Origin of the sequence: Lunatimonas sp. (assembly GCF_020832325.1) — a bacterium.
Lineage (GTDB): Bacteria > Bacteroidota > Bacteroidia > Cytophagales > Cyclobacteriaceae > Lunatimonas.
Map to the genome: position 1 here is coordinate 230,685 of NZ_JAFIEU010000051.1, position 57,671 is coordinate 288,355.

The window sequence follows — 57,671 nt, forward strand, 5'->3', positions numbered from 1 at the left end:
ACGATTTTTTAGTGAATGAGAGCATGCTTACAGGGGAATCCCTCGCGTTGCCAAAGACTTCCACTTCAGACGACTCCAAGGTGTTTCAAGGAAGCCTGGTAGTGGGTGGTACTGCCGTTTTTAAAGTGGAATCCGTTGGGAAAAACACGAAGTTGGGGAGTATCGGACGTAGTCTTGAGCAAATTGAAGAACCGAAAACTCCGCTACAGGTTCAGATCCGGGGCTTCGTACGGATGATGGTGGTCTTTGGCGCAGGGGCTTTTGTATTGGTATGTTTGGTCAATTTCCTGACATTTGGTGATTTTCTTGCGGCTTTATTGCATGGATTGACATTAGCCATGTCAGTGCTGCCTGAGGAGATTCCGGTAGCCTTTAGCACTTTTATGGCACTTGGAGCGTATCGGTTGTATAAGATGCGCGTGATTGCGCGCAGCCCGTACACCGTAGAAACCTTGGGAGCCTCTACGGTGATCTGCATCGATAAGACGGGTACGCTGACAGAAAACCGCATGGAGCTGCGGCAGATTTACGAGTTTAGTAGCGGAAAGCTGATAGAATATGCTGAAGAGAAGGCGGTTTTTTCCGAGGTGTTGGCTTATGGTATGTGGGCATCGGAGATTCTGCCCTTTGATGCCATGGAAAAATCCATCCACACCTACTACGGAAAGCTATGCGCTACAGATGAGCGTCCGGGGGCTCAGATGCTGCATGAGTACCCGCTCGGTGGTAAGCCTCCGATGATGACCCACGTATTTCAGGTGGGTGAGGGGAAGCGGATTGTTGCAGTAAAGGGGAGTCTGGAAGGCATTTTAAACCAAAGTAGACTTTCGGATACCGATCTATTAGGCATACAGGAAGTCGCGGGCCGTTTGTTGGGACAGGGGTACCGGCTGCTCGGTGTGGGCCGGGGCATTGACGCCCGAGCGGAATTGCCGGCTACGCAATTTGAGTTTGAATATGATTTTTTGGGAATTTTAGCTTTTTATGATCCTCCGAAAGTGAATATTAGGGGCGTATTGCGGCAGTTTTACCAAGCAGGTATTCAGGTAAAGATGATCACTGGAGATCATGCAACTACCGCTATCGCCCTTGCCGATCAGGTGGGGCTGCGGCATGGGGACGAATTTCTAACAGGGGTAGCAGTCGACGATTTGTCGATAGAGGAATTGAAACAGCGGGTTTCAAAGGTACAGGTATTTGCCCGGATGTATCCCGAAGCTAAGCTCAAGGTGATCGAAGCACTGAAAGCAAACGGGGAAGTAGTAGCCATGACCGGAGATGGGGTAAATGATGGGCCGGCATTAAAAGCAGCACATATCGGCATAGCCATGGGCCAACGGGGTTCCGAGATTGCCAAAAAATCTGCTGCGTTGGTGTTGGCTGATGATGATTTGGGTCATATGCCGGTAGCGGTGGCGTTGGGGCGCCGGATATATGAAAACTTGAAAAAGGCCATCCGCTATATCATTTCGATCCACATTCCGATCATTCTGATCGTTTTGATGCCTTTGCTATTAGGCTGGGAGTTTGTACATATATTTACACCTATACACGTGATATTTTTAGAACTGATTATGGGTCCTACCTGTTCGATTGTGTTTGAGCGGGAACCGATTGAGCCTGGTTCAATGGACAGACCACCCCGCAAGGTGCGGGAATCTTTTTTTTCTATTCGCGAACTTTCAGTGAGCTTGATCCAGGGTCTGCTAATCACGGCAGCCTGTTTGGGCTGGGGTTACTATGCCATACAGGAAGGACTAGACGAAGCATCTGTCCGTACACTGGTTTTTGCAGCGCTGGTCTTCAGCAATGTATTTCTGACCTTGGTTAACCGCTCGTTTTATCATAGTGTCTGGACCACGTTAAAGTACAAGAATCCGTTGATTCCATTGATTTTGGGCGTTTCCCTATTGGTTCTCGGTCTATCGTTGACGGTCAGTCCTGTCAGGAGTGTTTTTGGCTTTGAGGAGGTATCCCTGTGGCAGGTAGCTGGGTCGGCCATAGTGGGGCTCTTAGGTGTAATCTGGCTAGAGGGGTACAAGTACTGGAGGCGAAGGGGAGTTTCCACCCGAGATATGGGCGGGCCATCAAAAAGTATGGAGTACTGATGTGGGCCTTTTGGATGGCCCGAAAATATAGCGTCCATGTACTTTTTTGGCACATGGACGCTGCATAATCAACTGAGGGTATTGTTAGGTAGCCATGGCACCGTTTACCTGCAAGACTTGTCCAGATATATAGCTGCTCATATCTGATCCCAAGAAGACACAGGCATCGGCCACTTCTTCCGGTTTACCTCCCCGTTTCATGGGAATACCATCTCTCCATCCCTGGACGGTTTTTTCGTCCAAAACGGCGGTCATTTCTGTTTCGATAAATCCAGGTGCTACGGCGTTGCATCGGATATTTCGGGATCCCAGTTCCAGTGCAACCGATTTTGAAAAGCCTATAATACCAGCCTTGGAGGCGGCGTAGTTGGCTTGACCCGCATTTCCTTTCACGCCCACGACGGAGGTGATGTTGATGATGGAGCCGGACTTTGCTTTCATCATGGTTCGGGTGGCCGCCTTTACGGTATTGAAGCAGGACTTCAGGTTGGTGTTGATTACTTCGTCCCAGTTTTCTTCGCTCATCCGCATCAGCAGGTTGTCCCGGGTGATGCCGGCATTGTTTATGAGTATGTCCAAGCGGCCAAATTCGGCGACTACGGAGTTTATAAGTTCTTCGGCTGCGTTGAAATCGGAAGCGTCGGAGCGGTATCCTTTGGCTTTCACGCCAAAGGCTTGGAGTTCCGATTCCAGTGCTTGCCCTTTTTCTACGCTGGACAGATAAGTGAAAGCCACATCGGCACCTTCTTCAGCGAAGCGTAGGGCGATGGCCCTTCCTATTCCTTTCGAGGCTCCTGTAATCAGAGCCGTTTTTCCTTGAAGTAATCCCATATCAAAATATTAGCTTGGTTTTTTGGCAAAAATAGGTAATTATTCTTAAAAACCTTGAAGTGGCGGATGGATACTGTCTGGTCGGATTTTAAGGTATTGCAACGGATGTCTTGGGTTAAATATCGTTTATTCCAGCTTTCTTATTCAAAACCAAATTTTTTTCTGAATATTATTATTATAAATTTGCATAGCAAAAAAGTAATCCAAACATAAACAATATGTCTTCAACTAAATTTGATGTGATCGTAGTGGGCAGTGGTCCGGGCGGATACGTGGCGGCCATAAGGGCGTCGCAGCTTGGTCTGAAAACCGCGGTGGTGGAAGCCGAATCCCTAGGGGGAATCTGTCTCAACTGGGGCTGTATCCCCACCAAGGCGCTGATTAAGAGTGCTCAAGTATTTGAATATATCAATCACGCCGAGGAATACGGCATCAAGGTGGAGAATGCCGAAATGAACTTTTCGGATATGATTTCCCGAAGCCGGGGCGTCGCGGATGGCATGAGTAAAGGGATTCAATTTCTTTTCAAGAAAAATAAAATTGAAAAACTCATGGGCTGGGGAAAAGTACAGCCTGGTAAAAAGGTGGAGGTGGAAGATCAGGACGGCAAGAAGACCGTTTACAGTGCTGATCACATCATCGTTGCCACCGGAGGCAGGGCGAGAGAGCTACCCAACCTAAAAATCGATAATGAAAAGGTCATCGGATACCGCAAGGCCATGACACTGGAGAAAAAGCCTGCGAGCATGGTTGTCGTAGGATCTGGAGCCATCGGTGTGGAATTTGCCTACGTGTATAGCTCCATCGGCGTGGATGTGACGATCGTGGAGTTTTTGGACCGCATTGTTCCCAACGAAGACGAAGAAGTATCCAAGACCTTGGAGAAACTTTATAAGAAGAAAGGCCTCAAAATCATGACCTCTACCGAGGTGACGCAGGTGGATACAAAGGGCAAAGGCTGTAAAGTAACCGTGAAGTCCAAGGATGGAAAGGAAGAGCAGATCGAATGCGATATCGTACTTTCTGCCGTGGGAGTTGCTTCAAACGTGGAAAACTGCGGATTGGAAGATGTAGGAATCCTGGTAGATAAAGGAAAGATAAAGGTAGACGAATACTACCGGACCAATATGCCAGGGTATTATGCCATCGGTGACGTGGTTCCCGGACCGGCGTTGGCACACGTGGCCTCTGCGGAAGGAATAATCTGCGTGGAAAAAATCGCCGGACAAGATCCCGAGCCATTGGATTATGGCAATATCCCAGGCTGTACCTACTGCATCCCGGAGATTTCTTCCGTGGGCCTCACAGAAGCCAAGGCAAAAGAAGCCGGCTATGAGATCAAAGTGGGTAAATTCCCCTTCTCTGCTTCCGGAAAAGCATCTGCTGCCGGTGCAAAGGATGGATTCGTAAAGCTGATCTTCGATGCCAAGTACGGCGAACTCTTAGGAGCTCATATGATCGGGGCCAATGTGACGGAGATGATCGCCGAGATCGTAGCTATCCGTAAGCTGGAAACTACCGGTCATGAGTTGATCAAGACGGTACACCCACACCCCACGATGTCAGAAGCCATCATGGAGGCGGCAGCCGCAGCATACGACGAGGTGATCCACTTGTAAAGTGAAAAATCTTTTCTATATTTACGACACAGGCTACTTTCCATAGCCTGTGTTTTTTTATACCCTAACCGATTGGAAGAACAGGAGATCATAGCGGGCCTTAAAGCCAGAAACCGTAAAACGGTGGAGTATTTGTATGCCAAGTACTCCAGAGCCTTGTTTGCGGTGATTACACGGATAATCTCTGATAGGGACCTCGCAGAAGAGGTGTTTCACGATGCCTTTATAAAAATTACTGGCAAAATAGATAGCTACGACGAAAGTAAAGGGAGGCTATACACCTGGATGGCAAATATTTGTCGCAATGCAGCTATTGACAAAACCCGTTCCAAAGAGTTTTCCGAAAAGCATAAAACCAATTCCATCGATGACTTCGTATATGGATTGGAGAGTCAGTCCGGCACTGTTGAGGCCGTGGATGGCATTGGCGTGCGGGAGCTGATGGGCTCGCTGAATGACGAATATAAGTTTATTGTAGACTGCGTTTATTTCAAAGGGTACACTCACACAGAAATCTCGGAAGAATTCAACATACCTCTCGGTACGGTGAAGTCCAGAATACGTGCGGCTATTAATGCGTTGAAAAAGAAAGTGGATAGAATCTAGTGGATGTACAGGCCTACATATCGTCAGGAAAATTAGAGCTCTTTTTGCTCGGGGAACTCTCTGAAAAAGAGCGGGAGGAAGTGCTGGCTATGGCCAAGCAATACCCTGAGGTGCAAGAGGAGCTGGACCAGCTCGAGCAGACCATGTTTGATTTTGATTTGCTCTCCTCCCAGCATGAGCCCTCGAAAGAGGTAAAAAACAGCATATTTAAAACGCTGGAAGACGATTTTTTTAAGCAACAAGCCTCCGAGACCGCTGCCCCCGAAGTGCCTGTAGAGACGCCCGTCAAAGTTCTGAATCCATGGAAGCAATATGCTGCTGCTGCCTCGTTGATCGCTGTGGTCGCCTTTGCAGTAGCCTTGTTTTACGCTTTCAGGTACTTCGATGCAGAGCAAAAATACGACACGCTAGTCGCTCAGCAGTCTCAGTTATCCGAAGATCTACGTTCCAATCAGGTTCGGTTGGAGTCATTGGATCAGCAAATGGATCAATTACTATCCGGGGATTTTGAGCGGATTTTTATGCGTGGTGAAGGCCTTCCCATGCAGGAAAATGCACGTGTGGACGTATTTTGGGATAAAGGCAGCCAAGCTGTGTTTGTATCTGTAAACAACCTGGCAGCAATAGGTCCGGACAGTGACTACCAGCTTTGGGCGATCGGTTCAGATGGGCCTGTCGGTATAGGATTGGTAAATGCGGGAGAAAAGCTTTCCCTCCAGCAAATGCAGGCAACCGCCGAGGCTGGAGCATTCGCCATCACCATCGAACCTAAGGGTGGAAGCCCAAGTCCTACGCTGGAAAAACTGGTGGTTTTAGGAGAAGTTTAGCGTATTCACTCCTTGGGACTGCTTTTATCGGTCCTGTGCAATAAATTGCTTGGCATCCAGAAATGGACTTTTAAGCTTAAGGTGTGCGTATTTGTTTGCTTATCTTATTACTTTTAATCCATGGAACTCCAATTATCTACTCCTGCTTTACTGTTTTCTGCCATTACACTCCTGATGTTGGCATATACCAATCGTTTTTTGGCGATGGCGAATTTAATTAGGGGTCTGCATAAGCAGTATTTGAAAGCACCGGACGAGAAAGTCATCATTGAACAGATCAAAAACCTGAAGAAAAGGGTGAATATGATCAAGAACATGCAGATTTTTGGGGTACTGAGTTTTTTGCTTTGCGTGGCTTGCATGTTTTTGCTCTATCAGGAGATTAACAAAGCAGCCAATATCGCCTTTATGGCCAGTATGCTAAGCTTATTGGTGTCCTTGGCCATCAGCCTGTCAGAGATTCATATCTCTACCAATGCGCTTAACCTAGAGTTGTCGGATATGGTGGATGTACTCAGTAAAAAGGCAGGAAAATCCCGTTTTTAATACGTTCTAGCACCATTGAAAGATACCATGATTATTGATCTAAGAAGTGATACGCTCACACAGCCCACGTCAGGCATGAAGGAGGCTATGATGCAGGCGGCCTTGGGCGACGATGTGTTCGGAGAAGATCCCACCGTCAAGCGTTTGGAAGACCGGCTGGCCCAGCTCTTTGGCAAAGAAGCGGGGTTGTTCTGTCCCTCTGGTACCATGACCAATCAGATTGCGATACGAATCCATACCCGACCTCAGACAGAGGTGATCTGTCATCGGGATTCCCATATCTACCTCTATGAGGGGGGAGGCATTATGGCAAACTCCCATGCCTCGGTGAAGCTACTGGATGGACCTTTTGGAAAGATCGATGCGCAGGCAGTGGCGGAGGCCATCAATCCGGATGATGACCATGCCCCTGAGTCGATCTTGGTTTCCCTGGAAAACACCATGAATAAAGGGGGTGGCAGTATATACACGTTGGATGAGGTGCGTCCCATTCGAAAATTATGCCGTGACCGGGGCTTGAAGCTGCATCTCGACGGAGCCCGGATTTTTAATGCGCTGGAAGAATCTGGCGAAAGGCCGGATGCTTGGGGAGAGCAGTTCGATACGGTGTCCGTCTGCCTCAGTAAGGGGCTGGGTTGCCCGATAGGCTCGGTATTGGTGGGCTCCAAAGAGGCCATCAAGCAAGGACGAAAGATCCGGAAAGCAATGGGGGGCGGGATGCGTCAGGCAGGGATGTTGGCTGCGGCAGGGCTATACGCATTGGACCATCATATCTCTCGACTGGCAGACGATCACCGTCGCGCACAGGGGTTGCTCATGGCGCTGGAGGATCATCCGCTATTTTCGGAAGTGCTGCCGGTTAGAACCAATATCGTGATCGCACGCCTACGCGGGATGCAGCCAGAGGAAATCTTGGTACGATTGGCCGAGTCGCAAATCAAGGCAGTAAAGTTTGGCAAGGATCTGATACGTTTTGTTACGCACCTGGATTTCACCGACGAGATGCTGGAGCAGTTTATTCGACGGCTTGGTGATATGCGTGGCTGAGTCGCAAGGAAGTAGAAGGCATAGTGGATCGATGTTATTTGGGTGATGGTGATTTGCTCCAAAGGTGAAAAGGATTCAATAAAGGATACACGCTTGACGGGATGGGGGATACCTAGCCATTTTTTTGAGATTTTTTTTGCGGATTCTGTAACTTTTTGCCTACCCGATCCTCATCCTCGTAAATGAAATCATTTTTCGAAAATCAAATCTGGCCGCTTCGGCACAAGCTTTACCGTCTTGCTTACCTCTGGGTAAAAGACCGGGACTTGGCCAAAGATATTCTTCAGACGGTTTTCGAAAAAGCACTGGCCAAAGAAGAGGTCCTAGCACAGGTTCAAAATCCGACGGGCTGGATGGTACGGGCGCTCAAAAATGAATCGCTGCATCAGGTAAAATTACAACGACGAAATTCAGGACTGGAAGGTATAGAGCTCGCTTACCCTCCTGCGGAAGATGAAGTGCCTGACCCACGGGCCGAATGGGTGCTTCGCTTCGTTCGGTCCTTGCCGGAAAAGCAACGGGAGATATTTCACCTGAGAGAAATGGAAGGGCTGACCTATACAGAGATCGCCGATTATTTGGAGGTTCCGGTTGAGCAGGTAAAGGTGAACCTGCATAGAGCCCGTAAGACACTGAGGGATTTTCTAAATCAGATACAGCATGGAAAGTAGGTTACAGCAATTGATCGAAAAATACTGGGAAGGAGAAAGCTCGCTGGATGAAGAACGCGAGTTGAAAGCGCTATTGAACCAAACCGATCAGTACCCAGAACTACGGGATTTTTTAGTTGGAGTTGATCGGATCGCGACACTTGAAACGGATATGAAGTTGCCCGGTAGGAAAAAAGCGAGCTACTCCTGGTCTGTATACCTGCGTGTAGCCGCGGTATTTCTGGGAGGGATTTTGCTCATTGGATACGGGTTCACCCTAGAGCGACAGCGACAGCAGGAGGCAGCCTATCTACAAGTGGTAGAGGCTTTTCAGTTGATACAATTTCACATGGCAAAGGGCACCTCCGAGCTGGAGGTAATGGCGGATTTTCGCCATTTGAACACCGCCGGACAATTATTCAATATTACGGAAACAGGAGAAGAAAAATGAAAAAGTTATTGGCAGTATTAGGGTGTTTTATGGTGTTTACCGCCGTGCAGGCACAGGACGATGCGATTGAAAAGTTTTTTGGCAACTACCTGGACGACGACCGTTTTTCGCGGGTATTTATCAGTCCCAAAATGATGCAGATGGCCGGCGGTTTTTTGAAGTCCGGATCCACTGCAAGTGATCCCGAGGCAAAGGACTTGGGAGAACTTATCTCCAAGGTGAGGGGCATTCGAATTCTCAGTGGAGAAAACGTGGAGGGGCAGAAGCTCTTCCTGGAGGCAATGAATACATTGAATAAAAACCGGTACGAGGATCTGATGGACGTAGCAGATAAGACGTCCAGTACCAAATTTATGATCCGCGAGGAGAATGGCTTGGTAAAGGAACTATTGATGCTGACAGGAAGCAAGGAAAGCTTTACACTGCTTAGTATGCTGGGGAGCTTTACCTACAAGGATTTAAATATGTTAGCCGAAAAAACCAACATGCCAGGCATGGATCAATACGGAAAGAGCAAGAACCCAAAGAAATAGATTGGGTCAAAACCATACGTCAACAAATAATCGCTCGTGTGTTCGTTCACATTATTATGAAAAATCAACCTTAAAATGAATAAAAAATGAAAAAGCTATTGCTGTTAATGCTGGCCTTTACCTATATGCAAATCGGGTTTTGCCAAAGCAAAAGTGTGGAAGCCTTGTACCAAAAGTATAAGTCCAGTGAAGACTTTTTTCACTTGGATCTGGGGGGAAACTTTCTCGGCCTGGCCAAGTCATTTAACGTCAAGATGAATGAATCGGACCAGAAAAAGATCAGCCAGTCCATGGAAAAGATTCGTCTATTCAAGATCCCTGGTTCCATGGAGACGTCGTCAAATGAGTTCAATGCGCTAAAGAGGTCGTTGGAAAAAGAGCGTTTTGAGTTGATGATGGAGGCCGGTAAGCGCAGTGAGGGCGTTCTTATCTATGGAAAGGGAGGCTCCAGCATCAAGGATATCGTACTTCTTGTCAGGGATGAAAAGGGGGAACTGATGGTGATCGAGGCGGTAGGAGATTTCGATCCCGGATTGGTTTCCGGCCTTGGGAAATAGAAGGCAACAGGGGCGTTGGTGCGGCAGTTGGTATCCGTCTTCTTTTTGTCGTAATTTGGCAGGATGAATGCTACGCCACTTGCCGAGCGTATGAGACCTTCCAAGTTGGAGGAACTCATCGGCCAAGATCACCTTTCTTCACCCAAGTCATACCTATACCGGGCCATAAAGGCTGGGAACGTCCCATCGCTGATCCTCTGGGGCCCTCCGGGTGTAGGGAAAACAACCATTGCCAATATTATCGCCAATGAGGTGAAGGCTCCCTTTTATACCCTTAGTGCAATCAGTGCGGGGGTGAAGGATATCAGGGAGGTCATCGAAAAAGCCCGTTTTCAGCAAGGAGTGGTGCTTTTTATCGACGAGATCCATCGCTTCAATAAGTCCCAGCAGGATGCACTCTTGGGGGCGGTGGAAAAAGGAATCATTCGTTTAATCGGTGCCACTACGGAAAACCCATCTTTTGAGGTTAACGCTGCTTTGCTTTCCCGGTGTCAGGTTTTTACATTGAATGCGCTCGGCAGGTCTGAGTTGGATGCGATGATACAGCAAGCCCTGTCCAAGGATGAAGTGCTGAAGAAGATACGGGTTGATCTGCGGGAAACCGATGCCCTGCTGCGTATTTCGGGTGGAGACGGGAGAAAGCTCCTCAACCTGCTGGAGATTGTCTTGGAAGGTATAGGAGGAGATCCTGTGGAGGTTACAGACGAAAAAGTGATGGCGATTGCCCAGCAAAAAGTGGCACTTTACGATAAGTCCGGTGAGCAACATTACGACATCATATCTGCTTTTATCAAATCCATCCGTGGATCCGATCCCAATGCCGCGGTCTATTGGCTGGCAAGGATGATAGAAGGGGGTGAAGACGTGAAATTTATCGCTAGGCGATTGATCATTTTGGCCTCGGAAGATATCGGCAATGCCAATCCCAATGCCCTATTATTGGCGACCAATTGCTTTCAGGCGGTCAATGTGATCGGCTATCCGGAAGCCCGGATCATATTGTCCCAATGTGTGACCTATCTCGCTTCCTCACCAAAGTCAAATGCCAGCTACTTGGCCATCAATCAGGCCCAGGCCCTTGTCCGGCAGCAGGGCGATCTGTCCGTCCCTTTGCACCTGCGCAACGCTCCGACCAAACTGATGAAGGACTTGAACTATGGTAAGGAATACAAGTATTCCCATGACTATGCAGACAACTTCATCAGCCAGGAATATATGCCCGATGAACTGAAAAATGCCAAATTGTACGATCCCGGCGCCAATCCCCGGGAAAATGAACTCCGTAGGCACCTCCAAAAGCTGTGGGGTAAGAAATACGGGTATTGAGTATGGGTAGCTTTTTTTGGGAGTAGGGATTCAGGTGGGTGGAAATCCCTTTTTGTTTTAGATCAATGGAGGAAGTATTCTCCTGAAAAACCACTATTTTTAGTATAATTTGCGTAAAGATTTGCAAGGACTATTTAAGACTAGTATTTTAGGAGGTATTCTGTCCAAACGTAGTCAATCCAATGGTTATAGCGCCACACCAACACAGGGAACAGCTCCTTCTTTTTTTTTCCCTACTCGCATTCATTGTGGGGTTTGTTGGTTGCGGACCTAGGGACACCTCCGGATCCAGTGAGCGGGAATTTTATGTGTTGGAGAAAGTAGACTCGTTTTCCGTCCATCGGGAGACGGACCTACGTATATTGGACTTTCATCCAGAAAAAAAGCAGTTCTTGGCCGTCGATAAGCTTACAGGCGAGTTTTTGCTGCTAGATGATAGGGGAAGACTGATAGAAGAGGTAAGCAGGCGGGGAGAGGGTCCCCATGAATATTCGTCCAATCTCTTGGCACTGTCCTTTAACCAGGAAAGCGGGGGCTATCTCGCACAGAGTTCCAGGGAGCAAATCCATTACAATGAAGCCTGGGAGGTTGCAAATCGCATACGTTTTTCTTCCTATGCCGGGATTAATTTTTATACCGGTCCTAGGTATGCCGTTCCTTCTTACCAGCTTTCGTCCACATCAGATCCCTATTTTTTCACCAGTTTTTTTACAGGGGTTGGTGTAGGTATGGGAGAGGACCTTCCAGAAGAAATCGCTTTGAATTTGATTGAGCAATATAACCCCGAAAAAGGGGAATTGGAGTGGGTAATGCCGTACGATATGGCATTTTTGCCGCATTTCGAAGTAGATGAAACGCGCAAGGATGTCCGTCCTGTCCCAGTGTACCACTTAAATAGTAAATCGAGAAGGCTTTACCTTACCTTTCACCGGTCTAATCAGGTAGGCGTATACGATCTTTCCCGGGATTTTTTACTATTGGAGCGGATGGAGTTTTCGCATCATTCCTTTTCGGCGGTAAGTAATGCAAGGAATGTGGGCCTGTTCCAATTTGATGAGGAGACAATGGCTATACTTTATTTCCGCGGACTTCCGGAACCGACTGCGGCCGTGCGAAAGGAATCGGATCCGGATTATTATCCACTGATGGACGCATCCCTTTACTATTTCATACTCCTTGATAGCGGGAACCAACTTGGAAAAGAAGTGCCATTTCCGGTGAAATGCGACGCATTGGAGGAAAAACTTCTCCTGCCCGGAGGGAGGCTTTTGCTTCGTGAAAGGCATGCCGGCGACGTGGAGCCGGAAGAGCATGTATATTTTATTTATGAATTGAAGCCCAGCAGGTAGGCGGTTTGGAATTTCCCGCTTTTGTTTTGATTTGTTGCATTTCCCAACAGAATGAAAAAATCGAGCACAACACAAGCGGAAAATGACCGGACTGGCCTTTCCCAGGTTGATGTTTTAACCTTTTTTAAATAGCCGAGTAAACCATTATAGCATACTTTTATCCCATGAAATTTTTGACATTCAATTACATAGGGTTTGTGCTATTGGCGGCATGTTCTCAATCGGCTATGGAGTCTGCCCTGTCGAGCGGCTATCAGGTCGCTGTGGTAGATTCGATACAAGTAGATTACCTCGGTAATCTTTTTGTTATGGATTATGATCCAGCTTCCGGGCTGTACCTTAGTAGAAACAACTCTACGGAGGAGATGGTCCTATTTGATGACGCGGGAACAATCAAGGAACAGTTTACCTTTCAAAAAGACGGCCCGGAAGCGGTATATTCTGCAAATGGTTTTCTTTTAAGTCTCATTGAGGGAAAGATCGTTTTAATGGATCACCAAAAGGGCATTCACTTTTTCAATCCGAATGGGACTTTCTATAAACGGATTAACATGCCGGGAGAACATTTTTTTATCGGTGGCAAGAGTTTACCCTATTACCCTTTGGGTGAAAGAATTGCCTATTTGCGGCCGGAACGTGGTGAAATCGATTGGGAAAACCCAGCTAATATTTTTAAGGGAATTTATTCAAGCCCTTTGATTGAAGTGTTGGATACACTTTCGGGTACCGTAAAGCAGACTATGGAATTTCCTCCCAACACCGTTTACGAAGATGGAAATTACTATCATGGGCTATTTCCGATCATCGTAAGGAATGGAAATGAGTGGCTCTTGTCACTAATGGCTGAAAGAAAATATCATGTCTATCTAGAAAATGGAAATAAATTGGAGTATAGCAGAACGGTTGATTTGGGTCTAACCGATGCCGTTGACATCAAAGGGTCACCTACAATTGACTTAATGTATGAGACAAACCTCTTCAATATTTTTGGGCGATTTTATGAAATGTATACCCACGATGGGTTGACTTTGGTTGTGTATTCAAAAGGTATCAAGGAAGAAATATCCATGCAGTATGATCCAACAAACAGTGAGGAATGGGCATCACTCATGCAAGGAATTCCCCGCTATTTAGCGGTTTTTGACAGCGATCACCAGCTTTTAGGCAAAGAAATTCCCCTGCCTCCAGGAATACATTTTACCCCGGTGATAAACCATAAAGGGGAATTTTTGGCTATCAAAGACCAAGATTTTTGGGGTGTGGAGGAGGATATTGTGACGGTATATAAACTGAAGCTATCTGGCAAATAATGAGTAGTACGCGAAGTGGAAATCGTTGACTATACAAGGATCGCGTCATTCCCAGAATCCAAAATACCTACCCATCCAATAGGCTACCAAATAGTAGGTGCCGCTGTCTTCAGTTAGGCCTCCGTCACCCGAGTCCATCAGTTTGGGGTTGGTATTCCACCTGGAGATGTTTCCCTCTTGGCTTGGGATGGGCCGGTCTGCTTGGTCCCTCAATGTTCTGTGCGCTAAATAGTCTCTACGTAGGTCCCAGCGGTGGCTGTTTTCCATGCGCCAGCTGATCAGATCGATCGGGAACGCCTGTATTTCCTGCAAGGCAAGTTGTAGGTCTGCATCTATTTTAAGCAATGCACTCGCAAACACGTTCCAAACCGGCATCCGGTCCGAGCGTACCGCTTGCCAAGTCCTTTCCAAACTAGTCTGGAAAACGAAGTAGTCGGGGTGGTCTACTGGCAGGTACCGCATCAGGTTGTAATAGGGGAAAAAGTTTAGGATATCGTCCGAATGACTGATATCAAATGGGGCGGTAACTTTAGCATATCGTGCATTTTCCAAGTAACCGTGAGCATCTACCAAGGTTCGGTAGACTTGTTCGTATCTGGGGTTTTGGGTAAAGTGATGAGCTGTCTGTAAGAACGAAAGGATTTGGAGAGAATTTAGGCCGCGTTCAAACATCCAGTTGGGGGAGTTATTTAGTGAGTCTGGATGCCAGATGCCCCAACGGGTCGGTAGTCCATCATAGTCAATGAGGTGGTAGTCATTGTCCAAAATATGGGTAACGATACGGTCTATCAGGTTAGCTGCTTTGTGTTTTTCCGTTTCATCCGCTACCAGATCATGGAATAAAGACACAGAGTAGATATGACCGGTGATTTCATCGCTGCTCGTATCATCCAGCCACTGCCAATTCCCGTCTGGCGAGGGATGCCAGATCTTTGGGTGAGGCGATCGGGATGGCGTTACGGAGTCTTCTGCGCGGGCGTAGGATCTGGCAGGATAACCGGAAATACCGCTCACCGTTTCTAATCGTTCCAAAGCCTCAAAAGTACGGGTTGCCTTTTCCTTGGCATCTGGGCTCTTTGTTACAGCATATCGATAGCACTGCGCTATCAGGTAGCAAGCAGTCCATAGCCCATCGTTGTCCTCATTGTCCATGTAGCTGGTCGTAAGGTCTCCGGGTGTACGTAGCTTTGAGCGGTTGACCAATCCCAGTCGATTATGCCGGACGTCAATTACGTTTTCGATGGAGTCTGCTTTTCGGTCCAGTGTCATGGGGAGTTTGCTGATTTCGGAGATACCCTCATGGGTACCAATCCATGTTTTTCCGTTTTCCATCGAAAGAATGGCGGTTACTTGGTCAGTTGGCAGCCAGCGTTTTCCTGCATAGTAGCGCCATGTTTCGCTTTGGTGAATGGCCCCTCGTAGGGTGCCCAGCCAAAGGCCGTCTATCCCTTGGTGGATAGCGGTAGCGGGGCCATAAGGGAGTCCATCGTTACCCCTGGCCACCCAATGGTCTCCGTCGTCGGAGACTTTGCCCACTGCCCATTCTGAGCTGAAATAGATGTTTTTCCCACCTTCATCAGCAAGTAGGGCATAGTACCTACGCTGGTGCCCCACAGCCATCATGTGTTCGTCTAGGTCCACCCACTGTTCTCCTTCCTTTAGCCAAAGCCCGTCCATCGTGGCAGCCCATAATCTTTGCCTGTTGTCGATGGCGATTGCATTGACTTGAAGTGTTTTGGGTAGTGCTTCTAACTGCCAACTTTCACGCCAGGTATAAATACCTAGACTGGTGCCAAGATGCAGTTGGCGATTGGAGCCTACCGTGATGCATTGGATTTGTTCGCCTGCTCGTGTCTTTGGCAGGGTAATTTTTTTGCCGCCACTAGAGATTATCTCCCTATCATTGACAATCCAGATTTCCCCGTCGCTGCTCGCCGTGCAAGAAAGTATACCACTTGTAGATAGCAGGGTTTGCCAACTGCCCCGGTCTAGACTATAAATGCCCTGAGAGGTAACTACGGTCGGAAGGTTGTCGGCGCTAAACAGTCCAATAACCTTATTGCCGGCTTCCATCGGAAGAGGAATGTCCCGTTTGATTTCTTGCAAAAAATGGGAGGATGAAAGGCGTTGCGCAATCGCTACAGGTATTATCAACCAGGTGGCCAACAAACAAAGAAATGGGAAAGCTCGGTGAAGGGAGGACATTGACGGTGTTTTTCTGATACTACTTAGAAGCTATCCGTACAGGCTATCCATTAAAAAAAGAAGCGCCGATTCACATCGGCGCGGATTGAAAAATTGTTGCAAGGAATTAAAAAATGGTTGCTGTATTACTGTGTCAAAAGTAGTATGTTTTGCTGCTATGTCCGATTTTTTGGGGTTAAGCTTAGTTTATTAAATAGGACTGCTTTCGGCACCTGCATTAATATTGAAGTAACACGGGCACAAGCGATGCTCGTGCTGCCTCCCTTCGTTTATTTTTTGTAACTTTGCGCCAAATTAAAAGCCATTGAAAGCTAGAACCTTAAAAAAAGATAAAGTCAATATCATTACCATGGGCTGCTCCAAAAACCTAGTGGACTCCGAGGTCCTCTTGAGTCAGTTACGCGGAAACGGTATTGATGCCCATCACGAGTCTGCTGATCGGGATAATAATATTGTGATTATCAATACCTGCGGTTTCATAGACAATGCCAAGCAGGAGTCCATCAATACCATTCTGGAGTACGCAGAAGCTAAAGAGAAGGGCTTGGTAGATAAGGTGTACGTTACAGGTTGTCTTTCACAGCGGTATAAGGATGATCTGGAAGCAGAGATTCCACAGGTAGATGCTTTTTTTGGTACCCGGGATCTTCCGGCCATTTTGAAGCGGTTCAAGGCCGACTATAAGCATGAACTGGTAGGGGAGCGTCTACTAAGTCATTCTGCCCACTACGCCTACATGAAGATTTCCGAAGGATGTGATCGTCCTTGTTCTTTCTGTGCCATCCCGTTGATGCGTGGAGGCCATGTAAGCAGGCCTATAGAAGAGCTAGTCAAAGAGGCGAAACACAAGGCAGCTCAAGGTACGCGGGAGTTGTTGTTGATTGCCCAGGACTCGACCTACTATGGGTTGGATTTGTATAAGAAGCGTCAGTTGCCAGATTTGCTGCGGGCACTGTCAGATGTGGAGGGGATCGACTGGATACGTTTACACTATGCATACCCGACGGGTTTCCCATTGGAAGTGATCGATGTCATGGCTGAGCGCAGCAATATTTGCAAGTACTTGGACATTCCCTTGCAGCACGGGTCCACGGAGGTGTTGAAGGTGATGCGGCGGGGAACGACGCGGGAAAAGCAGGAGGCGTTGATCGGTGAAATCCGGAGTAGGATTCCCGAGATAGCGATTCGCACCACGTTGATCGCGGGGCACCCGGGAGAACAGGAAAAGGAATTTGCCGAGATGGTGGATTTTGTGGAAAGGATGCGGTTTGAACGTATGGGGGTGTTTACCTACTCCCACGAAGAAGACACCCACGCGTATGGCATGGAGGACCACGTGCCTCAAGAAGTGAAGCAGGATCGGGCAAACCGATTAATGGAAGTACAGGAGCAAATATCCTTTGAACTGAACCAGCAAAAAATAGGAAGAACCTACAAGGTATTGATAGATAAAAAGGAGGGAGGCCACTTTGTGGGGCGTACCGAGTTTGATTCCGTAGATGTAGACAACGAAGTACTTATTGATGCCGGGAAGCATTATTGTAGAGTAGGAGATTTTGTTCAAGTAACGATTACCGATGCCACGGAGTTTGACCTCTATGGGGATGTGGTAAGTCAGTAAAATCTAAACGCATGGAAGGTTCTGGGTAAATTCCTATCCATGCTTTTTTTTACCCCCGCATCCTGTAGTTTTAATTTTCTAAAATCCACATTGCCGATGAAACTAATTGAAGTGACAACTGCTGCCCACCGCAGGGAGTTTTTGCAAATGGCTGTTCGCCTCTACCAAAAGGAGCCTAACTGGATCAGACCCTTGGACAAAGACATCGAGGGTATTTTTGATCCAAACGTAAACAAGTTGTTTAAATCGGGAGGGAAGGCCATCCGATGGTTATTGGTTGACAATTCCGGTAAAACGATCGGAAGAAACGCAGCCTTTGTCAATCCCAAGTGGAAAGAGAAGCAACCTACCGGTGGGATGGGTTTTTTCGATTGTATAGAAGACCAGTCAGCTGCATTCATGCTATTTGACGCGGCCAAAGAGTGGCTTCAGGCCCAAGGAATGGAGGCTATGGATGGACCCGTAAATTTTGGAGAGCGGGATAAATGGTGGGGGCTGCTGGTGGATGGATTTAGTCCCCCAAACTACAATATGCCTTGGAATTTTACCTACTACAAGGCGTTTTTTGAAGCCTATGGATTTCAGGTGTACTTCAAGCAATTCACCTACATGCGTTCCGTACGGGGGGTAGGCTTTGATCCAAAGATGATAGAGCGGTCTAAAGTCATTTTAGCCGATCCTGATTTTGAATTCAGGTACCTGAAAGGTCAGGAGCTTTGGGATAGGTTTCCAGAGTACTTCATGACTGTGTATAACAAGGCTTGGGCAAAACATATGGGAAAGAGCATCACCGAGCGGGAAGCCAAACTGATGCTGAGCAAAATGAAGCCGATCATCGATCCGTATTTGATTTATTTCGGCTTTTATAAAGGAGAACCCATCTCATTCTTTATCAATATCCCGGAAATCAATCAGCTATTTAAGCATGTCAATGGGAAGCTGGATCTATTGGGCAAGCTGAAATTTTTGTGGAACAAGATCTTTAACCCACCCGACAAGATGCTGGGGTTGGTATTTGGTGTAGTACCGGAATTTCAGGGCAAAGGGGTGGAAAGTGCCATGATTCTTTCCTATCGGGAATTTCTCGACATCAAAAAACTGAAATACCTCACCATCGAAATGAACTGGATCGGTGATTTTAATCCCAAAATGATGCGGGTATGTGAGCAATTATTGGCAGAAATCTACAAAACCCACCATACTTATCGGTATCTGTTTGACCGGGACAGGCCCTTTGAGCGGCATCCTATTTTCGGGTGATTACGGATTAGGCGACATTTCCAGTGTTAAGGTGCCTCCTTGAATGAGTTCTTCATGTCGGATGCCAAAACCAACCAAGGGCTGCCCATTCCACCGCTTTTCTCGGACAAAGTAGTGATCCTGGGCATTGTTATTAGATTCGATGGTGAAGCTTCCTCCGGGATAATAATCTGGATGCAGGGAAATGATGGTTTTATCAAATAGTGGACTGCCAAGTTCGTAGAGGGGATTCTCCTCGGTACCGCCGTTCATCTGAAAGATACCGATTTTCATCAGCACAGAAAGAGAACCCATAAGGCCTTGGTCTTCGTCTCCATTGTATCCCAAATCCGTGCTGAGGGCACTGAATGCCTTGTTTACCACTTTTCTAGACCAGCTTTGCGTTAAATCTGGCCTGCCCAGGTGGTTGAAAATAAATGCTGTCTGCATAGAGGGCTGATTGCCGTAGTTAATGGGGATCCTTCGATATTCGGGATGGGTCTCTACTGCGTGCGAGGTTCCGGAGGTAAAGCCCAGTGCTTCTGCGGTTTCAAACTGCTCATTCAGTTTTTCGACAGCCTTTTCATCACCGCCCATCAGTACAGCCAACCCCCTAAGGTCATGGGGGACAAACCAAGTGAATTGTGCACCGTTTGCTTCTACATATCCCTGCCCGTAATCGTAGGGGTCAAAAGGGGTTAGCCATTCGCCATGTACGTCTTTGGGGCGTATCCAGGTGGATTCCGGATCGTAGAGGTTTAGGTAGTTTCTAGACCGCTGTTCGAAATAGGCAGCATCCTCCGTTTTTCCCAGTGCCATTGCCAGTTGAGCCAATGTCCAATCTTGGTAGCTATATTCCAGCGTTTGACCGGCTCCCTGTTCGTGAAAGCCGAATCTTCCTCGGGGATTGGGGTAGGGAACGTACCCCAGTTCCAGGTAATCTTCCACGTTGCCGCCCATTGATGTGTTGTGTTCGTACCCTGCCTTACTCATCATGCCGCCTGGCAGGTGGTTTTTCTTTAGCCCTTCATAGGCCAATCCTACATCGAAGGATCGGATTCCTTTTTGGTAAGCGGAAACGAAAAATGGAGTGGAAGACGCGCCGGTCATCACATAGGTGTAATTTCCACCAGAAGGACCCCTCGGGATGAGCCCTCCGTCTTTGTAATATTGCAGGAAGCTATTAGTGAATTCATCCATGATATCGGGATATACCAAGCTCCATAATACGCCGATCGTCCATTGTGCTCCCCAAAAGGAGTCCGAATTAAAATGCCGGAAGAGCGGTTTGCCACTATCATCCAGGGGAAGTTGACCGATGCGGAAGGCCTCGCCTGTATTGTCTGGGTAGGCGCCGTTTACATCGGACAGGGTTCTTCTACCCTGCAGTGCTTTCCAAAGGTCGGTATAGAACCTACGCCGTTGCGTGTCGCTGCCTCCTGTTACTTCTATTCTGCCCAGCATATCATTCCAGACTGCTTGGGTTTCGTGGACCACCTGTTGGAAGTCCCAGTGCGGCAACTCTGAAACCAAATTCAGCGCAGCATTGTCAGGGCTTGTGTAGGAAATGGCGACCTTCATCTGAACAGGTTTGTCGTCTGCCGGTTCCACCTCCACGATGCGATGAGCTACTTCATCGTGGTCGATGACCGCACGTATATCACGGTCCAGTTCAACGTGGAAATATACCGTAATCGGTTTGGGCCTGCGAATGGTCGGTAGGTTGGTTACGCTGCCTTTCAGTTGGCGGGGGCCGGTTTGTTCCAGCTCACCTTCGGCGATTTCACTAGGTCCGAGCATGCCGCCAAGATGAAAAAGGATGCCAGATCGGCTCCCTTTCGGAAAGGTGTATCGGTGTATCCCCACCCTGTGCGTAGCACTCAACTCAGCCTGTATGTCGTATCGGTCCAAAAATACCGAATGATACCCCGGCTCAACCAGCTCTCGGTCATGGCTAAATTTAGAGTAGTAGTCAGAAAAGAGGTCGATCGCTTGATCTCCCAACGTCACTGGCATGACAGACACTCCGGACATCTGCCAGGCATGGATGTGGCTGAATCCTTTGATGGTATCCGTATCGTACCGGTATCCTGCTCCCCAAGCCCCGTCTATCTGTGTATCGGGACTTAGGTTTACCATTCCAAACGGTCGCGTAGCAGAACTGAAATAAAACCACCTGGAGTTGGCGGCATCTAACAGGGGATAGACCAGCTTTACCGGCGGAACGGTAGTTGCCGCTTTTTGCTTTTTTCCGCAAGACGAAATCAAGGCGGAGACGATGGCAACTATGAGCAAAATCTGTTTCATGGCAAAGCAGTCAAATGCGCAAGGCTATGTATAGGTTATTTTTTTGAAAGGGCAAGTTGCCAGTTCCAACTGTCCCTAAGGGCATCTTCCAGCGAGAATTGCGGATTCCAGTTTAGTTTTTCGCCAATTTTGGTGGTATCAGCCCAAACTTTTACCACGTCTCCAGGTCTTCTAGGGCCGATTTGGTAGTTCAGGGGTTTTCCGCTTACTTTTTCGAAGGCCTGTATGACTTCCAAGACCGTATTCCCATTACCGGTTCCCACGTTAAATAAGTCGTAAAAACTACCAGGTTTGTCGTTCAGGTATTCCAATGCTTTCAAGTGTGCGTCAGCCAGGTCCAACACGTGGATATAGTCCCTCACGCAGGTGCCGTCGGGTGTGTCGTAATCGTTTCCAAAAACGGTTAATTTCTCCCGTATTCCGATACCGGTTTGGGTAACAAACGGAATCAGGTTTGCGGGAACTCCAAGGGGAAGCTCTCCTATCAATGCGGAAGGATGCGCTCCGATAGGGTTGAAATAACGCAGAGAAATAATTCGTGTGCCGGCACCACTCTTGGTGACATCAGCTAAAATGTCCTCACATATTTTTTTCGTATTTCCATAGGGACTTTCCGCTTCTTTACGTGGAGTAGTTTCTCTTACAGGGAGCTCATCCGGTTGTCCGTATACGGTGCAGGATGAGGAAAAAACCAGGTCATTTACACCAAATTCCGCCATTGTTTCGAGCAACACCACGAGGGAACCTACGTTGTTGCGGTAGTATTTTAGTGGTACGGCAGTACTTTCACCTACGGCTTTATTTGCCGCAAAGTGGATAACACCTTTGAGTTGGTGTTCAGAAAAAATCTGCTTCATTAGTGCTTGGTCATTGCAATCACCCTCGTAGTAGGGTACCTCTTGGTTTAGGATGGTTTTTAGGCCTTCTAAAACCGACTTGTCTGAATTTGAAAAATCATCGATGATGATAGGGAGATACCCTGCTTCTACCAGGGTAACGGCGGTGTGCGAGCCGATATAGCCCGCGCCACCAGTGATCAAAATTTTTTCCATTTTCAAATATAGCCGTTTCGGTGGTCCTTCAAAAATCCCTACAGGAGAAAAAAGAAAAGCATCTGCGGATAAGTTTTTGTTTTTCAAAAGTATCCTTAACTTTGCACCTCGAAAGGGGGTGTACCATATGATAGTTGTAAACGTAAAAGAAAACGAATCCATCGAAAAAGCGCTTAAGCGTTTTAAGAAGAAGTTTGACAAAACCGGCGTGATCCGGGAGTTGAGGGGCAGGCAGCATTTTGAAAAGCCTTCCGTGACACGTAGAAACGAAGTCATCAAAGCTTCTTACATTCAGCGATTGAGGGACGAAGAAGGGAAATAAGCCTTTTTCTTCGCATTCATAAAAAACATTTAGCATATTGGTGGTACAAAACCATCGATATGCTATTTTCTTTTTTAACCCATTTGGAATACGAAAAGCGGTCTAGTGCGCACACGGTTGCGGCATACCGTCATGATCTACAGCAGTTTAGCGATTTTTTGAAAGGAGCCTTTGAGCTTGAGGATACCACTCAAGTAGGACATGCAGAGATACGGGCCTGGATGGTGGATCTGATCGAGCAAGGACTAGCAGCTGCTACTGTAAATAGAAAAATAGCTACCCTAAAGTCGTACTATAAATTCCTGCTTCGATCCGGCGAGATCGATAAGGATCCGACCTTTAAAATTAAATCCCTCAAGAAGCCACGGCGATTACCGGCGTTTATCCAAGAGGCGGCCATCGACAAGATCTTGGACGAATGGGCATATTCGGATGATTTTGAAGGACAGCGAGACCGGATGGTCATAGAGTTTTTATACCTGACGGGAGTCCGGCTTTCCGAATTAATCGGACTGCAATGGAGGCAGGTGGATTTGCAAAAAGGAGAAGTGAAAGTATTGGGTAAGGGGAAAAAATATAGAATTATACCGATATCTAATTCGTTATTGAAAAATATAATTCGGTATCAAAAACTATTTCGGGAAACATTTTCAAATGTATCAGAAAGTGACTATTTTATCGTTAGAATTACTAGGGAACCCACATATCCTATGTTGATTTATCGAATCGTAAGAAATCAGTTGGACCTTTTTGTACAGACCACCAAGCGCAGTCCACACGTGTTGCGTCACACTTTTGCTACCCATTTGCTGAATAAAGGGGCGGATCTCAACGCTGTGAAAGATCTGCTGGGCCATGCCAGTTTGGCGGCTACTCAGGTCTATACCCACAACTCCATAGAGAAACTGAAGGCTGTGTTTGAACAGGCACATCCTAAAGCGTAAATAAAAGTATAACTTTTAACCGATCATGATTATGAAATTACAGATGCATTCCATTCATTTCGACGCAGATCAAAAGCTGCTCAATTTTATCCAGAAAAAAGCGGATAAATTGGACACCTATTACGATCAGATAATTGACGGGGAGGTCTTTTTGAGGTTAGATAAAAACGATCGAAGTGAAAACAAAATCGTTGAGATAAAACTGAATGTGCCCGGAAAGCAACTTTTTGCTAAAAATCAAAGTGATTCGTTTGAGGCGGCTACTGACGAAGCCATTGAAGGCCTCAGGCGACAAATAAAAAAACACAAGGAGAAATTAATCCTTGCCAAGCAATAAACGGTTTTTCCGTAGTAAGCATGCTAGCAGGCTGTCCGAAATGTTGGGCAGCCTTTTTTTAGGGTGTTACGAGATAGTATTTTTTTGTAAGTTCGTGTCTCCTCGCAGCGGTATCTCCCTCCAAAATGCTTTCCCAGATAGCCAGAATAAACTTTGGATCCCAGTTTTGAGCGGCTACCTCTATCTTTACATCGTCTAGAGGGAGCTGTGCGATGGCTGTTTCATCGCACAACAAATAGTCATAATCCTCCCAGTTCGGATTTTCACGGTCCAGGTTTATCAGTTCGTGGTCTAGGTCCAGTCCAATGCGGATTTTGCTGCTATGATGGGGGTTTCCGATAAACCCGATTTGTGTATTGTGGGGGATTCCTTTTTGGTCAACGAATTCATCCACTTGAGTCCCTTGGTCTGGGATAGATAGGGGGTAGGAAACCAGACTACCGTTAAAAAAGAGGAGCATCATGGAAATACCCAAGTAGGGCATATCCACCTGCCTGCGTACTAAAACGGTTACGACGGCACTTGTCAAAACCAAACCGATCGCCCATTGAAGGATAAGATGTGGAGGGCTTTGCATTCCTAGGTTCATGTAAAGCCCTACAGTGAGGACTAAGAAATTGATTGCCACGAATAGGCTGACGAGAAAGCGCAGTGTTATCCTGGAGGTGTTTGTATCTCTGAGTACCAACCAAGCAAATGCGACTACCGATACGGGGTAAACCGGTAAGAGGTATCGATCGTAAAAGGTGCTAACCAATCCAGTCATAAGTAGGATGGCAACGGTCCAGCTGATGGCAAAGCCGAGAAAAGCTGCATTTTTTTCAAGGGTTTCGCGCATAGATGGCAGATGTTGCCTTCTGAAGAAAAATATCCACGGAGTGAATAGCGCTATCAGCACCCCGAGTCCATAGAGTAGGTGGCGGCTGACTTGGCCGATTTTACTGCCAACCCGGATGCCTACTTGGTCATCAAAGAACGAGTACAGATAGGTGGGGCCAAATTGAACATACATGGCGATAAACCAAAACAGCCCAATAACGATTGCCGAAACCAGTGCGGGCGGATACAGAAGCTGCTTGACCGATACGCGACTCCAGGGGTTTATCGCTAGGTAGAGGATTGCGACGGCCCCCAGTGCAAAGGCGGGTAATCCCTTTACGGCAAAAGCCATTCCCAATCCTAGGTAGAGTAGCCAAAGGTGGCGTTTGGAGGTAGTAGAAGGATTTTTTAGTAGGCCGACGATCCCTACGGCACTCAGAGAAAGGAAGCAAACCAATAGGATGTCTGGAATGGCCCGCGAGCTGCTGAATATCACTAGCGGCTGAGAGGCGACAATCCAAGCAGCCGTGGAGGCAATTTTTTTATTGCTACTCGCTGTTTTAGCGATCAGGTAGGTAAGCCCTACCAAGCTCGTTCCAAACAAAAGGAAGAAGATCCTGGAGGAGAACGGAGAAATTCCGAAAATTTGAAAACCAGCAAGAACGGTCCAATAGGTTAGGATTGGTTTCTTAAAACGCAGTTCTCCATTACCCAAATAGGTGGTAAAATAGTCTCTATTTTTTAACATTTGGATGCTTGCATCCGTATAGTACATCTCGTCGGGGTAATGGAAGTGAAAATTCAAGGAAAATGGCGCAATCAGCGCGAAAAACACGCACATGATGAACCAAGGAGAATCCAGCCACCCGATGGGATTGCTAATGGTACGTTTCAACACGGTTATTGGATAGATGAAGCATCTTAAATCTACGTAATTGAGACCTGATTTAAGCATAAATAAATGATAAAACAACATCGTTTTTCCGAGGCGATGGTAGTGGATGGTTAGCGGATGATTTTTCGGGTAGATAAAATAGGTTTTTATGAAAGATTTTAGGTCGAAGGAAATGGTTTACAGCCGCTTATTGTTCGTAGTGCTGGTCTTGGTGGTTCTGGCAAAGCTTTTTTTTACGCTGAGTAGTCCCCTCAGCTTGTTTTCGGAAGAGACACAATATTGGCTTTGGTCTAAGCACTTGGACTGGAATTATTATTCTAAGCCGCTGATGATTGCGGTTTACAACCGACTTGGTACCCTGCTGCTCGGTGATACCGAGATTGGGGTACGTTTGAGCGCTTGGATTTTTAGTTCGCTGGCAGCGTGGATGGTTTACAAGTTGTCGATGTATATGTTTGGAAAGCCCAAGTATGCATTTTTGGCAGCTATGATGGTTTTGGTGATGCCATTCTTTCATTTGGCGTCCCTGTTTCATACCACCGATTCCTCCTTGGTTTTTTTCTGGATACTTGCGCTATACCTTATTTGGCGGGCATTGGAGGAAGAAGGTACCTCCTTGTGGGTGGTAGCGGGGATAGCAACGGCACTTGGAATTCTTTCCAAAAACGTGATGGTTTTGATCATTCCAATTGTTTTTTTGTACTTGCTGATCACTCGCCCTCGGATTCTGAAGCAGAAGGTGTTTTACCTTTTTACTGCGGTTTCAGGACTATCGTTGGTTCCGGTGGTGATCTGGAACTTTCAGCATGATTTTGTTACCTTTCGGCATCTTGGGACTTTGGGGGGCGTGTCTGGTGGAGGCGGATTCGACTGGCAGGCAGCCTTTTCGTATACAGGGGAATATTTGGGCGGCCAAATGGCAGCGGTTTCACTATTTTTTATTCCGCTTTTGTGGCTGAGTATCCGGCGTTGGCAATCTCACCGTGAGCAGGCGGTGCTTTTTCTGCTTTTGCCGGCGGTGCTGATTTGGATGATGTTTATTGGTATTTCACTAGTGAAGCGGGTTGAAATCAATTGGCCGGCATTTGCCTACGTCTCTTTGCCTGTTGCCATGGCACAGGTAGTTAGCCTATATACTTCATGGAAGCGGTATGCTTGGATAGCCGTGGGGATTTCCGGAATGCTGTTGGCAGCGATTATGTATCCGGCCCCATTGGACGCGATAGGGTTCAAGAAGGTGCTCAAACCTCAGAAAGATCCCTTCTTTCGAATGGCTGGCTACCGGGAGCTGGCTGATAGGGTAGACTTTCTAATCGATTCACTCGAGCTAGAAAGGCATTTTGTGTTTAGCGATTCCTATCACGTCGCCTCGGAACTGGCGTTTTACATGGATGGAAACCCTCAAACATACAATCCCAACCTTGGCAGAAGAATGAACCAATTCGATCTATGGCCTGGCTTGGAGCAATTCGAGCAGCAGGGGTTCGATGGCGTTTTTGTCCGTTGGGGGGAGGGAGAAAGTCCCATTGTCAACAATGCCTTTGATTCCTTGATATACCAAGAGACAAGGTATGGGTACTTGCGGGGTGAACCGGTGCTGACTTTTCAAATCCAGGTGCATACTGGATTCCAAAAGATGCAGGAGGTGGATACTGGAGCCTATTGATCGTGCGGTTTCCTATCGGGTGGCATACCCAGAGAATTGCCAAAAAAGAATTTCAATACTTCTTGCGTTCTGCTTCTTATGCGTAACTTTGGCACCTGAAATTGACTACCAAAATCCAAGCAAATTGAAACTAATCATCATCAACGGGCCAAACTTGAACCTCTTGGGCAAGCGGGAACCGGAAATTTATGGAAGTCGTACCTTTGAGGAGTTTTTTGACACCCTGGTCCAAAAATATCCAGAGCTCACATTGGAGTATTTTCAGCACAATGTGGAAGGTGAGATCGTCAACAAAATCCACGAGGTGGGATTTTCCTTCGATGGGATTCTATTGAATGCGGGGGCCTATACCCATACCTCCGTGGCCATTTCCGATGCAATAGCCGGTGTAACCACTCCCGTGGTGGAGGTGCATATTTCCAACATTTACAAACGGGAGGAGTTCAGGCACAAAAGTATCATTTCCAAGGAATGCATCGGAATGATCGCAGGTTTAGGCCTGGATGGGTACGATCTGGGTATTCAGTATTTTCTTTCTAAAAACAAGCAAGCATAAACGCATGGCCAACCTTACATTTGCTCCCGGTCCATCCAAGGTATACGACAAGCTGAGCCGCTATTTTCAAGACGCTTTCGATCAGGGGATTTTAAGCGCCAATCACCGCAGTGCGGTATTTATGGATTTGTACAAGGAAACGGAACGGCTTTTCAAGGAAAAGCTGGAGGTTCCTGCTGATTACCGCTTATTATTTACGTCCAGCGCCACAGAGAATTGGGAAATCATCACACAATCCATCGTTCAGGGCCATTCGTATCACATTTATTCTGGATCATTTGGGAAGAAGTGGTTTGGGTTTGCCCAGCACATCCTTCCTAAAACTACCGCCTTGGTCCTGGATAAGAACCAAGAAATCCAAGTCGATGCGTTGGATATTGACACAGAAGCTGATCTGATCGCTATTACTCAAAACGAAACCTCGAATGCTACACAGGTTCGAAATGAGACGATTTCTGCGCTGGGCACTAGGTTTCCGGACAAAATGATTGCCGTAGACACCACCTCTTCTATGGCAGGGATTTACCTCGATTTTCGTGCGGCAGACATATGGTATTCATCGGTGCAGAAATGCTTTGGCATGCCTGCTGGTTTGGGGTTGTTGGTACTATCTCCCCGTGCTGTTGCAAAAGTAAAGGCGAAGGGAGAACAGGGACGCTACAATAGCCTTAGCTTTATGCTGGAGAATGCAGATAGTTACCAGACACACTATACGCCCAACGTATTGGCGATCTACCTGTTAAATAGGGTGTTGACAGATATGCCTTCGATAGCAGAGACTCAGGATAAGACAGAAACTCGCATGCGTAAGCTGGAATCGGTGGTGGCGTCCTCTCAATCGCTGGGTTTTTTAGTTTCCAATGCTGCTACCAGAAGTAGGACGGTGTTAGGGGTGTCAGGTGAAGAGGCATTTATCAAGGAGATCAAGCAGGCTGCAGAGGCGCAGGGCATGACCCTCGGGGGCGGCTACGGCCCGTTGAAAGCCACTAGTTTTCGTATTGCGAATTTTCCGGCCATTACCGATGCGGAATTCGAAAAGCTGGTGGATTTTCTGGCTTCCTACCCCTAAGGAGACAGACCGAACAGCTTTTGATTATGCCGTGGAAGGAATTCTTAAATAGAACGTTTGACCTATGTTTGATTTCAAGGAAATACTATCTGTGACGTTGATTCTTTTTTCGGTGATCGATATTTTGGGGTCTATTCCCATTATCATCAATTTGAGAAAAAAGGTAGGTCACATACAGTCTGAGAAAGCGACGATCGCTGCTGGGGTACTCATGGTATTGTTTTTGGTGTTGGGGAAGTCGATTTTGAATTTGTTTGGCATCGGCGTGGAGGATTTTGCCATCGCGGGGGCGCTGATCATTTTTGCTTTGGGTGCAGAGATGATTCTGGGTATCGAAATCTTCAAGCCGGACACTTCTGCCAGTCCCACGAGTACGTCCATCGTTCCCATTGCGTTCCCGCTGATCGCCGGTGCGGGCACCCTGACCACCATACTGACCCTGAAGTCAGAATACACACAGGCGAATATAGCGGTCGGTATCGTCCTAAATTTGGTAATCGTATATGCTGTGTTGAAAAGCACCAATTGGCTAGAGCGTAAGTTGGGTCAGACGGGGCTGGACGTGCTGCGGAGGATTTTTGGAATCATTCTATTGTCTATTGCGATTAAGATCTTCAAGTCCAACGTGTTTGCCGGGTAGCAGTTTCCGAGCCGTGGTGCAGCAACCGTATCCATTATTTTTTGCTTATTTTTGACGGATGATTGTCATATATACCGACGGAGCGGCAAAAGGTAATCCCGGAAACGGGGGATACGGGGTTGTCCTGCTCTATAAAAATCACCGAAAGGAACTTTCCGAAGGATTTCGTCTCACTACCAATAACCGCATGGAACTTTTGGCCGTAATCAAGGGCTTGGAGGAACTGAAAGTGACAGGGCTTCCTGTTACGATTTTTTCCGATAGCAAATACGTGGTAGATTCCGTGGAAAAAGGCTGGTTGTGGAACTGGCAAAAGAAGGGTTTTAAGGATAAAAAGAATGTAGATCTCTGGAAGCGTTATATCCCACTTCACTTAAAGTACAAGCCATCCTACCGCTGGGTCAAAGGGCATGCCGGCAACCGGGAAAATGAACGCTGCGACCAACTGGCGGTAGCTGCCGCCGAGGCGTTGGATCTACAAGTTGACCAAGGATATGAAAATCAACCCTCCGGGGGTATCTTTTAAGGATGAGTAACTCCTATTTTCGATTTAAGCGGTTTACCATCCATCAAGACCGATGTGCTATGAAGGTCAGTACCGATGCAGCCGTTCTTGGGGCACTTGCCGAGGCCCATACTCCGCGGAGAATCTTAGATATAGGTACGGGTACCGGTGTGTTGGCGCTGATGTTGGCCCAGCGCTATGATCAAGCCAATGTCATGGCGATTGAGATAGAGACCGAAGCTTCGGATCAGGCCCTGGCAAATGTGTCGGAAAGTCCATGGTCCGATAGGGTACAGGTGAAGCATGGGTCTTTTCAGGAGTTTTGTGCCGAGGAGCCAGTGAAATTTGATTTGATCGTAAGCAATCCACCCTATTACACTGCCCATTTGGCCTCTTCGGATGGAAAGAAAAACACCGCTCTGCACCAAGATTCGCTATCCTTTTTTGAATTAGCTCGGGGGGTACATGCGCTGCTTGCGGATGATGGTGCTTTTTGGCTCATTCTTCCACCTAGGCAAATGAAAGAATTTGAAGCTGTCGCTACTGATGTTGGATTGTGGGGAATGGCCAAAGTTCGGGTGTATGACAGAGAGGGCAAGCCTGTGCTACGGGAAGTGCAGAGCTTTAGTCACCGGCCTAATGCAGGTGATATCCCTGTACAAACGCTGTTGATAAAGGATGTCGATGGACAGTATTCTCTTGCCTATAAAACATTGCTACAGGCATATTTCCTGCATTTTTAGTTGCGCTCAGGAGGGACTATCTGGCCCTTTTTTTGACTACAAATTCGCACATTCTTTTAAAACCGGTTATATTCCCTTAATTTTAATTCAATTGCATAACTATGATAGTAAGAAGGAATTTACGGTTTATCCATATTCTGCATTACACGTGGGGACAAATCTTGTACTATATCCTTTGGTCTACGGTGGTGGTGATTCTCCACGAATATGTGGATGCTGTTGATTTTGATATCCCATCCTATACCATTGCTGCTTTGGGCACCGCCCTGGCGATTTTTTTAGGGTTTAAAAATGACCATGCGTACGACCGCTGGTGGGAAGCCCGGAAGATATGGGGGCTGATGGTCAATTACAGCCGTGCGTGGACCCGACAGGTCACTACGCTCATCATGGCGTCTAAACCGGAGGATGCTGATGCTGTTCGGGAACTGCAAAAGACCATGGTGTACCGGCATTTGGCATTTGTGAATACACTCCGGGTCTTTTTGAGAAAGAAGCTTTCCTACAATGAGACACCGGTAACAGAACTGGTGGAAGAGGCCAATACATACAAAGATGCCAGACCTTTTCTGTTTCCAAATGAGTACAAAGAAGTGATTTCAAAGGACAATCCCCCCAATTTTTTACTGCAACGTCAAGGCGAAGATTTGGCCTATGCCTTTCGCAAAGGCTGGTTGAGCGATTACAGGATGTTAAAAATGGAGGAGACTTTGGTGGATTTCAATGATATACAGGGAAAGAGTGAGCGGATCAAGAATACCCCGATGCCGAGGCAGTACACGTTTTTCTCACGGGTTTTTGTGGTCATTCACTGTACGTTGTTGCCCATGGTATTTGTAGCGGATCTGGGATGGAAGGCCATACCGGTTTCTGTGATCGTGTCTTTTGTCTTTCTGGCACTGGATATGATCGGAGAGCGTACAGAAGATCCCTTCGAGAATAGGTTGGAAGATACGCCGATGACGGCCTTGAGCCTGACAATCGAGACAAACCTACGGGAGCAACTGAAAGAAGGCAAGGAGAGGTTTCCAGAAAAATATAGTGCGGAGCGGGGCGTAGTACTGTAGGTCCTTTGTTGGTTTTTTTCGGGAGGGCTACACCAGGTTAATTTGGGATCTGGAAAAGATTCAGTCTGATATCCACGCTTTTATTTTACATTTGCGTCATGAATCAGGCGCAAGCGTCCCCTATATTTACTTTTGGTGGGTTTTTTAAAATCATCCGTCCAAACAACCTGCTTATGGTTGCTTTTGTGCAGCTTATGACGGCCTATTTTTTAGTCGGGGAAACACCGCTTGGAATTCCCGTTTTACAGGATTTCAAACTTTATCTTTTGGTGGTTTCTACTGTGATACTTACTGCTTCGGGGTATATGATCAACGACTATTACGATGTAAAGATTGACTATGTGAACCGTCCACATGAAGTCGTGGTAGGCAGGGGCATGAAGCGCCGAATGGTGATGACCTTGCATACGGTCATGAACTTCGTGGGCATTTCCTTAGGGATCTGGGTGGCTCCCCGAGTGGGTGTGGTTACGTTTTTCGCTGCATTTTTGCTCTGGCTGTACAGTAATTCACTAAAGCGGCTACCGTTTGTTGGTAATATGACAGTGGCTGGATTGACCGCCTTATCCGTTTGGATTATTGGATACTACTACCAACGATCTGAGCTGATCATCTTTGCGTATGCCATTTTCGCCTTTTTTATCAACCTCATCCGCGAAATCATCAAAGACATTGAGGATCGACAGGGCGATAGAAAACACGGATGTAAAACGCTCCCCATCGTTATTGGCTTTCGCGGCACAAAGAAGGTCATATTTGGCATAGCAGCGATTTTTGTCATCGCCATTTTGACGGTCACTTTCCGGATTGGTGATCCGGGGCTTCTGGTTTATTTCGGCATTTTGGGAGTGTTCTTTGTCTTTTTTTTAAGCCGGATCTATGTAGCAGACCGAAAGGCCCACTTTACCCGTCTGAGCCAACTCGCAAAACTTTTGATGTTGATAGGGGCGATCAGTATGGTGTTCGTTTGAAAACTAGCTGGTTAACTTCGAAAAAGCGGGTTAAAAAATTGATTTTTTAACATTTTCCGTACTTTTACAGCCCCAACCTTAATCCCCCCTTACGTTGAAAAAAATAGCCATATTAGCATCAGGAAACGGCACCAACGCTGAAGCGATCATCAGACATTTTCATTCCGTGCCCCATGCGAAGGTTACTCTCATTGGATCCAACAAGGAAGAGGCCTATGTCTTAGAAAGAGCGAAAAATCATCAAATACAGTCCTTTACCTTTTCAAAAAAGGAGCTGGACAATGGGTCTGTCAAGGCCCTACTCTTGTTGAAAGGCATCGACCTAGTGGTATTGGCGGGATTTATGATGAAGATACCCGAAAACATCATCGATGCTTTCCCAAGAGCGATTGTGAATATACATCCGGCATTGCTACCCAAGTATGGTGGCAAGGGCATGTATGGTATGCATGTACATACCGCGGTGAAGGCAGCGGGAGACACGGAAACCGGCATCACGATACATTGGGTAAACGAACACTACGATGAAGGAGAGATCATTTTGCAGGAAAAGGTAGCGATAGCGGACAGCGACACACCCGAGCAGATCGCAGAAAAGGTGCATGAGTTGGAATATAAATACTATCCAAAAGTGATAGAAAGCCTGATTTAATAAACTGATTTCCCTACCTTTGCGCTCTAAATGCAATTCACGAGCAAAATTTAATCCATAAATACAGCGTCATGGCCGTCAAGAAAATCCAGTCAGCATTAATTTCGGTATTTTACAAAGATAATCTTGAACCTATCATTTCTTTATTGAAGAAACATGGAGTGAAGATATATTCCACGGGCGGTACCCAAAAGTTTATCGAAGAGCAGGGGGGCACTGTCATACCGGTTGAAGAGTTGACAGGATATCCTTCTATTTTTGGCGGTCGGGTGAAGACACTTCATCCAAAGGTGTTCGGTGGGATTTTGCATCGCCGGGATGATGAGGGAGATGTTTCTCAGGCGGCGGAATATGACATTCCCGAAATTGACCTGGTAATTGTTGACTTGTATCCTTTTGAAGAAACGGTTGCGTCCGGAGCGAGTGAAGCCGACGTAATAGAAAAAATCGACATTGGTGGGATATCGTTGATCCGTGCTGCGGCCAAAAACTTCCAAGATGTAGTGATAGTCGCGTCAAAGGATCAATACGGCGAGCTACAGGTACTGCTGGAACAAAACGATGGAGCGACCACCTTGGAGAATAGAAGGTACTTCGCCGCCCAGGCATTTAAAGTGTCATCCCATTACGATACCCACATTTTCCGATACTTCAATCAGGCGGAGGAGATACCAGCGCTGAAAATTAGCGAGACTCATGCTACCTCGCTCCGTTACGGTGAAAATCCCCATCAGAAGGCAGCGTTTTACGGAAAGTTAACCGATCTTTTTGATCAACTCAATGGCAAAGAGCTTTCATTCAATAACTTAGTGGATGTCGATGCCGCGGTGTCCCTGATTGAGGAGTTTGAGGGAGAGACGGCCTTTGCCATTCTAAAACATACCAATGCCTGTGGTGTGGCGGTAGCCTCCTCTGTGGCGGAGGCCTATGAAATGGCGTTTGCGGCAGATACGGTTTCCGCATTTGGCGGTGTACTGGTGACCAATCAGGCAGTAGATCTGGCTGCGGCGGAGGCGATGAAAGGACTATTCTTTGAGGTGTTGATAGCTCCTGAGTTTGCAGACGATGCTTTGGAGCTGTTGAAAGCTAAAAAGAACCGGATTTTGCTGAGACAGAAAATGCGCCTCTCCGGAACGGATCAGGTCAAGACGCTATTGAATGGTTTTGTGGTGCAGGACAGGGATCTGCGTACAGAAGGAAAACAAGACTTTAAAGTGGTTACCAAGGTGGCACCCTCCGAGGTGGAAATGGATGCCCTAGCATTTGCGCTGAAGGTATGTAAGCACACCAAGTCAAATACGATCGTATTGAGTAATCAAAACCAACTTTTTGCGAGCGGAGTAGGTCAGACATCCCGGGTGGACGCGCTACGTCAGGCCATCGAAAAGGCAGCTTCTTTTGGGTTTGACCTGAAAGGAGCCGTAATGGCGTCGGATGCTTTTTTCCCTTTTCCGGACTGTGTGGAAATTGCTGATCAGGCCGGCATTACGGCAGTGGTGCAGCCAGGCGGATCTATTAAGGATCAGGATAGTATCGATTATTGCGACGCACACGGAATGAGTATGGTGATGACAGGTGTACGACATTTCAAACACTAAGGCTTTCTAGCCCCAATAGGGGAGAAAATACTCGGACGACGGGAATAGCCATTGATTGATTTTCGTCGTCCTACTATTTGGACCCCTTTCAGGTGCAGCCAATAAGTGAGGACATAAATTTGTCCTTTTTTGCGTTATATAGAAACGAATAGTACTAACTTTATCACATCAAACTAACCGAATACTAAGAGACTGACAACATGGGATTATTTGACTTTTTCTCCAGTGATATAGCCATAGATTTAGGGACTGCAAATACGCTAATCATACATAAAGAGAAAATCGTGGTAGATGAACCTTCCATCATCGCTATCGACAAAACCAATAACCGGGTACTCGCCGTGGGAACAGAGGCAATGAACATGCACGAAAAGACCCACGAGAATATCAAGACGATCCGTCCACTAAAGGACGGGGTGATCGCAGACTTCTACGCTGCCGAGCAGATGATCCGCGGGATGATCAAGATGATCCCCGGGCATAAAAAAGGCCTTTTCCCCCAGTCCCATCGAATGGTAATCTGCATCCCATCCGGTATTACAGAGGTGGAAAAAAGAGCGGTTAGAGATTCCGCAGAGCACGCTGGAGCCAAAGAAGTGTACATGATCTTCGAACCCATCGCGGCGGCGATAGGGATCGATATCGACATCGAAAAGCCCGTGGGCTCCATGATCGTGGATATAGGCGGTGGAACAACCGAGATTGCATTGATTGCGCTTTCAGGTATTGTGGCCGACCAATCTATACGGGTAGCAGGGGATACCTTTACCAAAGATATACTGGATTACATGAGGCGTCAGCACAATCTGCTGATCGGAGAGCGTTCTGCTGAAAAGGTAAAAATCGCTATCGGCTCCGCACTGACCGAGTTGGAGGATGCTCCTGAGGACTACGAAATACGGGGGCGTGACCTGATGACCGGCATACCCAAGGTAATCAAGGTGTCTTATTCCGAGATAGCTTTTGCGTTGGACAAGTCAGTATCTAAGATCGAAGAAGCGGTGTTGAAGGCGTTGGAAATTGCGCCGCCGGAGTTGTCGGCTGACATTTATGATAACGGTATTCACCTTACGGGAGGTGGGGCCCTACTGAAAGGTCTGGACAAACGACTGCATCAGAAGACCAAGCTTCCCATACACATCGCAGAGGATCCCCTCAGGGCGGTGGTAAGAGGTACAGGCAAAGCCCTAAAAAACCTGAATGCTTACAGAACCGTGCTGATGTCCTGATGAATGCATGCGACGAATATTACTCTTTCTATACAGCCTCCGGGCGTTTATCTTATTCGTTTTTCTGGAGTTTGTCGCTATCTGGCTGATCGTAAACAACCACTCTCGGCAAGGAGCGGTTTTTTTGAATAGTTCTGGCCAGGTGACAGGAACCCTGCTGAATACGAAAAACAATTTTCTGGAGTACTTTTACCTAGGTTCCATCAACGAGGCACTGTCGGAAAAGAATGCGCGTCTGCTGAAGAAGCTGGAGTATACTATGCCGCTTCAGGATACCGTATTCTTTGAGCTGGATTCGTCTTTTGCACACAGTTTTGATTTTTGGTCGGCCAAGGTAATCAACAATTCGTTGCACCTAAACCAGAATTACATCACACTAAATAAGGGACGTAATCAAGGCCTTCGGGTCGGTATGGGGGTGTTTAACGAACAGGGAGTTATTGGAAGGGTTAATGGGATTTCGGGCAATTTTTCCACCGTGATATCCCTGCTGCATACAGATTTACTGATTTCTTCCAAGATCAAGCGAACCGACGTATTTGGTAGCACCAATTGGGACGGAGTTAATCCCCAACGTGCCAAGCTCCTGTATGTGCCCAGGCACGTAGAGGTCGAAGTGGGGGATACGGTGGTTACTTCCGGGTTTAATGCGACCTTTCCGGAAGGTATTCCGATCGGGGTGATCACGCAGGTGGCCTCTGGTTCGGAGACCAACTACTTGGACATATTTCTGGAGTTTACCACCGATTTTTCCCGACTTTCCTATGTGTATTTGGTCGAAAATACCATGCGGGAGGAGCTAGATTCCTTACATCGTCAACAAAATACACAAACAGATGACCGGTAGCATTATCCTTAGAGCCGTTTTTGGACTGGTGCTGTATTTTTTGGTACAGGTCTTTGTGCTGAAGGACATTGTATTGTTCGGTGAAGCTTTCTGCTTCTTGTATTTGTTTGCGCTGCTATTGCTTCCTTTGGAAGTAAAGACGATTCCGTTGATGCTGATGGCGTTTTTGTTTGGTTTGGGCATTGATGCGTTTTACGATACCACGGGCATGCATGCCGCCAGTTTGGTGTTGATCACGTTTATTAGAAGCGCTTGGGTCAATGCCAACACGCCTAGAGGTGGGTACGAGGAGAATGTGCCCCCCACTGTGTTGAATATGGGACTGATTTGGTTTACCGCTTATGCGTTGCCGTTGGTGTTGCTTCACCATCTGGTATTTTTTTATATCGATATGGCAGGAATAGAAACCATCAAGCCACTTGTTACAAAAGTATTGAGCAGTACATTTTTTACCTTTATATTCGGTCTGATTGTTCAGTTGTTGTTTTACCAGAGAAAGAGAGGGATTTAATGAGAAACCAAAGGCCTTTTGTCATCGGCGTAGTGATCGTGCTGGTAGGGCTGGTATTGCTCACTAAGTTGTTTCTTATTCAGGTAACCGACGATTCTTATATCCGGAAAGCGGAACGAAACGCCATACAACGGATCGTGGATCACCCTTATCGCGGTTTGATCTACGATAGAAACAACCGGCTCCTGGTTTTCAACAACCCGATTTTTGACCTGATGGTAATCCCGAAGGAGTTTGCGGTAAGGGATACCCTTCAGTTTTGTGAATTTTTCAACATCCCGAAAGAAACGCTAATTGAAAACCTTCAAGCTGCTAAAACCTATTCTTGGGTGAAGCCTTCCCCTTTGATCCGACAGATATCCATTGAGGATTTTGCTAGGATTCAGGACTACCTGATTGATTATCGCGGTGTGTTTGTGATGAGTAGAGCTGTAAGGTCTTACCCCCAACCCAGTGCGGCTAACGCCTTGGGATATATTGGAGAAATTAGTGCTGCACAGTTGGAGCGTGAAGGAAACAGCTATTACCGACAGGGAGATTACGTAGGCTTAAGTGGCTTGGAGGCTTATTACGAACCCGAGCTTCGTGGACGTAAGGGGGTGAAATACCGCATGGTGAACGTACGAGGAGTCGACAAGGGCCCCTTCAAGGAAGGCGAATTGGACACCCTATCCATAGCTGGAAATAATCTGCAAAGTACCATTGACCTAGACCTCCAATTGTATGGGGAAATGCTGATGGCCGGTAAGCGCGGTTCGGTGGTGGCGATTGAACCAAAGACAGGGGAGATTCTATCGATCATTTCGGCTCCTTCCTACGATCCCAATATGCTGACCGGCTCTCGGTTTGGCGAAAATTACTCCAAGCTCAACCAAGATGGGAATAAGCCACTATTTAACAGGCCTATTATGGCCATGTACCCACCGGGCTCGATTTTTAAAATCGTGCAGTCACTCGTGGGCCTTCAAGAGGGTATTTTATCTCCAAACACCACTTTTTCATGTAACCGTTCGCTCGTAGCGTGCCACAACCATCCCAGTCCAGTAAACCTGTTTGGTGCCATCCGGAATTCATGCAATCCATACTACCACCAGGCATTTCGGATGATGATTAATAGGGAGGTTTCTTCGAATACGTTTCGGGACACGCAGATAGGGCTAGACAAATGGCGTGAGTCGGTGATGAAATTTGGTCTTGGGGATCGACTGGGAGTCGATATAAACGGCGAAAAAGGAGGGTCTATCCCGTCCAGTCAATTGTATAACCGTGTCTACGGAGACGGTCGTTGGAAGTATTCTACGATCTACTCCCTTTCTATCGGGCAGGGAGAGATGTTAGTCACCCCCTTGCAGATGGCCAATTTGGCGGCTATCTTCGCCAACAAAGGGCACTACTTTATTCCGCATCTAATCAAGGCCGTTGATGGAGACAGCACCCGGATTCCCGAAAAATTCCGGGAAAAGCAATATACTGGCGTAGATGAGCGCCATTTTGATCTTATTCAGGATGCCATGCAGGAAGCTCTATCCGGAACCGCTGCGCGTGCTATCGTCAGGGATATTGCCATCGCAGGCAAAACCGGTACGGCCCAAAACCCTAGTGGGGAGGATCATTCGGTTTTTATTGCCTTTGCCCCCAAAGAAGACCCGCAAATTGCCGTGGCAGTGTACGTGGAAAATGCCGGATGGGGTGGACGGGCCGCTGCCAGTACGGCCAGTTTGATGATCGAAAAATACTTAAGAGGGCACATTACCCGGCCGGCACTGGAGCAATACGTGTTGGAAGGAAATTTTATCTACTGAATTGAGAGGCAACGAACAGCTATTACGAAAACTTGATTGGCCCACGATAGGCCTTTATGCCCTGTTAGTTATGGTTGGCTGGATAAATATCTATGCAGCAGTATACGATGAACAACAGGTAAAAAGTATTTTCGACTTTTCTATCAATTCCGGCAAGCAGTTGGTTTGGATTGGTACGGCAGTGGTGCTGATCACTCTCATCTTGGTGGCTGATTACAGGTTGTTTGAAAACTTAAGCCTCATACTCTACGGGATTTTTGTTGTTATTCTGCTTTTGACGCCATTTATTGGTAAGGAGATCAATGGTCAGCGGGCATGGTTTGAAATTGGGGCTTTTCGACTCCAGCCGGCGGAGTTTGCGAAATTTGCCACGGCCCTAGCGCTTGCTAAGTTTATGGAAGCACCTACCTTTGACCTGACGCAGGGTAAGTTTCAGATCAGGGCATTGGCCATCATTGGTTTGCCGGTAGCCCTCATCATGCTTCAGCCGGATACCGGCACGGCCATGGTGTACAGTGCATTTTTGATCATGTTGTATCGAGAAGGGATGCCCCAGCGGTATTATATCCTAGCCATCAGTTTGTTAGTGATCACGCTCGCGGCCATAGCCGTGGAGAATAATCTCTACCTAGCAGCAGGCATTGTGGGCATGTTTGTACTGTTTTTTTTCTTAGGGAAGAAGAACTGGCAGCGCTTGGTGTCCCTTTTATTGCTATCCATAGCCTTTGTGGCGTATACCTACAGCATCGATTATGTGGTGGGAAAATTGCCTGAACACCAGCAAAACCGGATCATGGTACTATTTGATCCGGATATTGATCCTTTGGGAGTCGGGTGGAACGTGACGCAATCAAAAATAGCCATTGGCTCTGGAGGTTTGGTAGGGAAAGGCTACTTGGAAGGTACCCAAACTAAGTTTGACTTTGTGCCAGAGCAGCATACGGATTTTATTTTCTGTACGCTGGGTGAGGAGTTCGGATGGTTGGGAAGTTTGATGGTAATTGGCTTATTTGTAGGGTTATTGATACGCCTGGTGTTTTTGGCAGAGCGCCAGAAAACCCGCTTTTCGCGTGTGTATGGTTATTGTGTGGTGTCTATTCTGTTCTTTCATTTTGCGATTAATATTGCCATGACGGTGGGATTGTTTCCGGTAGTGGGTATCCCTTTACCTTTCTTCAGTTATGGTGGTTCTTCGCTCTGGTCATTCACCATATTGCTGTTTATCTTTTTGAAGCTTGATTCGCATCGAATTCAGATTTTGGGTAGATTATCTTAAGATTTCTTAAATTAGGATAAAATTTAATAACTTTTCTTCGCCCTGCGAGTATACCCAAACACATAGGGTAACTAAATTTTACTAACGATGATAAAGAAGGTTTTTGGATTGGGCTTTTTGATGCTGTGGGCCGTCGCCGCGTGTCAGCAGAAGGCCACCACGATGCAGCAGACATTGCCAATAGGCGATACGAGCCGAAATGCCTTGGATTGGGACGGAACCTACTCCGGGATGGTGCCTTGTGCAGATTGTGAAGGGATACTTACGGTGTTAGAATTGACGAAGGAGGAAACCTACACGCTGAAAAGAACCTACGTTGGCAAAGACCCCAAAGCGTACCTCACGGAAGGCCGCTTTGCCTGGAATGAGCTTGGAAACATCATCACCTTGGATGGCATAGAACAGGGACCCAATAGGTACTTGGTAGGCGAAAACCAGCTGTTTCAGCTGGATATGGAAGGTAATCGTATTACAGGTGCGTTAGCCGACAACTATGTGTTGAGAAAAGGCGAACAAACGGTCGAAGACCCGCTGCTAGGGAAAAAATGGGTATTGAAGCAGGTGATGGGCAAAGACCTGCCAGAAAATGAAGCCATTTTTATCCAGTTCGAGCCAGGTAGTAGCCGAGTCCTTGGTTTTGGCGGATGCAATCAGTTTTTTGGAAATTATGAGTTAAAGGAAGGATGGCGCATACAACTTTCTCAAATTGGACGTACGCAAAAGCTTTGTCAGGAAATGCAGGAGATAGAAGACCGATTTTTTGAAGCGTTGGAAAATGCAGATAATTATTCGCTCAATGATGAAGGCGACGTGCTTTCCTTGAATAAGGCCAGAATGGCCCCGTTGTTACGGTTTGAAATAGGCACCTAAACAGTTCTTTGATCCATGTACTTAAGGTGGAGGGCATATCCATTCTAGGGGTTGACTACCTGCGCGGTTTAGGGATAATCTCAAGGTTGCGAAAAAATTGGTGGTCTGATTGAAGGCTTTTAGGGTTAAACAAAGTTAAATTTTTCATTTTTTGACCTGTATTGGTTTTTATATTCGGCAAAAATTCCTAAATTTTTAGTCTCAATAAATCTTAAGCGTTATGAAACATGTCGTTTTTCTGTTAACCTTAGTTGTTTTTGTGGGATGTGGAGGGGAGCATGGAGGTGGAGACGATGCGCTCCGATTTGATATTGCGATTGACACCGTGATGATCAATCCGGGTCAGGAGATATTGTTTCTGAATGCAGGATTATATGGAGCGGTCCTTAGTAACGACAAGAAACATCTCTATAATTTTAATCACACGGAGTTTTCCATCGAAAAAATAGACTTAGAAAGTCTAGCCTTCGAGCGGAAAATCGAGATTTCCAAGGAGGGGCCAAATGGCGTAGGACAGTACTTTATGGGTATACTCCCCCTTGATGAAGAAAAACTACTCTTCAGATGCTACCGGCAGGACAATGTTTTGGACTGGGAAGCAAAGAAGCTTCGCCAATTTGATTTCACGAAGATAGGGGACGATGAAAATAAGGTAACTGAAGAAGAGAACTTTTATTCTCTTGTCCGCATGGATGACGGTCTGGAATCCTTTTTGGGTTTAGCAAACCGGTATAGGGAAAAAATTACAACTGCAGTTCATGTTAATTTAACTTCGAATTCAGCCAAACGTTATGAAATACCACTGTTTGAAAAAGCTAAGAAGTTTCAAGTCGAGATTGGTGACGGGGGGTCATTCGGAGTGCAGTCATATTTGGTTAAGGAAGGAGGAAAGGCGATTGTATGTTCGGAAATATCTAGCGACATGTATGTATACAATCCAGAATCAGATTCTTTTGAAGCATATACCTACCTCAGTGAGCTCACGGCCGCGGAAAAGACCGGGACTTATCCGGCAACGGTCGGTGGCATAGAAGACCTTGCTCCTGTGTATCGAAGGATGCAGGAGGAGATTGCATTTATGCCACCACACTGGGATGAGATTAATGAGGTTTTTTATAGGTTTTCCTTTATCTCAGTCTTTGATGATTCCGTGGAGCAGCCCGAGAATAGCCCGATACCTCGAGCAACTGGAGCCAAGGTTTACCTTTCTGTATATGATAAAGATTTAAACTTGATAGCGGAGTCTTTTATGCCGATGTTAAATGCCCGACCAGCGTTTCATTTTGCAAAAGACGGGAAATTGTGGATGTTTGAGAATATTGAAGATGAGATGGGTTTTGTCAGCTTTTTGATTTCAGATTTGGGAACTGTCCAATCTGAAATCCACAATCCACCCACAAAATGAGAAGGATTTTAGTAGCTTTTATATGCTTTTGCTTAATCGCCTGCGCCGAAAAGGAGAAGGATGGAAATCAGGGGATTACCAGCCTAGGGTTTTTGATCGATACTGTATTAATTGATCCGGGTGAAGAAATTCTATTTCTAAACAGTGGTTTGTACCCATCCAGATTGAGTAGTGACAAAAGATACTTGTACAGTTTTGACCATAAGTCATTTGCGATGGAATGCATTGATCTAGAAAGACTTCAAATAGATTCAAAAATCCAATACAACCGGGAAGGTCCGGACGGAGTTGGAGACTATTTATGGGATTTTAGGGTTGTTGGGGAGGACAGCCTGCTGCTTGTTAGCTATGGTAAACTCGGCATTTTTAACCGAAACGGCAAAAAGATTGCGGATATAAACCTAGGTGAGGTAGGTAAGTCGCAACAGCAGGGAAGTTTTGAAAATGCGCAATATCCGCTCTTAGTGCCTGGGGCAGAATGGGTAATTATGGGATTTGTTTCCGATCTGGAGAAAAATGAACAAACACTTGTGCGTTGGGATATGAAGGAAGATTCCGTTCAGAAAATCCAGCTGTCCCTTTTAGAAAAAATGAAACAATTTCAAGCCGACTTTGATGACGGTACATCGGCTATGAGAATCGGAGCGGGAGAATACCTGGAAATTGAAAACCGGCATGTGGTTATGGGATTTAGCGCATCTTCCGCCATCCATGTTTTGGATCCTGGCGCTGATGACTTTAGGCTGATGACGTATAAGGAGCAGCTAGTTCCAACTGAAAAAACAGTAACTTTTCCCGAAAAAATTCAGGACAGGGGTTTGCTGGTAAAACTATTGACTCAGGCAACGGAGGAAATTTTACATTACCCCCCGTTTTGGGATGAGGTGAATGGCGTCTATTACCGACTGTCCCAGGAGCTGATTTATGAGGCAGATGCTGAACCACTTCCCAACCAATTTCTTCCAGATCCGTCTTCTGCATTGATTTACTTATCCGTATATGATAAAAATTTCAATTTAATTGCGGAATCCAAGATACCGCAACTAACCAAGCGACTTTCCCGACACTTTGCCAAAGACGGTAAAATCTGGATATTTGAGAATATGGAGGATGAAATGGGGTTTGTCCGGTTATCGGTTTTAGATTTATGATTTTCGATTTATGTCTTTCAATCCTTGTAAACCTAAAATGTCTTTTGAATGAAAAGTCGACTTATGCGTTGGATGCAAGCAGTTCTATTGGCTTACTTGTCGATGTCCTGCAACCATCAAACAGAAAGAGAAATTCAGGAACTTGTAGTTCATACAGATACCGTCCAAATTGATCCGGGAGAGGAAATTCTTTTTCTGAACTGGGGCTTGGATCAATCCCAAATTTCCAAAGACAAGTCGTATTTATATAATTTCAACCGGAATGATTTTACTCTTGAAAAGATTGACTTGGATAAGCTTTCCCTGGACGAGAAAATTCCCTTGGAAAAGGAAGGCCCAAATGGCATCGGTGGGGATTTATACAGCTTTTATCTGGTAAATGATGACAGCATCCTAATGACTAGCGGTAATAAAAATAGCTATTCAGATTACAATGGCACTATCCTTAGCCGATTCGAGTATGGTGAGATTGGGGATGAAAACAACCGATTGAGAGATGAGGAATGGATAAGGTCAATTGCCATCCCCAAACACGCTTCCCACAAAATTTATGCGCTAATTGAACATTATGTCAAGGGGGAAATGTATCTGGGGATTTTCGATTTAAAATCAAATGGAGTCAAAAAGATGGAGCTACCCGGGTTCGAAAAATTCAAAAATTATGAAATAAATTTTGACGATGGAACCAATCGCTTTGGCTTAGGGACATCAAAGCGCATTTTGGCAGTAGAAGATAATATCATTATCGGAAACAACGTGACAAGCAAACTTTGGATTCTGGATGTGCATACGGACTCCTTAAAGACCGTATCTTTCAAACCTCAATTGACTTCCAGTGAAAAAACTGGGAAGCATCCGTTGCTTATAAACGATAAACGACAAATGGATAATGTATACAAGTCGATTTTTGAGGAAGTCACCTTTCTTCACCCTGTATGGGATGCTGATAGCGAGAGATTCTACAGATTTTCACTTACATCGAATTTTGAGAACAGCCAACCTGAGGAGGGCAGTCGTCTTCCAAGACCTTCAGGTACAAGCGTGTTTTTGACCGTCATGGATAAGGCCCTTCAAATAATCGCCGAAACCCCGCTTCCCATGTTTGATAAATATCCTTCCCATCACTTTGTAAAAGACGGCAAGATCTGGATATTTGAGAATTTGGAGGACGAAATGGGGTTTGTGAGATTGTCGATTTCAGATTTATGATTTATCAAATCTGAAATCCGAAATCAACAATCTTAAATCTAAAATATATAATAAGGTGAAACAAATCCTAGGCATTTTTATTATCTTAATCATGGTTATAAGTGCTTGTGAAACAGAAGTTACTAGCAAAAATACGATACTTTCCGAGTCCAATATAATTATCGATACGGTATTGATAGATCCCGGGGACCAGCTCGTTTTCCCCTATGTAGTAGCGGAAAGAAGTTTTTTCACAGAAGATAACCGCTATCTTTTTAATTTCAATGATTTCGACCACACCCTTGAAAAAATTGACCTGGATAAGCTTGAATTGACAGAAAAATACCCTTTTGAAAAGGAAGGTCCACACGGGACGGGCAATTACGTTGATTACTTGGTGCCTCTCGACTCAGATAGATTGCTGATACAAGCCAGTAGTCAGGCCGGGATCTTTGATTGGGCGGGGAGTAAACTCGGAGAATTTGATCCACTCCTGGAGGGTGCTTCGTTGACGCATGTTGAGAGGAAGGCTTTTCAGCCCGTTCGGGCAGTCGGCGGGCGGATCTATGGGCTGATAGTTGACAATGGGGCCAACACCAGTGAGGTGGGATACGTTGACCTTACCGAGGGTGAATTTTCAACCATTCCATTGGCGAAAGAATTCAGGCATGGGGATTTTAACCTAGAGCACAGAGAAGGTAATACCCGGCGGAGGTATGCGCCTGAGTTTCACATACAGGCTTTCCATAAAGAGAATTGGCTTATCGTGGGAAGTACGGTATCTAGCAGATTGTATATTTTCGATCCCGAAATACATCAATTTTCAAAAAGGGAATACAACCTTAGGCTCACTGCAAATAAGAAAGAAGGTGTCTACACATTGGATACGGAGGATGAGGCTTTGTTTCAAAGAGCTTACGTGTCACTACACGAGGAAGTCACGTTTGGTCCATTACTATGGGATGCTGATGGGGAGCGGTATTATCGGTTTTACTACGAGTTGACGTTCCCCAAGGAGCATACTTCGGCTACTTTCCCGAATGCAAATGCGACGTTCATGTACCTGATGGTGATGGATAGGGAACTTAACTTGCTGGCAGAAATGCCAATTCCTCAATTGGAGTATACCCCTTATTTCTCGTTTGCCAAGGACAGCAACATCTGGATTGCCACCAATCTGGAGGATGAGTTGGGGTTCGTTCGATTGACGGTGTCGAGTTATTGAAATGTTATTGGCATGGTTAAGTGGAGAGGGGGTAACAGTGTTTTCAAAAGGTCGACTTGTATCCTCTCCACTCTACTACCGTTAAACCTTCATAATCTCCTCTTCCTTTTTGGCAAACAACTCGTCGATTTTGGTAGAAAACTTATCGGTATATTTCTGCACGGTGTCTTCGGCGCGCTTTACTTCATCTTCAGGAGCCCCGTCTTTTTGCAATTTTCTTAGACTTTCATTGGTGTCTTTTCGGATAGAGCGTATACTGATTTTGCCATTTTCGCACTCGTTTTTTACCTGCTTCACCAGAGATTTTCGTCGCTCTTCGGTGAGAGGCGGGATGGTCAGCATTACCATTTCCCCGTTATTTTGCGGGTTTAGGCCTAGGTCCGAATTGATGATGGCTTTTTCGATTTCACCGATCAAGCTTCTTTCCCAGGGCTTGATGGCTAATGTACGCGCATCAGGTGTTGTGATAGAGGACACTTGCTGTAGGGGAGTAGGGGCGCCGTAGTAAGACACCACGATTCCATCCAGAAAATTTGGCATGGCCTTGCCTGCACGGATTTTTACCAATTCCGAGGAGGTATGGTCCACGGCTTTTTTCATTAAGCTTTGTGCCTCGTCCAAGAATAACTGTATTTCTTCCATGATTCTGTCGCTCTTATTTTGAAGTGATTAATGTACCAACGTCTTTTCCTTCGACGAGGTTTATCAGGTTTTGTGCTTTGTTCATGTCAAAAACGATAATGGGCAGGTTGTTTTCCTGGCAAAGCGTGAAGGCTGTCATGTCCATTACGTTCAGGTTCTTTTCGTAGACTTCCTGAAAGGAGATCGTATTATACCGTGTGGCTGAAGGGTCTTTTTCTGGATCGGCCGTATATACACCATCCACTCGGGTGCCCTTTAGGACTACCTCAGCCTCAATTTCTATCGCACGCAAGCTCGCCGTAGAGTCAGTGGTGAAATAGGGATTGCCGATACCAGCTCCAAAAATTACGATACGTCCTTTTTCCAAGTGGCGGATGGCTCGACGCCTGATAAACGGTTCGCATACACTTTCCACCTTGATGCCGGACATCAGTCGGGTGTACATGCCGTTTTGCTCCAAGGCACTTTGAAGAGCCATGGCATTGATTAGCGTGGCCAACATGCCCATGTAATCACCCTGCACTCGGTCAATGCCGACGTTGCCCGCCTGCACGCCTCTAAAAATATTTCCTCCTCCAATCACAATGGCGATCTCCACCCCCAGATCACGGACTGATTTGATTTCCGTTGCGTATTGCTGCAACCGCTTTGGGTCAATGCCGTAGGACTGTTCACCCATCAGGGCTTCACCGCTCAATTTGAGGAGTATTCGTTTGTATTTCATTCCTGTGTGGTTTGTATGATGATCCATAATAGAGGGTCTTGACCCGCGATATTCGGCTCTTGCCGACTATGACCTGATGACCGCTAAAAGTCGCAGCCGTTGCGTGCTGAAATTTTTAAATCGGACAAAGATAATTTCTTGTTTCTAGAAAACTAAATCTATCCCTTAAAATTGAACGAGCACCTGGTTTTTTTCCACACTTTGCCCCTGCTGAACAGCGATCGCTTTTACCGTTCCATCTAGCGGCGCCTTGATGGCATTTTCCATTTTCATGGCCTCCAATACCAGTAGGGTCTCTCCCTTTCGAACAGTTTGCCCCACTGTCAGGGGGATGTTCAAGATGAGGCCTGGCATAGGAGCCTTCACATCGGTGGGTTGAGCAGTTTGGCTATTGCGGATACCCAGTTTCTCCAATAGTAGATCTTGAGGATCTTGGATTTTGAGAGAAATCTCCTTTCCATCTAGTTTCAGACAAAGCACCTTTTGTTTTTCGTCCCAACTAATGACCTCTAGGTTAAGCGATCGGTTGCGGTACAGGATATGGTAGTGTCGGTCTTTGATCCGGCGGACATCCCATTCCACGCTTTGGTTTTCTACTAAATAGGTTTCTTCGGATTTCTCGACTCTTAAACTGGTACTGCCGATACTGACTTTGTACATTTTATCTTATTTTTTGGGCTGATGGAAACCAAATAGCGATTAAATTTGTCACGCTAATGCTAAAGAAAATCAAAATTCGCCAATTTGGCACGCTGTATGGCGTGAATTTGTTTCATTTAATAGGGTTTGTCCATCCATCTATGCAAAGATATCGTAACAACGGCCTTGTTGCCGCATTTATTTTTGGGTTACTTTTTTCCTGCAAAACCAGCAATGCGCCCGTTGTAGACGGAGAATCGGCCATCGGTGCAGCAATGACTGAATCTAAGGGAATCAGGGAAGTACTTGCTACGCCAGACCCCAATCCTGATTTAGGTAAACTGGAAATGAAGATGCAGGGGTATAGGGAGACACCTGAGCGAAAGTTTGACCTTATCCATACGAGTTTGGATCTGTCTTTTGACTATGCCAATCAGCGAGTGCACGGGACGGCGTTGTTACGTATGAAGCCCTACTTTTTTGAGCAAAGCCAAGTTAGCTTGGACGCTAAAGATTTTGAAATTCACGACAGTTGGTTAGTGAATGGGCAGGAGCAGAGGCCATTGAATTTTCGCTACGACGGAAAGAGGGTAGACCTATTTTTACCCGGCAACTATTCATCTTCCGATACGCTATTGATTGGTCTGAGATATACCGCCAAGCCCGAAGAAACCACTCAAGCCGGTGGGAGAGCGGTTACAGATACAAAAGGTCTGTACTTCATCAATCCAACCGGTACAGAGGACAAACCCCGGCAGATATGGACCCAGGGTGAGACCTCGTTCAGTTCAAAGTGGTTCCCGACCATTGACCATCCCAACGAGCGGCAGACCCATGATATTCGGTTTCGCATAGACAGTGCAGACCTTACCATCAGCAACGGCCGGCTGCTTTCTCAGACTAGCCACGCGGACGGTACGCGCACAGATCACTGGGAAATGGACCTGCCCCACGCCCCCTATCTGACAGCGGTAGCCGTAGGCGATTTTGCGAAGGTGTCGGATAAGTGGCGAGATGTCGAGGTCAATTATTATGTAGAACGGGGGTTTGAAAAAGGAGCAGCCCGCGTTTTTCAGCATACACCGGAGATGTTGACGTTTTTTTCTGAATTGCTTGGTGTAGACTATCCATGGCAAAAATACGATCAGGTAGTTGTCCGTGATTTTGTGTCCGGAGCGATGGAAAATACTACCGTATCGATTTTTATGGAGTCGCTGAACCTTGATGAGCGAGAGGCTTTGGACAGCGACTGGGATTACATCATCGCCCACGAACTGTTTCATCAATGGTTTGGCAACCTGGTTACGACGGAGTCTTGGTCCAATTTGCCGTTGAATGAATCATTTGCCGATTATTCCGAATACCTATGGTTTGAATACAAGGAAGGGAAAGATAAAGCAGATATGCATCATTTGGCTGCTATGGAACAATACCTGGATGAGTCCTTGGAGAAGCAGGTAGACCTGATCCGGTTTCACTATGAGCACGAAGACGACATGTTTGACAGCCATAGCTACGCCAAAGGTGGGAGAGTACTGCACATGTTGCGTAGGCATTTGGGCGATGAGGCCTTTTTTGCGTCGCTTCGGCATTATCTGACGAAACATGCATACAGCAGTGTGGAGATTCATGACTTGCGCCTGGCCTTTGAGCAGGTTACTGGACGCGACCTAAACTGGTTTTTCAATCAATGGTTTTTGGCATCTGGGCATCCGATTCTGGATATCAAGTTGGATACCAGGAATCCGGAGAGTTACTTACTTACCATTTCCCAAAAGCAGGATTTTCAGACGACACCTCTGTACCGAATTCCATTTAAGGTGAATCTGTACAAAGACGGGGGAGTGGAAGAACGTGAATTTGTATTGGAGCAGGGTACGCAGCAGTTTGCGCTGGAGAATGGTGCCGCCGTCGATGCGGTGATTGTGGACGAGGACATGGTGTTGCTTGCGGAGAAGCGTAGTTATAGGGGTGCTGAGGCCTTTAAGAGGCAGTTTACCTTTGCCAAATCCGGAGTAGCGAGATTGGAAGCATTGGATAGTCTTACAGCGGCTTTTTTGGATGTGGAAGACCGGAAACCTCTTATTCTGGAGGCACTGGAGGATTCTTTTTCCGAAGTTCGGGGCTTGGCGCTCACCCGAATGCCTCAAGCCATGAGTCAAGAACAAGTGGATGAGGCGTTGTCAGCGAAGATATTACGGCTAGCAGAGGAGGACCCTAGCCACGAAGTAAGGGCGTCAGCGATTGGATTATTGGGGGAATTGGACGGAGAGAGATATGCCGGGGTTTTTCAGCGGCTGGTTCAGAATCCCTCTTATGTGGTAGCAGGTGCGGCACTCACGGCGATGATGGATCGGCCCGGTGGCGTGGAAGCAAAGATGAGGATGTTTGAAACTCTGAAGGAGGAGCGAAATATCCGGATGGTGGTGCCATTGGCGGATTTTCTCACCTCTGAGGCCAAAGTAGGGTATGATTATTGGTTTAATTCGAAATTGGACGCGATGACAGGGGAGTCACTTTATTATTTCATTGGCTACTATGGCGATTATTTCGCAAGCGTACAGGGCTCGGACAAGGCAGGAGCGATCAACAGGCTGATGGGGCTGGCAGGAGGCCATCCGGCCAACTACATTCGCCTGACAGCATTTCAGTCGCTATTTGGATTTATCGATGAGGAGGGAGTGTTGGAGCAGGTGGTGAAAATTCATGCGGAGGAGTCTGACGAGTTGGTCCGCAATTACCAGCAGTTTTTCTTGGAGCCCTATCTGGAGGAAAATTAATAAGCTGATTATGAAACCACTACTGGAGGCAGTTGGTAAAAAAGTACATTTTTTTTTGGATTGTTTTGAATGTTAGGGAAAAGGCTATAATTTTGCCATCCGTTACGATAATTAACTGTTGTATCGAATAGAAAAGTTGGGGGAATACCAAAGCGGCCAACTGGGACGGACTGTAAATCCGTTGACTTATGTCTTCACAGGTTCGAATCCTGTTTCCCCCACAATCCAGCGAAAATAGACTTTCTTTTTATTGACAGAGAGTAGATTATTCTGGAAAAAAGGTATAAATTTACCAGCCAATTCAAAAAACAATATGGTGCATACGATGTGTGTTATCGATATTGTTGGAAAGATTGGTAGTATAGAAATATTAAAAGCGGGAGTAGCTCAGTTGGTAGAGCGGCAGCCTTCCAAGCTGCAGGTCGCGGGTTCGAGCCTCGTCTCCCGCTCTATGCTTTTATAGGCATAATAATGTTACTAGCCGACGTAGCTCAGGGGTAGAGTGCTTCCTTGGTAAGGAAGAGGTCACGGGTTCAAATCCCGTCGTTGGCTCGATACATTGGTACAAACAAACGAAATTTTATCATTAACTAAACAAAGGATTTTCACGCATGGCAAAAGCAACCTTTGACCGTTCCAAACCACACGTTAATATAGGTACGATTGGTCACGTCGATCACGGTAAGACTACTTTGACTGCTGCCATTACAACTGTATTGGCCAGAAAGGGTCTGTCTGAATTAAGAGACTTCGCTTCTATCGACAACGCTCCTGAGGAGAAAGAAAGAGGTATCACTATCAACACCTCTCACGTAGAGTATCAAACTGAAAGCAGACACTATGCGCACGTAGACTGTCCAGGCCACGCTGACTATGTAAAGAACATGGTTACGGGAGCTGCACAGATGGATGGTGCGATCTTGGTGGTAGCTGCTACAGACGGTCCAATGCCCCAGACTAGGGAGCACATTCTGTTGGCTCGTCAGGTAGGTGTACCTGCGCTCGTAGTTTTCATGAACAAGGTAGACTTGGTAGATGATCCTGAATTGTTGGAGCTAGTTGAAATGGAAGTAAGAGAGCTTCTTTCTTTCTATGAATTTGACGGCGACAACATTCCAGTAATTGCAGGTTCTGCTCTCGGTGCTTTGAATGGCGATGAGAAGTGGGAAGCAACTGTAATGGAGCTGATGGATGCGGTAGATAACCACATTCCTCTTCCAGAAAGAGCAATCGACAAGGATTTCTTGATGCCTGTAGAAGACGTATTCTCGATCACTGGTCGTGGTACTGTAGCTACTGGTAGAATTGAAAGAGGAGTAATTAACTCTGGTGAGCCAGTAGACATCATCGGTATGGGTGCTGAGGGATTGAAATCCACTGTAACAGGTGTAGAGATGTTCCGTAAGATCCTTGACAGAGGTGAAGCTGGTGACAACGTAGGTTTGTTGCTTAGAGGTATTGAAAAGTCTCAGATCAGACGAGGAATGATTATCTGTAAGCCTGGATCTGTGAAGCCTCATGCTCACTTCAAAGCGGAAGTTTACGTTCTTTCCAAAGAAGAGGGTGGACGTCACACGCCTTTCTTTAACAAATACCGTCCACAGTTCTATCTTAGAACGACAGACGTAACCGGTGAAATCAAACTTCCTGAGAACGTTGAAATGGTTATGCCAGGTGATAACATCACCATTGAGGTAACCCTTTTGAACGCAGTTGCTCTTGAGAAGGGACTTCGATTCGCTATCCGTGAGGGTGGTAGAACCGTTGGTGCCGGACAGGTGACTGAAATATTGGATTAATCTTTATATTTCATACGATAAATGCAGGTGCGATTCTGAATTTTTTCGGAATCGCATTTGTTTCTTAGGACATTTTTGCCTACTTTTGCGTTCCGTAAATGGAGGAAGTGTCTACGGGCATAGTTCAATGGCAGAATAGCGGTCTCCAAAACCGTTGATGGGAGTTCGAATCTCTCTGCCCGTGCTAAAGAACCATAAAGCCCTTTCATAGATGTCCGAACTTGTAAAGGAAAAGACATCTACTACTGAAGGTGGGATCTATTAAAATTGAGTTACATGAACGTCAAGAATTTTGTAGTTGAATCCATCGACGAAATGAAGAACAAGGTCACCTGGCCGAAGTATGCTTCATTGCAGAACAGCGCCGTCTTGGTGCTCGTAGCGTCGTTGATTTTCGCCTTGGTAATAGGGCTCATCGATCTTTCCTTCGAGAGCGTTATGAAATGGTTTTATGATTTATTCTAATAGAATCAAAATTACATAATGGCTGAGCAGAAATGGTATGTCCTCAGAGTAGTAGCCGGGCAGGAAAAGAAAGCTAAAACGTATTTAGACAACGAGATAGCTAGGCAAAAACTCGAGGAATATATTCCGGAGGTGTTGATACCTTCCGAGAAGATTTATGAGATGCGCAATGGCAAGAAGCGTGTAAGGGAAAGAAATTTCTTTCCAGGATACGTGTTGGTACATGCGGATCTCAGCCATGGCGAGGCCAATCATGTGATTACGAGTATTCCGGGAGTTATCGGTTTTTTAGGGTCAAACCAGGGGGGAGCTTCCAAAACCCCCGAACCATTACGGCAGTCTGAAGTCAATAGGATCTTAGGTCGTGTTGAGGAGATTGATGAGTTTGCGGAAAAACTGGATACACCATTTATAGTTGGGGAGACCGTAAAAGTAATGGACGGTCCTTTCAGTGGTTTCTCGGGAATGATAGAGGAGGTGTTTGAAGACAAGAAGAAGCTTAATGTTATGGTTAAGATTTTCGGTCGAAACACCCCGGTAGAGTTAAACTTTATACAAGTAGAAAAACAAGACTAGGAAATGGCAAAAGAAATCACTGGTTATCTGAAATTACAGGTGAAAGGTGGCCAGGCTAACCCATCTCCTCCTGTTGGTCCTGCTCTTGGTTCCAAGGGTTTGAACATCATGGAGTTCTGTAAGCAATTTAATGCCAGAACGCAGGAGAAAATGGGTCAGGTTGTGCCTGTACTTATCACTATTTTCTCGGATAAGTCTTTTGAATTCGTCGTAAAGACTCCTCCAGCTGCAAACATGCTGTTGGAAGCGGCGAAGGTAAAAGGCGGTTCTTCGGAGCCCAACAGGAAAAAGGTAGGGTCTGTCACTTGGGATCAGGTAAAAACGATCGCTGAGGTAAAGATGCCTGACTTGAACGCCTTCGAGGTGGAGGCTGCCATGAGAATGATAGCCGGCACCGCAAGAAGTATGGGAATTACAGTTTCAGGGAAAGCTCCTTGGGAGGATTAAATAAAGGAACATGGCTAAGTTAACAAAAAAACAAAAAGAAGCTCTTTCTAAATATGATCCTAGCCAAGCCTACTCTCTGGCTGAGGCATCTAGTATCGTGAAAGAAATAACCAATGCGAAGTTTGATGCTTCCGTGGATATTGATATCCGATTGGGTGTTGACCCTAGAAAAGCTGACCAAATGGTCAGAGGTGTGGTGGCATTGCCACATGGAACAGGCAAGGATGTGAAAGTGCTGGTACTTTGCAGCCCTGACAAAGTAGAGGAAGCGAAGGAAGCTGGTGCGGACCACGTAGGTCTGGATGACTATATCGCCAAAATTGAAGGCGGATGGACTGACATCGATGTGATCATCACTACTCCAAACGTAATGGCGAAGGTAGGTAGACTGGGAAGAGTATTAGGTCCTAGAGGCCTTATGCCCAACCCAAAGTCAGGCACCGTGACCCTTGACGTGGGGAAAGCAGTGAAAGATGTGAAAGCCGGTAAGATAGACTTTAAAGTGGACAAATTCGGTATCCTGCATGCAAGTGTTGGAAAGGTTTCCTTCTCTCCGGAGAAAATTCTAGAAAACGCCATGGAGTTGATCCTGACGGTGTCTAAGTTGAAGCCCGCCGCTGCTAAAGGAACGTATTTCCGAAGCATCCATATTTCTAGTACCATGTCACCGGGTATTATCATCGATAAATCTAGTATTCAAGGTATATAATCATGACAAGAGAAGATAAAAAATCCATCATTGATGAACTTACCGAGAAGTTTAAGGAGACCCCGCATTTCTATGTAACGGATGCGTCAGGGTTTTCGGTAGCTCAGGTAAATGCCTTCAGGAGGATGTGTTTCGAGAAAGGACTCGAATACAAGGTATATAAAAACACGCTGGTAAAAAAGGCTCTTGAAAACCTTGATACTGATTATTCCGAATTCAACGAGAAAGCGTTGAAGGGTTTTTCAGGCATTCTTTTTTCGAAGGAAGTGGGAAATCTGCCCGCTAAAGCTTTGTTGGAATTCCGTAAAAAACTAGGCAAGAAAGAGACCCGCCCCAAATTTAAGGGTGCTTCTATCGACGGGGATTTGTTTTTAGGAGAAAACAACCTGGAGATTTTGTCTAACCTTAAATCAAAAGAGGAATTGCTCGGAGAGATTATCGGGCTGTTGCAATCTCCTGCCAAGAATGTTGTTTCTGCGCTTCAAAGCGGTCAACATATCCTTGCCGGAGTGGTCAAAACCCTTTCCGAAAGAGAATCTTAAATCAATTTATTCAATTCAGTTAAAAATCAAACAATTAAATATTTTATACAATGGCAGATCTTAAAGCATTCGCTGAGCAGTTAGTTAACTTGACTGTTAAAGAGGTAAATGAGTTAGCCGCAATTTTGAAAGATGACTACGGTATCGAACCCGCCGCTGCTGCTGCTACTGTTGTAGCTGCCGGAGCTGGTGGAGGTGAAGCTGCCGCGGAAGAAGAAAAAACTTCTTTTGACGTAATCTTGAAAGCTGCTGGTGGACAGAAATTGGCTGTAGTTAAACTTGTTAAAGAATTGACAGGTCTTGGACTGAAAGAAGCTAAAGAAGTAGTAGACGGTGCTCCTAAAGCAATCAAAGAGGGTGTTAGCAAAGATGAAGCTGATGCACTTAAGAAGCAACTTGAAGAGGCTGGCGCTGAAGTAGAATTGAAGTAATTTGAATAACCGTTCCTTCTTTTGGAATTGGTTATCCAAAATAGACCTGACTCTTAAGTCAGGTCTTTTCCTGTTTATGGACAACAAATAAATTGCACTATTTATAGTGTTAGTTGTCTTTAATTAATAAATATTATAACTATAAAACATATACTGCCTTGGCTATCCAGAATCAAACCGCAAGGAAAAGTTTCTCATCTATAAAGGTAGTCAAAGACTATCCTGATTTTCTAGACATTCAGCTGCAATCCTTTAAAGATTTTTTCCAGCTGGATACCCCTGCTGAAAAAAGAAGACAGGATGGTCTCTTCAAGGTGTTTTCTGAAAATTTCCCCATTTCTGATTCCCGGGAAAACTTCACCCTTGAATTTATCGACTATGCCGTTGATCCTCCAAAATACAACGTTTCTGAGTGTATAGATAGAGGACTTACTTACTCTGTTCCTCTCAAGGCCAAACTCCGGTTATTATGCTCGGATGAAGATAATGAGGACTTCGAGACCATTGAGCAGGAAGTGTTTCTAGGGAACCTTCCCTACATGACCGAAAAAGGATCCTTTGTTATTAATGGAGCAGAGCGGGTAATCGTTTCCCAATTGCACCGTTCCCCAGGTGTGTTTTTTGCGCAAAGCAAACATACCAATGGCACCAAGCTGTACTCTGCCCGAATTATTCCATTTAAGGGTTCCTGGATTGAGTTTGCCACCGACATCAACAACGTGATGTATGCCTACATTGACCGGAAGAAGAAGTTTCCTGTCACTACCCTGCTTAGAGCTATCGGCTACGGATCAGATAAGGAGATTTTGGATTTGTTCGGTCTTTCTGAGGAAGTAGATGCCAATAAATCTACACTTAAAAAAGTGATCGGACGTAGGTTAGCTGCCAGGGTTCTTAGAACCTGGGTAGAGGATTTTGTGGATGAAGATACCGGTGAGGTCGTTTCTATCGACCGAAACGAAGTGTTATTGGAAAGAGACTCTGTGCTTTCAGAGGAGGATATCGAGCTGATCCTAGACTCTTCCACTAAGAGCATTATTCTCCACAGGGAAGATGTAAACGTCGCAGATTATTCCATCATATATAACACGCTTCAGAAAGACAATTCCAATTCGGAAAAAGAAGCCGTAGAGGTGATCTATCGCCAATTGAGAAATACCGAGGCACCGGATGAAGCCACAGCCAGGGAAGTGATTCATGGGCTGTTCTTTTCAGACAAACGGTATGACCTTGGAGAAGTAGGCCGGTACCGAATCAATAAAAAACTCGGTCTTGACATTGATCCCGAGAAGATTGTATTGACGACGGAGGATATTATTTCGATCGTAAAATACTTGATTGGATTGATCAATTCGAAAGCGGTAGTCGACGATATTGACCACTTGAGCAATAGAAGGGTTCGAACAGTAGGAGAGCAACTTTATAGTCAGTTTGGTGTAGGTCTA

At 46.2% G+C, this 57,671-nt stretch carries 55 protein-coding genes and 4 tRNA genes (2 of these 59 cut by a window edge); 51 read left to right on the top strand and 8 right to left on the bottom strand.

Annotated elements, in window-relative coordinates:
• Nucleotides 1-2,108, top strand: partial view of a cation-translocating P-type ATPase gene (locus tag JJU34_RS21060; protein ID WP_228694406.1) — the 3' portion only. The gene continues 412 nt to the left of window position 1, outside the view; 2,108 of the gene's 2,520 nt are visible here — the last part of the coding sequence; its start codon lies off the left edge, out of view; the stop codon is at nucleotides 2,106-2,108.
• 84 nt (nucleotides 2,109-2,192) lie between these two features.
• Here JJU34_RS21060 and fabG read toward each other — a convergent pair whose 3' ends face one another.
• Complete coding sequence (fabG, locus tag JJU34_RS21065; protein WP_228694407.1) at nucleotides 2,193-2,939, bottom strand: 3-oxoacyl-[acyl-carrier-protein] reductase; 747 nt, start codon at nucleotides 2,937-2,939, stop codon at nucleotides 2,193-2,195.
• A 218-nt stretch (nucleotides 2,940-3,157) separates the two neighbouring features.
• Here fabG and lpdA point away from each other — a divergent pair, with 218 nt between their 5' ends.
• The 12 genes from lpdA to JJU34_RS21125 all read left to right on the top strand — a co-directional run bounded on the left by lpdA (nucleotide 3,158) and on the right by JJU34_RS21125 (nucleotide 13,760).
• Nucleotides 3,158-4,558, top strand: a complete 1,401-nt coding sequence (gene lpdA, locus JJU34_RS21070; protein WP_228694408.1) for a dihydrolipoyl dehydrogenase — start codon at nucleotides 3,158-3,160, stop codon at nucleotides 4,556-4,558.
• Between the two features lie 72 nt (nucleotides 4,559-4,630).
• Nucleotides 4,631-5,164 carry an RNA polymerase sigma factor gene (locus JJU34_RS21075; protein WP_228694409.1) on the top strand — a complete coding sequence of 178 codons (534 nt, stop codon included), beginning with the start codon at nucleotides 4,631-4,633 and terminating at the stop codon, nucleotides 5,162-5,164.
• 44 nt (nucleotides 5,165-5,208) lie between these two features.
• A complete protein-coding gene (locus tag JJU34_RS21080) occupies nucleotides 5,209-5,991 on the top strand; it encodes an anti-sigma factor (protein WP_301005429.1) in 783 nt (260 codons plus the stop codon).
• A gap of 120 nt (nucleotides 5,992-6,111) precedes the next feature.
• A complete protein-coding gene (locus tag JJU34_RS21085; protein WP_228694411.1) occupies nucleotides 6,112-6,537 on the top strand; it encodes a DUF2721 domain-containing protein in 426 nt (141 codons plus the stop codon).
• Between the two features lie 27 nt (nucleotides 6,538-6,564).
• Nucleotides 6,565-7,584, top strand: coding sequence for a GntG family PLP-dependent aldolase (locus JJU34_RS21090; protein ID WP_228694412.1), 1,020 nt, complete (start codon nucleotides 6,565-6,567; stop codon nucleotides 7,582-7,584).
• A gap of 182 nt (nucleotides 7,585-7,766) precedes the next feature.
• Nucleotides 7,767-8,255 (top strand): RNA polymerase sigma factor, encoded by a 489-nt coding sequence (locus JJU34_RS21095; protein ID WP_228694413.1) that lies wholly within the window; start codon nucleotides 7,767-7,769, stop codon nucleotides 8,253-8,255.
• Nucleotides 8,245-8,685: a hypothetical protein gene (locus JJU34_RS21100; protein ID WP_228694414.1), complete on the top strand. Its 441-nt coding sequence runs from the start codon at nucleotides 8,245-8,247 to the stop codon at nucleotides 8,683-8,685. Before JJU34_RS21095 ends, JJU34_RS21100 begins: the two co-directional genes overlap by 11 nt.
• Nucleotides 8,682-9,218 carry a DUF4252 domain-containing protein gene (locus tag JJU34_RS21105; RefSeq protein WP_228694415.1) on the top strand — a complete coding sequence of 179 codons (537 nt, stop codon included), beginning with the start codon at nucleotides 8,682-8,684 and terminating at the stop codon, nucleotides 9,216-9,218. The genes JJU34_RS21100 and JJU34_RS21105 overlap by 4 nt, the downstream gene beginning before the upstream one ends.
• Nucleotides 9,219-9,304: 86 nt before the next feature.
• Nucleotides 9,305-9,775, top strand: a complete 471-nt coding sequence (locus tag JJU34_RS21110) for a DUF4252 domain-containing protein (protein WP_228694416.1) — start codon at nucleotides 9,305-9,307, stop codon at nucleotides 9,773-9,775.
• A gap of 63 nt (nucleotides 9,776-9,838) precedes the next feature.
• Nucleotides 9,839-11,101 carry a replication-associated recombination protein A gene (locus JJU34_RS21115; protein ID WP_228694417.1) on the top strand — a complete coding sequence of 421 codons (1,263 nt, stop codon included), beginning with the start codon at nucleotides 9,839-9,841 and terminating at the stop codon, nucleotides 11,099-11,101.
• Nucleotides 11,102-11,283: 182 nt separating this feature from the next.
• A complete protein-coding gene (locus JJU34_RS21120; protein ID WP_228694418.1) occupies nucleotides 11,284-12,450 on the top strand; it encodes a hypothetical protein in 1,167 nt (388 codons plus the stop codon).
• 164 nt (nucleotides 12,451-12,614) lie between these two features.
• Nucleotides 12,615-13,760 (top strand): hypothetical protein, encoded by a 1,146-nt coding sequence (locus tag JJU34_RS21125; protein WP_228694419.1) that lies wholly within the window; start codon nucleotides 12,615-12,617, stop codon nucleotides 13,758-13,760.
• 45 nt (nucleotides 13,761-13,805) lie between these two features.
• Here JJU34_RS21125 and JJU34_RS21130 read toward each other — a convergent pair whose 3' ends face one another.
• Nucleotides 13,806-15,866 carry a transcriptional regulator gene (locus JJU34_RS21130; protein WP_228694420.1) on the bottom strand — a complete coding sequence of 687 codons (2,061 nt, stop codon included), beginning with the start codon at nucleotides 15,864-15,866 and terminating at the stop codon, nucleotides 13,806-13,808.
• A gap of 403 nt (nucleotides 15,867-16,269) precedes the next feature.
• Here JJU34_RS21130 and rimO point away from each other — a divergent pair, with 403 nt between their 5' ends.
• The gene (gene rimO / locus JJU34_RS21135; RefSeq protein ID WP_228694421.1) at nucleotides 16,270-17,586 is read left to right on the top strand and encodes a 30S ribosomal protein S12 methylthiotransferase RimO; all 1,317 of its coding nucleotides are present in this window, start codon (nucleotides 16,270-16,272) and stop codon (nucleotides 17,584-17,586) included.
• A gap of 96 nt (nucleotides 17,587-17,682) precedes the next feature.
• Nucleotides 17,683-18,846: a hypothetical protein gene (locus JJU34_RS21140; protein WP_228694422.1), complete on the top strand. Its 1,164-nt coding sequence runs from the start codon at nucleotides 17,683-17,685 to the stop codon at nucleotides 18,844-18,846.
• Here JJU34_RS21140 and JJU34_RS21145 read toward each other — a convergent pair whose 3' ends face one another.
• Nucleotides 18,847-21,132, bottom strand: a complete 2,286-nt coding sequence (locus tag JJU34_RS21145; protein WP_228694423.1) for a GH92 family glycosyl hydrolase — start codon at nucleotides 21,130-21,132, stop codon at nucleotides 18,847-18,849. It lies immediately after the preceding gene.
• A gap of 35 nt (nucleotides 21,133-21,167) precedes the next feature.
• Complete coding sequence (gene galE, locus JJU34_RS21150) at nucleotides 21,168-22,184, bottom strand: UDP-glucose 4-epimerase GalE (protein WP_228694424.1); 1,017 nt, start codon at nucleotides 22,182-22,184, stop codon at nucleotides 21,168-21,170.
• Nucleotides 22,185-22,311: 127 nt separating this feature from the next.
• Between galE and rpsU the strand changes: the two genes are divergently transcribed.
• From rpsU to raiA, 3 genes are read left to right on the top strand one after another with little or no spacing between them, the layout of a single operon-like run.
• Nucleotides 22,312-22,506: a 30S ribosomal protein S21 gene (rpsU, locus tag JJU34_RS21155; RefSeq protein ID WP_209329535.1), complete on the top strand. Its 195-nt coding sequence runs from the start codon at nucleotides 22,312-22,314 to the stop codon at nucleotides 22,504-22,506.
• A 59-nt stretch (nucleotides 22,507-22,565) separates the two neighbouring features.
• Complete coding sequence (locus tag JJU34_RS21160) at nucleotides 22,566-23,450, top strand: tyrosine-type recombinase/integrase (protein WP_228694425.1); 885 nt, start codon at nucleotides 22,566-22,568, stop codon at nucleotides 23,448-23,450.
• Nucleotides 23,451-23,481: 31 nt separating this feature from the next.
• Nucleotides 23,482-23,787 carry a ribosome-associated translation inhibitor RaiA gene (gene raiA, locus JJU34_RS21165; protein ID WP_228694426.1) on the top strand — a complete coding sequence of 102 codons (306 nt, stop codon included), beginning with the start codon at nucleotides 23,482-23,484 and terminating at the stop codon, nucleotides 23,785-23,787.
• A 58-nt stretch (nucleotides 23,788-23,845) separates the two neighbouring features.
• On the opposite strand, the gene JJU34_RS21170 is transcribed toward raiA, so the two are convergent.
• Nucleotides 23,846-25,501, bottom strand: a complete 1,656-nt coding sequence (locus JJU34_RS21170; RefSeq protein WP_228694427.1) for a phospholipid carrier-dependent glycosyltransferase — start codon at nucleotides 25,499-25,501, stop codon at nucleotides 23,846-23,848.
• Nucleotides 25,502-25,649: 148 nt separating this feature from the next.
• Between JJU34_RS21170 and JJU34_RS21175 the strand changes: the two genes are divergently transcribed.
• From JJU34_RS21175 to JJU34_RS21270, 20 genes are all read left to right on the top strand, one after another.
• Nucleotides 25,650-27,167, top strand: coding sequence for a glycosyltransferase family 39 protein (locus tag JJU34_RS21175; protein WP_228694428.1), 1,518 nt, complete (start codon nucleotides 25,650-25,652; stop codon nucleotides 27,165-27,167).
• A 124-nt stretch (nucleotides 27,168-27,291) separates the two neighbouring features.
• Nucleotides 27,292-27,723: a type II 3-dehydroquinate dehydratase gene (gene aroQ, locus JJU34_RS21180; RefSeq protein WP_228694429.1), complete on the top strand. Its 432-nt coding sequence runs from the start codon at nucleotides 27,292-27,294 to the stop codon at nucleotides 27,721-27,723.
• A gap of 4 nt (nucleotides 27,724-27,727) precedes the next feature.
• Complete coding sequence (locus tag JJU34_RS21185; RefSeq protein ID WP_228694430.1) at nucleotides 27,728-28,792, top strand: aminotransferase class V-fold PLP-dependent enzyme; 1,065 nt, start codon at nucleotides 27,728-27,730, stop codon at nucleotides 28,790-28,792.
• Between the two features lie 64 nt (nucleotides 28,793-28,856).
• The gene (locus tag JJU34_RS21190) at nucleotides 28,857-29,432 is read left to right on the top strand and encodes a MarC family protein (RefSeq protein WP_228694431.1); all 576 of its coding nucleotides are present in this window, start codon (nucleotides 28,857-28,859) and stop codon (nucleotides 29,430-29,432) included.
• 58 nt (nucleotides 29,433-29,490) lie between these two features.
• On the top strand, nucleotides 29,491-29,958 hold the full coding sequence (rnhA, locus tag JJU34_RS21195; RefSeq protein ID WP_228694432.1) for a ribonuclease HI: 468 nt from the start codon (nucleotides 29,491-29,493) through the stop codon (nucleotides 29,956-29,958).
• A gap of 2 nt (nucleotides 29,959-29,960) precedes the next feature.
• Nucleotides 29,961-30,680 carry a methyltransferase gene (locus JJU34_RS21200; RefSeq protein WP_228694433.1) on the top strand — a complete coding sequence of 240 codons (720 nt, stop codon included), beginning with the start codon at nucleotides 29,961-29,963 and terminating at the stop codon, nucleotides 30,678-30,680.
• Nucleotides 30,681-30,781: 101 nt separating this feature from the next.
• Nucleotides 30,782-31,747 (top strand): bestrophin family ion channel, encoded by a 966-nt coding sequence (locus JJU34_RS21205; protein WP_228694434.1) that lies wholly within the window; start codon nucleotides 30,782-30,784, stop codon nucleotides 31,745-31,747.
• Nucleotides 31,748-31,845: 98 nt separating this feature from the next.
• Complete coding sequence (locus JJU34_RS21210) at nucleotides 31,846-32,718, top strand: geranylgeranylglycerol-phosphate geranylgeranyltransferase (RefSeq protein ID WP_228694435.1); 873 nt, start codon at nucleotides 31,846-31,848, stop codon at nucleotides 32,716-32,718.
• A 94-nt stretch (nucleotides 32,719-32,812) separates the two neighbouring features.
• On the top strand, nucleotides 32,813-33,370 hold the full coding sequence (purN, locus tag JJU34_RS21215) for a phosphoribosylglycinamide formyltransferase (RefSeq protein ID WP_228694436.1): 558 nt from the start codon (nucleotides 32,813-32,815) through the stop codon (nucleotides 33,368-33,370).
• Between the two features lie 71 nt (nucleotides 33,371-33,441).
• Nucleotides 33,442-34,968, top strand: a complete 1,527-nt coding sequence (purH, locus tag JJU34_RS21220) for a bifunctional phosphoribosylaminoimidazolecarboxamide formyltransferase/IMP cyclohydrolase (RefSeq protein WP_228694437.1) — start codon at nucleotides 33,442-33,444, stop codon at nucleotides 34,966-34,968.
• Nucleotides 34,969-35,168: 200 nt separating this feature from the next.
• Nucleotides 35,169-36,197, top strand: a complete 1,029-nt coding sequence (locus JJU34_RS21225; protein WP_228694438.1) for a rod shape-determining protein — start codon at nucleotides 35,169-35,171, stop codon at nucleotides 36,195-36,197.
• Nucleotides 36,198-36,204: 7 nt separating this feature from the next.
• Complete coding sequence (mreC, locus tag JJU34_RS21230) at nucleotides 36,205-37,044, top strand: rod shape-determining protein MreC (protein WP_228694439.1); 840 nt, start codon at nucleotides 36,205-36,207, stop codon at nucleotides 37,042-37,044.
• Nucleotides 37,034-37,555 carry a rod shape-determining protein MreD gene (locus tag JJU34_RS21235; protein ID WP_228694440.1) on the top strand — a complete coding sequence of 174 codons (522 nt, stop codon included), beginning with the start codon at nucleotides 37,034-37,036 and terminating at the stop codon, nucleotides 37,553-37,555. Before mreC ends, JJU34_RS21235 begins: the two co-directional genes overlap by 11 nt.
• Nucleotides 37,555-39,357 (top strand): penicillin-binding protein 2, encoded by a 1,803-nt coding sequence (gene mrdA, locus JJU34_RS21240; RefSeq protein ID WP_228694441.1) that lies wholly within the window; start codon nucleotides 37,555-37,557, stop codon nucleotides 39,355-39,357. The genes JJU34_RS21235 and mrdA overlap by 1 nt, the downstream gene beginning before the upstream one ends.
• A gap of 1 nt (nucleotide 39,358) precedes the next feature.
• Entirely contained in the window at nucleotides 39,359-40,633 is a 1,275-nt protein-coding gene (rodA, locus tag JJU34_RS21245) for a rod shape-determining protein RodA (RefSeq protein ID WP_228694442.1), read from the top strand.
• Nucleotides 40,634-40,720: 87 nt separating this feature from the next.
• Nucleotides 40,721-41,503 (top strand): copper resistance protein NlpE N-terminal domain-containing protein, encoded by a 783-nt coding sequence (locus JJU34_RS21250; RefSeq protein WP_228694443.1) that lies wholly within the window; start codon nucleotides 40,721-40,723, stop codon nucleotides 41,501-41,503.
• A 220-nt stretch (nucleotides 41,504-41,723) separates the two neighbouring features.
• Nucleotides 41,724-42,908, top strand: coding sequence for a DUF4221 family protein (locus JJU34_RS21255; RefSeq protein ID WP_228694444.1), 1,185 nt, complete (start codon nucleotides 41,724-41,726; stop codon nucleotides 42,906-42,908).
• Nucleotides 42,905-44,059, top strand: a complete 1,155-nt coding sequence (locus JJU34_RS21260) for a DUF4221 family protein (RefSeq protein ID WP_228694445.1) — start codon at nucleotides 42,905-42,907, stop codon at nucleotides 44,057-44,059. The genes JJU34_RS21255 and JJU34_RS21260 overlap by 4 nt, the downstream gene beginning before the upstream one ends.
• 48 nt (nucleotides 44,060-44,107) lie before the next feature.
• Nucleotides 44,108-45,268: a DUF4221 family protein gene (locus JJU34_RS21265; RefSeq protein WP_228694446.1), complete on the top strand. Its 1,161-nt coding sequence runs from the start codon at nucleotides 44,108-44,110 to the stop codon at nucleotides 45,266-45,268.
• Nucleotides 45,269-45,359: 91 nt separating this feature from the next.
• Entirely contained in the window at nucleotides 45,360-46,472 is a 1,113-nt protein-coding gene (locus tag JJU34_RS21270; protein ID WP_228694447.1) for a DUF4221 family protein, read from the top strand.
• Nucleotides 46,473-46,553: 81 nt separating this feature from the next.
• On the opposite strand, the gene frr is transcribed toward JJU34_RS21270, so the two are convergent.
• The 3 genes from frr to JJU34_RS21285 all read right to left on the bottom strand — a co-directional run bounded on the left by frr (nucleotide 46,554) and on the right by JJU34_RS21285 (nucleotide 48,498).
• Entirely contained in the window at nucleotides 46,554-47,114 is a 561-nt protein-coding gene (gene frr, locus JJU34_RS21275; protein ID WP_228694448.1) for a ribosome recycling factor, read from the bottom strand.
• A gap of 13 nt (nucleotides 47,115-47,127) precedes the next feature.
• Entirely contained in the window at nucleotides 47,128-47,838 is a 711-nt protein-coding gene (gene pyrH, locus JJU34_RS21280; protein ID WP_228694449.1) for a UMP kinase, read from the bottom strand.
• A 165-nt stretch (nucleotides 47,839-48,003) separates the two neighbouring features.
• Nucleotides 48,004-48,498 carry an acetyl-CoA carboxylase biotin carboxyl carrier protein subunit gene (locus JJU34_RS21285; protein ID WP_228694450.1) on the bottom strand — a complete coding sequence of 165 codons (495 nt, stop codon included), beginning with the start codon at nucleotides 48,496-48,498 and terminating at the stop codon, nucleotides 48,004-48,006.
• 140 nt (nucleotides 48,499-48,638) lie between these two features.
• Between JJU34_RS21285 and JJU34_RS21290 the strand changes: the two genes are divergently transcribed.
• The 13 genes from JJU34_RS21290 to rpoB all read left to right on the top strand — a co-directional run.
• Nucleotides 48,639-51,257, top strand: coding sequence for a M1 family metallopeptidase (locus JJU34_RS21290; RefSeq protein WP_228694451.1), 2,619 nt, complete (start codon nucleotides 48,639-48,641; stop codon nucleotides 51,255-51,257).
• Between the two features lie 138 nt (nucleotides 51,258-51,395).
• Nucleotides 51,396-51,478, top strand: a tRNA-Tyr gene (locus tag JJU34_RS21295).
• Nucleotides 51,479-51,633: 155 nt separating this feature from the next.
• Nucleotides 51,634-51,706, top strand: a tRNA-Gly gene (locus JJU34_RS21300).
• A 31-nt stretch (nucleotides 51,707-51,737) separates the two neighbouring features.
• A tRNA-Thr gene (locus JJU34_RS21305) sits at nucleotides 51,738-51,809 on the top strand.
• 59 nt (nucleotides 51,810-51,868) lie between these two features.
• Nucleotides 51,869-53,056 (top strand): elongation factor Tu, encoded by a 1,188-nt coding sequence (tuf, locus tag JJU34_RS21310; RefSeq protein WP_228694452.1) that lies wholly within the window; start codon nucleotides 51,869-51,871, stop codon nucleotides 53,054-53,056.
• Nucleotides 53,057-53,169: 113 nt separating this feature from the next.
• Nucleotides 53,170-53,240 (top strand) — tRNA-Trp (locus tag JJU34_RS21315).
• A 92-nt stretch (nucleotides 53,241-53,332) separates the two neighbouring features.
• The gene (gene secE / locus JJU34_RS21320; protein ID WP_010856309.1) at nucleotides 53,333-53,521 is read left to right on the top strand and encodes a preprotein translocase subunit SecE; all 189 of its coding nucleotides are present in this window, start codon (nucleotides 53,333-53,335) and stop codon (nucleotides 53,519-53,521) included.
• An 18-nt stretch (nucleotides 53,522-53,539) separates the two neighbouring features.
• Nucleotides 53,540-54,097, top strand: a complete 558-nt coding sequence (nusG, locus tag JJU34_RS21325) for a transcription termination/antitermination protein NusG (protein WP_209329910.1) — start codon at nucleotides 53,540-53,542, stop codon at nucleotides 54,095-54,097.
• 3 nt (nucleotides 54,098-54,100) lie between these two features.
• Nucleotides 54,101-54,544 carry a 50S ribosomal protein L11 gene (gene rplK / locus JJU34_RS21330; protein WP_228694453.1) on the top strand — a complete coding sequence of 148 codons (444 nt, stop codon included), beginning with the start codon at nucleotides 54,101-54,103 and terminating at the stop codon, nucleotides 54,542-54,544.
• Between the two features lie 10 nt (nucleotides 54,545-54,554).
• A complete protein-coding gene (gene rplA / locus JJU34_RS21335; protein ID WP_228694454.1) occupies nucleotides 54,555-55,253 on the top strand; it encodes a 50S ribosomal protein L1 in 699 nt (232 codons plus the stop codon).
• A gap of 2 nt (nucleotides 55,254-55,255) precedes the next feature.
• Nucleotides 55,256-55,795: a 50S ribosomal protein L10 gene (gene rplJ / locus JJU34_RS21340; RefSeq protein WP_228694455.1), complete on the top strand. Its 540-nt coding sequence runs from the start codon at nucleotides 55,256-55,258 to the stop codon at nucleotides 55,793-55,795.
• A 50-nt stretch (nucleotides 55,796-55,845) separates the two neighbouring features.
• Entirely contained in the window at nucleotides 55,846-56,226 is a 381-nt protein-coding gene (rplL, locus tag JJU34_RS21345) for a 50S ribosomal protein L7/L12 (RefSeq protein ID WP_228694456.1), read from the top strand.
• Between the two features lie 158 nt (nucleotides 56,227-56,384).
• On the top strand, nucleotides 56,385-57,671 hold the beginning of the coding sequence (gene rpoB / locus JJU34_RS21350; protein WP_228694457.1) for a DNA-directed RNA polymerase subunit beta. Its footprint extends 2,589 nt past the window's final position; 1,287 of the gene's 3,876 nt are visible here — the first part of the coding sequence; it begins with the start codon at nucleotides 56,385-56,387; the stop codon falls past the right edge of the window.

Excerpts from the sequence above, each read along its gene's own strand:
- frr (WP_228694448.1), bottom strand. The coding sequence starts at position 47,114 with ATGGAAGAAATACAGTTATTCTTGGACGAGGCACAAAGCTTAATGAAA.
- JJU34_RS21100 (WP_228694414.1), top strand. The coding sequence starts at position 8,245 with ATGGAAAGTAGGTTACAGCAATTGATCGAAAAATACTGGGAAGGAGAA.
- JJU34_RS21200 (WP_228694433.1), top strand. The coding sequence starts at position 29,961 with ATGAGTAACTCCTATTTTCGATTTAAGCGGTTTACCATCCATCAAGAC.
- JJU34_RS21290 (WP_228694451.1), top strand. The coding sequence starts at position 48,639 with ATGCAAAGATATCGTAACAACGGCCTTGTTGCCGCATTTATTTTTGGG.
- JJU34_RS21125 (WP_228694419.1), top strand. The coding sequence starts at position 12,615 with ATGAAATTTTTGACATTCAATTACATAGGGTTTGTGCTATTGGCGGCA.
- rplK (WP_228694453.1), top strand. The coding sequence starts at position 54,101 with ATGGCAAAAGAAATCACTGGTTATCTGAAATTACAGGTGAAAGGTGGC.
- mreC (WP_228694439.1), top strand. The coding sequence starts at position 36,205 with ATGCGACGAATATTACTCTTTCTATACAGCCTCCGGGCGTTTATCTTA.
- JJU34_RS21285 (WP_228694450.1), bottom strand. The coding sequence starts at position 48,498 with ATGTACAAAGTCAGTATCGGCAGTACCAGTTTAAGAGTCGAGAAATCC.
- JJU34_RS21225 (WP_228694438.1), top strand. The coding sequence starts at position 35,169 with ATGGGATTATTTGACTTTTTCTCCAGTGATATAGCCATAGATTTAGGG.
- JJU34_RS21265 (WP_228694446.1), top strand. The coding sequence starts at position 44,108 with ATGAAAAGTCGACTTATGCGTTGGATGCAAGCAGTTCTATTGGCTTAC.
- JJU34_RS21250 (WP_228694443.1), top strand. The coding sequence starts at position 40,721 with ATGATAAAGAAGGTTTTTGGATTGGGCTTTTTGATGCTGTGGGCCGTC.
- rnhA (WP_228694432.1), top strand. The coding sequence starts at position 29,491 with ATGATTGTCATATATACCGACGGAGCGGCAAAAGGTAATCCCGGAAAC.
- JJU34_RS21235 (WP_228694440.1), top strand. The coding sequence starts at position 37,034 with ATGACCGGTAGCATTATCCTTAGAGCCGTTTTTGGACTGGTGCTGTAT.
- galE (WP_228694424.1), bottom strand. The coding sequence starts at position 22,184 with ATGGAAAAAATTTTGATCACTGGTGGCGCGGGCTATATCGGCTCGCAC.
- rplL (WP_228694456.1), top strand. The coding sequence starts at position 55,846 with ATGGCAGATCTTAAAGCATTCGCTGAGCAGTTAGTTAACTTGACTGTT.
- rpsU (WP_209329535.1), top strand. The coding sequence starts at position 22,312 with ATGATAGTTGTAAACGTAAAAGAAAACGAATCCATCGAAAAAGCGCTT.
- JJU34_RS21260 (WP_228694445.1), top strand. The coding sequence starts at position 42,905 with ATGAGAAGGATTTTAGTAGCTTTTATATGCTTTTGCTTAATCGCCTGC.
- JJU34_RS21160 (WP_228694425.1), top strand. The coding sequence starts at position 22,566 with ATGCTATTTTCTTTTTTAACCCATTTGGAATACGAAAAGCGGTCTAGT.
- JJU34_RS21255 (WP_228694444.1), top strand. The coding sequence starts at position 41,724 with ATGAAACATGTCGTTTTTCTGTTAACCTTAGTTGTTTTTGTGGGATGT.
- rplA (WP_228694454.1), top strand. The coding sequence starts at position 54,555 with ATGGCTAAGTTAACAAAAAAACAAAAAGAAGCTCTTTCTAAATATGAT.
- rplJ (WP_228694455.1), top strand. The coding sequence starts at position 55,256 with ATGACAAGAGAAGATAAAAAATCCATCATTGATGAACTTACCGAGAAG.
- lpdA (WP_228694408.1), top strand. The coding sequence starts at position 3,158 with ATGTCTTCAACTAAATTTGATGTGATCGTAGTGGGCAGTGGTCCGGGC.
- JJU34_RS21120 (WP_228694418.1), top strand. The coding sequence starts at position 11,284 with ATGGTTATAGCGCCACACCAACACAGGGAACAGCTCCTTCTTTTTTTT.
- tuf (WP_228694452.1), top strand. The coding sequence starts at position 51,869 with ATGGCAAAAGCAACCTTTGACCGTTCCAAACCACACGTTAATATAGGT.
- JJU34_RS21190 (WP_228694431.1), top strand. The coding sequence starts at position 28,857 with ATGTTTGATTTCAAGGAAATACTATCTGTGACGTTGATTCTTTTTTCG.
- JJU34_RS21145 (WP_228694423.1), bottom strand. The coding sequence starts at position 21,132 with ATGAAACAGATTTTGCTCATAGTTGCCATCGTCTCCGCCTTGATTTCG.
- JJU34_RS21090 (WP_228694412.1), top strand. The coding sequence starts at position 6,565 with ATGATTATTGATCTAAGAAGTGATACGCTCACACAGCCCACGTCAGGC.
- JJU34_RS21110 (WP_228694416.1), top strand. The coding sequence starts at position 9,305 with ATGAAAAAGCTATTGCTGTTAATGCTGGCCTTTACCTATATGCAAATC.
- JJU34_RS21115 (WP_228694417.1), top strand. The coding sequence starts at position 9,839 with ATGAATGCTACGCCACTTGCCGAGCGTATGAGACCTTCCAAGTTGGAG.
- JJU34_RS21105 (WP_228694415.1), top strand. The coding sequence starts at position 8,682 with ATGAAAAAGTTATTGGCAGTATTAGGGTGTTTTATGGTGTTTACCGCC.
- JJU34_RS21085 (WP_228694411.1), top strand. The coding sequence starts at position 6,112 with ATGGAACTCCAATTATCTACTCCTGCTTTACTGTTTTCTGCCATTACA.
- JJU34_RS21175 (WP_228694428.1), top strand. The coding sequence starts at position 25,650 with ATGAAAGATTTTAGGTCGAAGGAAATGGTTTACAGCCGCTTATTGTTC.
- pyrH (WP_228694449.1), bottom strand. The coding sequence starts at position 47,838 with ATGAAATACAAACGAATACTCCTCAAATTGAGCGGTGAAGCCCTGATG.
- JJU34_RS21185 (WP_228694430.1), top strand. The coding sequence starts at position 27,728 with ATGGCCAACCTTACATTTGCTCCCGGTCCATCCAAGGTATACGACAAG.
- JJU34_RS21095 (WP_228694413.1), top strand. The coding sequence starts at position 7,767 with ATGAAATCATTTTTCGAAAATCAAATCTGGCCGCTTCGGCACAAGCTT.
- secE (WP_010856309.1), top strand. The coding sequence starts at position 53,333 with ATGAACGTCAAGAATTTTGTAGTTGAATCCATCGACGAAATGAAGAAC.
- JJU34_RS21140 (WP_228694422.1), top strand. The coding sequence starts at position 17,683 with ATGAAACTAATTGAAGTGACAACTGCTGCCCACCGCAGGGAGTTTTTG.
- mrdA (WP_228694441.1), top strand. The coding sequence starts at position 37,555 with ATGAGAAACCAAAGGCCTTTTGTCATCGGCGTAGTGATCGTGCTGGTA.
- fabG (WP_228694407.1), bottom strand. The coding sequence starts at position 2,939 with ATGGGATTACTTCAAGGAAAAACGGCTCTGATTACAGGAGCCTCGAAA.
- JJU34_RS21270 (WP_228694447.1), top strand. The coding sequence starts at position 45,360 with ATGGTTATAAGTGCTTGTGAAACAGAAGTTACTAGCAAAAATACGATA.
- purH (WP_228694437.1), top strand. The coding sequence starts at position 33,442 with ATGGCCGTCAAGAAAATCCAGTCAGCATTAATTTCGGTATTTTACAAA.
- JJU34_RS21205 (WP_228694434.1), top strand. The coding sequence starts at position 30,782 with ATGATAGTAAGAAGGAATTTACGGTTTATCCATATTCTGCATTACACG.
- nusG (WP_209329910.1), top strand. The coding sequence starts at position 53,540 with ATGGCTGAGCAGAAATGGTATGTCCTCAGAGTAGTAGCCGGGCAGGAA.
- JJU34_RS21210 (WP_228694435.1), top strand. The coding sequence starts at position 31,846 with ATGAATCAGGCGCAAGCGTCCCCTATATTTACTTTTGGTGGGTTTTTT.
- raiA (WP_228694426.1), top strand. The coding sequence starts at position 23,482 with ATGAAATTACAGATGCATTCCATTCATTTCGACGCAGATCAAAAGCTG.